Genomic DNA, 57,416 nt, shown 5'->3' with positions numbered 1-57,416 from the left:
AGCACATTCATGAATTTCGCAAAAATAAACAAGACCATAATCTGAAGGGCAGCAATCAGCGGCGTTTTGAGCAATTTCACTTTCTGTTCACTCCTTTTTCTATATAAATTGTTCAGTGTTTCACAAAAACATGACAACGTTCCAATTGATGAGCTTACTTTAAAGTGTACAGCACGTTCAGTTATAGGTAAAATACATATATTGAATAGTAATTATTCCTTTTGTCTATAGGAAGGATGAAGCATGTGGACATCAGACATTTAACATATTTCTTAGAAGTGGCAAGGTTAAAGAGCTTCACGAAAGCATCGCAGTCCCTTTACGTATCACAGCCGACCATTTCCAAGATGGTCAAAAACCTGGAGGATGAGCTGGGGGTGCAGTTGTTTTACCGAAATGGACGGCAGGTTGAAATGACAGATGCTGGCCAAACCATGTATACACAGGCGAGTGAAATCACACAGTCATTTCAGAATTTAACGAGCGAATTAAATGATTTAATGAATGTGAAAAAAGGGCATATTCGAATTGGACTGCCCCCGATGATTGGGTCAAGTTTCTTCCCGAATGTCATGGGTGAATTCCGCCAGCAATATCCAGATGTCACATTTCAATTGGTCGAGCACGGCTCCATTAAAGTAGAGGAAGGGGTCGAGGATGGGTCGTTAGATATTGGTGTCATTGTTCTGCCTGCAAATGATAAAATTTTTCATACGTACACCATTATTAAAGAGAACATGAAGCTCGTGACGCATCCATCCCATCCGATGGCCGGTCGTGAGGAGGTACATTTGGCTGATTTAAGGGAAGAGTCGTTTATTTTCTTTAGAGAAGATTTTGTTCTGCACAGCCGGATTTTAAATGAATGCATGAATGCGGGGTTCCGGCCAAATGTCATTTATGAAACGTCTCAGTGGGATTTCATTAGTGAAATGGTAGCTGAAAACTTAGGGATTGGACTTCTGCCAGAACGAATCTGCCGTGATCTTGATCCTGAAAAGGTAAAGGTCATTTCCCTAAACCCATCGATCCCGTGGCATTTAGGTGTCATTTGGCGAAAAGACCGTTATTTGTCGTTTGCGGCAAGAGAATGGTTAAAGCATACGAAATCTTACGTGTGGGATGCAGAGTAAAAGTGAGGATGATACAGATGAAAACAAGCCGCGCGTCTCATTTATTGGAGAAGGTTCGAGAGGAAAATCCACTCGTTCATAATATCACGAATCAAGTCGTGACGAATTTCACAGCGAATGGACTGCTTGCTTTAGGTGCTTCGCCAGTCATGGCAAACGCCAAAGAAGAAGTGGCTGAAATGGCGCAATTAGCGGATGCACTTGTGCTTAATATTGGCACACTGACCAAGGAGACGGTGGAAGCCATGATTCTCGCTGGACAAGCCGCCAATGAAAAAGGTGTACCTGTTTTGTTAGATCCTGTCGGCGTCGGTGCGACAACATTTCGAGCGAATGCCGCTAAACAGCTGTTAGAGAAAGTAAAAATGACCGTGGTCCGAGGAAATGCTGCTGAAGTGGCTCATTTACTTGGAGTGGATGGCTGGGAATCAAAAGGCGTTGATGCGAAAGCGGCGAATGGAGATGTATTGGCATTAGCCAAACAAGCGTCCGTTGTACTTCAGACAATAGTGGTGATCACAGGAAAAGTCGATGTGGTGTCAGATGGAAATGAGGTGCTGTCCATTCATAATGGACATGAATGGCTCACCAAGGTGACAGGAACCGGCTGCTTGCTGACATCTATCATAGGAGCATTTTGTGCAGCAGGTGAAAGGCCGCTTCATGCGTCGGCCGCTGCATTGCTGTTTTATGGTGTGGCAGCTGAAAAGGCAGCTCTGCAAACAAAGGATAAAGGACCGGGGACCTTTCAAATGGAATTGTTAAACGCACTATCACACACAACCGGCGATGATGTGCTGACATTAGGGAAATTAGGGGGAGTTTCACATGACAAAGGCTGATCAAGAGCAAATCAAACAGCAATTATCGGTTTATTTTATTATGGGAACAGCAAATTCAACGAGACAGCCGCTTGATGTTGTGAACGAGGCCATTCAAGGCGGAATCACCATGTTTCAATTTCGTGAAAAGGGTGAAAAAGCCTTGCAGGGTGAAGAGAAGAAACAATTGGCTCGTCAAATTCAAGCGCTTTGCCAAGAAGCAAATGTTCCTTTTATTGTGAATGATGATGTACAGCTAGCGATTGATCTTGATGCAGATGGCGTTCATGTTGGACAGGAAGACACAAACGCAAAAGACGTCAGACAAAGGATCGGTAATAAAATATTAGGCGTGTCGACGCATAACTTAGATGAAGTGAAACAAGCCATGAAAGACGGAGCAGATTATGTCGGGATGGGCCCAGTCTATCCAACGGAAACGAAAAAGGATACACGCAGTGTCCAGGGGGTGTCTTTGATCACTGAAGTCCGCCGTCATGGCCTTCAAATTCCGATTGTGGGTATCGGAGGGATCACATACGACAATGCGGCTCCAGTCATACAAGCTGGGGCAGATGGCATTAGCATCATTAGCGCCATTAGCCAGAGCACCGATCCAAAAAAAGCAGCAGAAAAGCTGAAATCACTTGTTGAAACAGAAAAAGCATCTCTTTGATCTGAGAGAGACATGGATTGAATCAATTCATGTCTTTTCTTATGTCGGGGAAAATAGACAGGAGAGAAACAAATGTGTACAATTATATAGTTCGATTGTTTTCGAAATGACAGGTAAATAAAGGAGAATGAACATGGAAGTGCTCGATACGTATTTTCGCCGATACGATGAAGCAGGAAAAGGGCAGGAGCAGCTGGATGAATTGCTGGCATTGTTTTCTGACGATGTCATGATTGTCTTAAATGGCGCCCAGAAGCCTGGAATCCAAGCATTCACACAATTTTTGAACACATTTTTCCACGTACATGATGACATTAAGCATATGTGGGATGGATGGATTAAAAGAGCAGATGGAAAGTATGAAACAAACTGGGCCGTGTGCGGAAAGCTTTCGGATGGCCGTGTCTATACAGCAGAAGGAATTGATATCGCAGAGCTGGACGACCAAGGGAAGATCGTTTATTTAGAAAACGTTCCGAAAAACCCAGAGTTATTCCAGCGCTATTAAAAAGCCGGCTGAGCAGCCGGCTTTTTTATTTGTCTAAAGAATAGGCCTCGATGGCTTCTTGAACAGAAGTTTCTTCATCAAAAATAAGGTGGCGGCTGTATACTTCACTCAAGTGTAGTGATTTTTGCTCTAAGTGATCTACAAGCTCAAAAATATCTAGAATGGCTGCTAATTTTATGTTAGTTTGGCCACCTTCGGCATTATCATAGGTTTCCTCTGGGAAGCCTTGTTTGACTATTTCCTTCACTTGACGTTGGTTCTTAGCTTTTACCAAGACGATTCGTTCTTCAAAGATTTTATCGGGAATATTGCTTGGTGATGAGATGGATTCGAATAATAATTTTGCAGAATAAATCCTTTGCATACGTCATCCCACTTCTTTCGTGTCGATTTAAATAATTTCCAGTATGTGTATAACATGATAACATAGGAATGACATCTTGTAGGAGAATACATAACGATAAATAGATTCATTACAGGGAGGGATAGAGATGAAGAGTGTGGTTGATAACAGAGGGGAAGTTCATGAAATTCTGTTAATCATCATTACATGCTGCTCTCTCATCACGTTTAGAAGGGTTGCCAGATTAGAGAAGTATAAAAATAAGTTGAAAAGCCAATTTATACCTTACTGAGACTTGAACAGAAGAACACAAAAAAGCCGGCTAAGCAGCCGGCTTTTCCTTATGAATCAGTATCCATATGCATGCCTGTATGTGCCTTTACTTGAATTTCCGTAAAGGTGTCTTCATCTGCTTTTTCAGACGAGAATATCGTGCCTAAGTATGCGGCAAGGAATCCGAGTGGAATCGAGATAATCCCAGGGTTCGACAGCGGGATGAGCGGCTCTCCTGTGAAGATGGCTGCTCCTGATGGGTCCCAAACGCTTGGGCTGAGCGAGACGATGATCAGTGCACTCAGAAGGCCTGTTAAGCTTCCGGCAATGGCACCCGTAGAGTTAAAACGTTTCCAAAAAACAGTGAAGATAATCAAAGGTAAATTCGCACTCGCTGCGACTGCGAAGGCAAGAGACACAAGAAAAGCGACGTTTAAGGACTGGGCAAATAATGCAAGAATGATGGAGAGGATCGCCACGCCGATTGAAGCAAAGCGTGCCGCCTTCACCTGCTCCCGCTCACTCGCTTTTCCTTTGCGGATAATCTGACTATAAAAGTCATGGGCAAAAGCTGACGCGGCGGATAAAACAAGACCAGTCACCACTGCCAATATGGTCGCAAAAGCGATAGCGGAAACAAAGGCAAATAATAAATCTCCTCCAAGGGCTTGTGCCAGAAGAGGCGCGGCCATATTTCCGGCTGCATCTGCTGCTGTGATCGCTTCTGTTCCAACAAAGGCAGCAGCACCGAAGCCAAGGAAAACCGTCATTAAATAAAAAATCCCGATGATCCAAGTAGCAGAAAGAACCGATTTTCGCGCAGAAATCGCATCCTTTACTGTGTAAAAACGGATCAAAATGTGCGGCAAACCTGCTGTCCCAAGCACTAAGGCGAGGTTAAGAGACAAGGTTTCTAAAGGCACATCATATTTATTTCCCGGGTGAAGAAACGATTCACCAAGCGGGGTTGCAGTTTTCATCTGTTCAAACATCTTCAGCAGACTAAAATCAAACTTTGCAAACACAAGCAGAGAAATAATGAGCGTCCCAAGCATGAGAAGCACAGCCTTTGTGATTTGTACCCAGCTGGTCGCAATCATGCCGCCAAACACGACATAAATGGTCATCAGGACACCCACGATCAGCACTGCGATCCAGTAATCAATGCCAAGAAGCAGCTTGATTAATGCACCTGCTCCAACAAGCTGTGCAATCATATAAAAAGTGGAGACTGTAATGGTATTAAAGGCGGCAACCCCTCGAATGGCAGGGCGCTTAAATCGTGCAGCGATCATATCGGCCATCGTATATTTCCCTAGATTTCGTAGCGGTTCAGCCACAACGTAAAGAACGACAAGATACGCTACTAGAAAACCAATGCTATAGAAAAAACCGTCAAATCCGTTTAACGCGATCATTCCAGCAATCCCTAAAAATGATGCAGCAGACATATAGTCGCCAGCAATGGCAAGGCCGTTTTGAAACCCAGTCAGACCTCCGCCTGCTGTGTAAAAATCACTCGCATTGCTTGTTTTTTTCGCAGCAAAATATGTGATGACCAATGTGAGACCTACGATCGCTACGAACAAAATAAAAGCGGTCATGCTCATTCGTCATCACCTCTTGATTCAGTTTTTAAAGCGCTTACATAATTGTCGAACTTAGCTGCTTTTTTTGCATAAAGTCCACATAAAACCCAGGTCATGACAAATTGTGTGAGGGCGAATAACCAAGCCCATGAGATCGCGCCAATTGCCGGCGTGTTCAAAAAGGTGAAGTAGGATGTAGCAACCGGAAGTGAAAAGTAAAAGAGAAAAAAGAAAATCGTCATCGGTACGATAAATCTGCGTTTTTCCTCAAGAAGTTTTCGAAAATCCTCTGAAGCGGCAACCTTCTTATAATGAACTTTTTTGTCTGCCATTGTTTCCTCCTTTGTACGAATTAGGGACAAGGTACTCCAATGCATATGAGACGATCTGGCTGTTTATGACAGTATATCATAAAAAAGGCACCCGAAAAGGGTGCTTTCTATCGATAATTTGCAAGAAATTGTTCTCTCGCTTTTTCATATGCTTTTGCATCAAAATGATCTCCGCATTTATGAATACACCAAGGCTCTTCTTGTTTTGCAATTCCAACTTCATAGCCCTGCTGAGAGAATTCAAAGGACTGCGAGACATCATAAAAATGAAAGCCGTCAAAGAGGTCCTCACGCCACCTCACATCGTATTGTGTTGCCATGAATAGACCATCAATAGCCGCAGCTTTGATATAATCTTGCACTTCGGGCTGCTGACGGTCTCCTTCAAACGAAAGCAGCTGATAGGTGTCGTAGCGATATTCAATGACTTTACCCCTGCAATCAGCACTCTCCCACCAAATTCCATTGTCGGGCACGCTTTCTGCTCCAATCACGCCAACCATGCCAAGTGATGGATTTTGTAAAAAAAGGGGGATGAGCTCAAGCAGCATATGCTGTTTGACAATCAAGGTATCCTGATGAAGATAAATTTTAAACTGAGCTGGATGAGTGATGGCTTCATTGTAGGCAGAGGTCATACTTGATGCCTGTCTGATTGGTAAGACCTCCACATGGTATCCATGAGGAGCCGGAAGCGAAGCGAGCTGCCGGAAGCAAGCTTGAAACATCGATTCATCATTTACACATAAAACAAACAGGATGGTCGGATTACTCATGAAATGGAACCGCCTCGACTACATATTGATAGGCTGTAGCGGCCTCGTGAAAATCAGAACGAATGCCGTGTTTCATGAGTAATTCATGTAGATCATTCAACACGCTTGCATAGGAAGGATGCTGTACGCGAATAGCCTCGAATTCGCGAATGCGAAAACCCGCTGAATGAAAGAGTGCATGTATTTCGTGGAGCGTGAAGAAGCGTAGATGTGTTTGATCCATTAACCCTGCATCTGTATAAGTAAATCTGCCGGCTAGTAATTCTAAAACCGTTGAAATGTGGCCGATATTTGGAATAGATGACAAGATGGCACCCTCTTTTTTAAGGAAGGGTTTCACCTTTTTTAAAACGGCCCAAGGGTCCAATAAGTGCTCGAGGACATCTCCGAAAATAATGCAGTCAAATTGTTCATGTTCATAAGGGAGAGCCATCTGTTCAATATTTCCACAGAGAACATGATCCAGCTCTTGCTCAGCCTCTTTTGCTGCGTCTTCAAATGACTCAATGCCATAGATGGTTCGGCCCTTTTGTTTCAGGACTTTTCCAAGCTTGCCTGTGCCGCATCCGATATCCAACAAAGACGTCCATTCCGCGCGAATACGACTGACGATGACCGGGTTTACCCCATGATAATACTGATCCTTTTTTTGGTGATAATACGAAAGGGAATCTGAACTCACGCTCTACCCACCTTTCTGCTTTCTCGTTGTTTTCATGCTTAATATATGGGTGGGCAGCTTGGTTTTATAACGAGAGAAGGACAATTTTCATGAATGCAACTAAAAAGGAATCATATAGAGAACGGGAAGTGGACTGTCCTCCTAATATAGAAAGACAGAACCCCATTGAGTGAAGGGATTGGTATGGAGAGGTGTTCAATTATTGTAGCGTATCGTCATGAAAGGATTTTCGAAAGGTCAATTGACAGGTCAGAACTTTTAGCCAAAGCAGTCTGAAAGACAAAGGATAACGGCGTTGATTTACGGTTTGTTTATCATCTTCTGATCACCGTTGGATGTTAAAAAAGCTTGTATTTCTTCGATGCCTAGTCCAATTTTTTTCGCTTCCTGAATCAAATAAACCCACTCTTCGTCAACTCTTCTTTTCACTTGCGTATCCATAATATCCTCCAGTTCAATAAGACATATTCACTGCAACCAATGACTTGAACAAACCGTCTAGTAACTGTACGTGTGGTTAAAAACAGCGCAAAATAAATTTTTGTCGAAAAATGATGACATTTAACCTATTTTGTAAAATCTATCACCTACCACGTCCCTAAAAAAATGACTAAAAAACCCATAAATATTGAAATCTTACTTCTAATAATAAACAATTGTAAAGTCAGTTGAAAGATTATAAATTAAAATAATGATAAAGACCTAAAACATTTGAATCATATAAACCGATTGTGCTGACATTTGCCATCGAGTAGAACAAATTTCATCTTTTGCAGGACGTACATATTGTTCGTTTGGGAAGTTCTTCTCAAGATGGTATTCTAAAAGAAACAGAAACCACCAAGAAGGAATGAAGAAAGACATGTATAGCCTTTTTCAAAAGTATCAAGAAGTTGTCATGTATCTTGTGATGGGTGTGTGTACAACCATTGTCAATATCGTCACCTTCTATTTATTCGTTGAGATGTTTTCCATGGATTACAAAACAGCTACGGTTGTTTCATGGGTATTTGCTGTGCTCTTTGCTTATATCACCAATAAGAAGTATGTCTTCAAGCAAAAGGCTCGTGACACAAAAAGCCTCATGCGTGAGCTTTCTTCATTTTTTAGTGTCCGTCTCATGTCTCTAGGTGTAGATCTGGGGCTGATGATTTTATTTGTGAGCCAAATGGCGCTCAATGAAACCGTCGCAAAAATTCTTGTCAACTTTGTGATTGTGGTGGTCAATTATGTCGCCAGTAAGTGGTTCGTCTTCAAGAAAACAAAAGAAGATGCGATTTAACACATAAAAAAAGATAGGTGATGTGAAATGATCAGCAGGCCAGACGACTTATATGATGCCATATATCAACAAACAGAAAAGCAGCATGAACAAGTGCTGAGGCTAGTCAAAGAAATGACCGCACATCCAGAAGCGTTTTCGGAACAAGAAAAGGAAAAGATCAACCGAATGGACATTGCGCTTCAAACGGCAACGGACATTTTAGAAAACTTAATGACCCCTGATACGCAAATGACCATTGTTTTAAGACAAGGGAGAATTCATGTTGACCTGTCAAAAGCGTAAAAGAAGCAGCCAATGATAAAGCGGCTGCTTTTTATTATGCATCGCTTGTTTCCCGCAGTTGCTTTGGAGACATGCCGATTTTCTTTCGAAAGACTTTATTCAAGTAATTCGCATTTCGGTAGCCGCACTGTATGGCGATTTCTTCAATCGAGTATTTCGTTGTTTTTAATAATGTTTCCGCCTTCTCTAACCTGATATTGGTTAAGTAGTGAATTGGTGTGAAGCCAGTGGCCTTTTTGAATTCCCTCGTAAAATGACTTTTGGATAAACGTGCCGCAGCTGCCATATCGTCTGGGCCAATTTCCTCGTGAAAATGATGGCTGGCAAACAAGGCCGCTTGAACGATGGGCTCAGGCCATTTCTCCATTTGTCCCTCAAGCTTTGGCAAATATGAATACAGTTCCATGACAAATTGATAAGCAAGGCTAGACCCCTCAAATGGATTGGTAATCCGTCTTTCACTGGCTTCATCATAAATTTTCTTCAGCAGGCGGATCGGTTTGGAATTAGGATGAAAACGCATGACCTGCTTTCCTTGATCAATAAATTGGTCAAAGCAAAGATCGCAGGCTTCCCCATAAAGCGTCAAATATAGAAATTCCCAATGCTCACTGTCCTCTGGAAAATAATATTGATAGGCACTTGGACTTTTCACAAGAAAGGCCTGCCCTGGCAAGACTTTGAACCGCTTCTGTCCGATTTCAATCATGCCGTGTCCAGACAGTGTGAGCTGAAAGATGCACTTGCCCTGATCCTTCCGCTCCACGCCATTCCAGCTGTATAACGAAGATGATTGAACCTCCCAGCCAACAGACCATATTTGTGCCGGCAATGTAACATCAGAATGGTGAAAACGAAATGCAAATGCTTCCTTCTTCAAATTGGAAAACCTCCTTCACAGCAAAAAACAACCTTTTTCTATTTTGAATCATGGTACACCTCATATCACATCGTACCATTCACAGCAAAAAAAGGGTATTTTTTAACGATTTTTTTACCATTGAACTTACGCAGTTCAGGCAACTAAAATAAGAGTATCAGAAGAGAAAAGGGGAATGGATATGATCGATATGTTACGCACGGCATTTCTCCAGCAATTTGGGGATAGAGAAGAAGAACTTCGCTATTTTTTTGCCCCGGGAAGAGTGAACTTGATTGGTGAACATACAGATTACAATGGAGGTCATGTATTCCCTTGTGCGCTCACTCTCGGTACATATGCAGCATGTGCAAAGCGGTCAGATGGCCGCGTGAGAATGTATTCCTTGAACTTTGATGGCGATGGTGTGAAAGAATTCAATCTTTTTGAAATCGCTTACTTAGAGCCGGACGGCTGGGCGAATTATCCGAAGGGCGTGTTCCATCAGTTTATCGAAGCAGGGATGAAGATAGAAGAAGGCTTTGACATTGTATATGGCGGCAATATTCCCAATGGCGCAGGGCTGTCTTCCTCTGCCTCCATCGAGCTTGTCACCGCTGTCTTTATCAATGAATGGCATTCATTCGGCGTTTCAAATGCCCGTCTTGCCCTCCTTTCGCAGCGTGCAGAAAATGAATTTATTGGCGTCAATTGCGGCATCATGGATCAGTTTTCAATCGCTCTTGGAAAAGAAGATCATGCCATCTTGCTCAATTGCGATACCCTTGATTTTGAATACAGTCCGTTTCGGCAAGAGGGACTGGCGCTTGTCATTGCCAATACAAACAAAAAGCGGACACTGGCAGACTCCAAATACAATGAACGCCGGTCAGAGTGTCAATCAGCCTTAAACGATTTACGAAAAGAAATCGATCTTGCCCACTTATGTGAGCTCACGGCTGATGAATTTGCCGAGCATGCCCACTTGATACAGGATGAAACATGCCGCAAACGTGCAAGACACGTGGTGACAGAAAACGACCGAACCATAAAAGCAGTCAAATTTCTGAAAGATGATAAAATGGAAGAAATAGGTGCGCTTATGAAGGCATCTCATCTCTCTTTAAAGAATGATTATGAAGTGACTGGATTTGAACTGGATACTCTGGCAGAAGCCGCTTGGCTCCATCCTGGAACAATTGGCTCCCGTATGACGGGCGCGGGTTTTGGCGGCTGCACGATCAGTATTGTGCAAGAAAAACAGCTGGCATCGTTTATAGAAGAAACGGGTGCGATTTATCAAGAGAAGACAGGTATTCAAGCCTCTTTTTACACAGCTGGAATTGGAGGCGGCGCAAGAGAACTCACGAAGGAGGAAGTGTAATGACGATTTTAGTGTGCGGGGGAGCAGGGTACATTGGCAGTCATGCTGTAGCGGCTCTTTTAGCGAAAGGTGAACAAGTAGTAGTAGTGGATAATTTGCAGACAGGCCACAAAGAAGCTGTTTTGGAGGGAGCTGTTTTAGAAGAGGGAGATTTGCGAGATCAAGATTTTTTAAGACAGGTTTTCAAAACGCATCAAATAGAAGCGGTTATGCACTTTGCCGCAGATTCACTTGTCGGTGAGAGTGTGACAGACCCGCTAAAGTACTATGACAACAACGTTGGAGGAGCAACAGTCTTACTTCAGGTGATGAATGAATTTGATGTGAAACACATCGTTTTCTCTTCAACCGCAGCTGCGTATGGTGAACCAAAGCGTGTGCCGATCGTTGAAACGGATGAGACGAACCCAACCAATCCTTATGGAGAAACAAAACTTGCCATTGAAAAAATGCTGAAGTGGTCTGAGCAGGCATATGGAATGAAATACGTTGTGCTTCGCTACTTTAATGTAGCTGGTGCTCATACAGAAGGACTTGTCGGAGAGGATCATCAGCCTGAGACACACCTCATTCCGATCATTCTGCAAGTGGCTTTAGGAAAACGAGATCAGATCATGATTTACGGTGATGATTATGAGACAGAGGACGGCACGTGTATTAGGGATTACATTCATGTCATGGATTTAGTAGAGGCGCACATCTTAGCTGTTGATCGTCTGCGCGCTGGAAAAGGAAGTGCAACATATAACTTAGGGAATGGCACAGGCTTCTCCGTGAAACAGGTAGTAGATGCTGTAAGAAACGTCACGGGGCATGCGATTCCAGCACAGGTGGCTAACAGACGCGCGGGAGATCCAGCAAAGCTGATTGCTTCTTCTGAAAAAGCGCTGCAAGAATTAGGGTGGACACCTCAATATGCTGACCTTCACCCCATCATTCAAAGTGCGTGGGATTGGTTTCAGAAGCATCCTGACGGCTACCAGAGTAAATAGCGCGTAAACAGGCAGGCAAGAGAGGGGACAGAGAGAATGGCGGTTGATATTTTTGAAAAACTGGAACAGCTGATTCAATACGGAATTAATCAAGAGCTGATCACACCACTAGATATCGATTATACGAGAAATCGGCTGCTTGAGGTGCTTGGGCTGGATGAAGCTGAGCCAAGAACAGTCTCAGGGGATGCGGAGCTTGAAGACATCTTAATGCCGATGCTGGATTGGGCAGTAGAGACTGGCCTTATCCTTGAGGGGACGGATACGTATCGCGATTTACTAGATGCGAAAATCATGGGATGCTTGGTTGCGCCTCCAAGTGTCATCTACGCAAAGTTTGAAGAGAAACGCCAGTATGAAGGGCCAGAGGCTGCTACAAGCTGGTTCTATGAAATGCAGCAGCACGCACACTATATTCATACAGGCAGAATCGCCAAAAATGTGCAGTGGTTTACACCAACAGATGATGGCGAGCTGGAGATCACAATTAATCTATCGAAGCCGGAAAAGGACCCAAAAGCAATCGCTGAAGCCAAAAAGCTTAGTCAAAAACAATATCCTCTTTGTCTCCTTTGTAAAGAAAACGTTGGGTTTGGGGGACGGATCAACCATCCAGCGAGACAGAATCATCGGATTATTCCTGTGACACTCACAGATGAATCTTGGTTTCTACAATTTTCACCTTATGTGTATTACAACGAGCACTGCATTGTGTTCAAAGGCGAACATGAGCCGATGAGCATCACCAAAAAAACCTTTGAACGATTGCTTTCTTTCATATATATATACCCGCACTATTTCATCGGGTCGAACGCCGACCTTCCGATTGTCGGGGGCAGTATATTAAGTCATGACCATTTTCAGGGCGGCGCGCATGAATTTCCGATGGCGAAAGCGGAGCTTGAAGATGTTTTTTCTCTGAGTGCCTTTCCGAATGTGAGGGCCGGGATTGTGAAATGGCCGATGTCTGTGATCCGCCTTCGAAGCAGCGATAGGCAGACGCTTGCAGACGCCGCAGACTTTATCTTAAACGAGTGGAAAATGTATTCAGATGAAGAAGTGGAGCTGCTAGCTCATACAGGAGAGACGCCGCATAATACCATTACACCAATTGCACGCCGACATGGAGATGACTATGAATTAGATCTAGTGCTGCGTAATAATCGTACAAACAAGCAGCACCCGGACGGAATTTTCCATCCGCACGAAGAAGTCCATCATATTAAAAAAGAGAATATCGGATTAATTGAAGTGATGGGTCTTGCAGTTCTTCCTGGTAGATTAGCAGAGGAATTAAGCCAATTAAAAGAAGCGCTGTTATCCAAAAACCCCCTTGAAGAAATCAAAGCCCGTCCTGCTATCACGAAACATGAAGCATGGGCAAAGCGTCTGCTTGAAGAGAACACCTTTACAGTGGAGAATACAGAAGCCATTTTACAAAAAGAAGTCGGCATGATTTTTTCTCGAATTCTCTCACAGGCGGGTGTGTTTAAAAGAACCGAGCAAGGGAAAACAGCTTTTAAACGTTTCATTCATACACTCATATAGGCAGGTGATTAGATGATTGAACAAGTAAGAACAATAATGGAAGAAAAACAGCTCGACGGTGTCTTAATTCAAAAGCGAAATAACTTCTCCTGGCTGACAGGAGGAAGAAGAAATCATATCGTGTTAAATACACCAGAGGGCGTGTGTAAGCTGCTTGTGTTAAAAGACGACATCGTCCTCATTGTGAATCAAATGGAAGAAAAGCGGATCATTGAAGAAGAGATGGCGTATATCGATCACCCATTTCAAGTAGTAACGATGGATTGGTATGAGGATGATACGACACACATTCAAACACTCACAAAAGACAAACGAATCGGGTCAGACATTCAAATGGATGGATTCGAATGGATCGAGCCGGATTTGTCGCAAGTTCGATCCATTCTTTCCGCATCACAGCTCCGCCAATATGAAACGCTTTGTCATGAAACAGCAGTCATTGTAGAGAATGTCTGTAAAGAAATCGTTCCAGGACAGACAGAGTACGAAATCGCATCGCTTGCGGCTCAAAAAGCGATCGCGCAGGGAATGACGATAGAGGTACTGCTTGTGGCAACAGATGACCGGATTCATCAATACCGTCATCCAATTCCAACAGACAAAAAACTTCAAAAGCATGCGCTTGTTGTCCTTTGCGCTGAACGGCACGGACTCGTGGCGAATGTCACAAGGTCTGTTTACTTCGGTCAGCTTCCAAAGGAGCTTGAAGAGAACAAAGAGCGGCTTGCACGAATTGACACGGTCATGAATGCCGCCACGCGCCCCGGTAAGACTTTGGGAGACGTGTTGAAAGCAGGTATTGCTCAGTATGAAAATGAAGGCTTCCCCGATAGCTGGAAAAAGCTTCATCAAGGAGGGAAAACGGGCTTTGTGTCTAGAGAAATGATTGCAGTTCCTTCATCGAAGGAAGAAATTCAGCTGCATCAAGTGTTTACATGGAACCCTTCATTGCCTGGATTGAAATCAGAGGATACGATAGTCGTAGAGAAAGAGGGGAACCGCTTTTTAACCTATACAGGCAAGTGGACATACATTGATGTTGAACATGAAGGGGACATCTATAGGCGCCCTGATATTTTAGTAAGAGATGAATAATTGCAGAATGCCGGCGCTGAGCCGGTTTTTTGCTGGAAGTCATTTTGTGGGATTCCACATATTCAACATGATTACCAATTCTTACAGCGTATAGTTAGAGGATCGATACTTTCTTTTCTTGTCAACTTGCGTTAAAATGAGTAAGGTTTTTGTTAAATGTGGGGATACCTATTTTGAAATTGTTTACCTAGATAAAATTTCATTAAGTTAAATTGAAATTTGACCAAACTTTTTTATTGTGGTAAACCTAAATTTGACAAAGTTATAGATTGTTTGTCCTTTGCCTTCAACTCTCAACTTTTCAAAATCCTAGTAATTTATTGTGTGTGCAATAATATAAATTTATGTCGAATTTATGACATTTTAAGAGAAATCTGTTGAAAAATAAATGAACTTTTGAAAAAAGGGAAGCTAACTCTAACAGATTTTGATAGCATTACAAAGGGAAGAAAAGTTTTCGAAGGCAGATGGCTTTTCACAATTATTCAGCAATTTATACATTATTTAAGGAAGGATGGTGATCTTCTTGTTCAGAGCCATTAAACCTATGCTTTTATTAGCGATGCTCGTGAGTGTTTTTGTATTAGGAGGTTGCAGCAATATCGCTGTTTTAGATCCTAAAGGACCAGTCGCAGCACAACAAAAAGACTTAATCCTTTTATCTATCGGATTCATGCTCTTTATCGTTGGTGCGGTATTTGTACTGTTTACCATCATTTTGGTTAAATACCGTGAGCGTAAGGACGTTGGAAACGCCTCTTATAACCCAGAAATACACGGGAATACGCTTCTAGAAGTTGTCTGGACAGTGATCCCAATATTAATCGTTGCTGCTCTTTCTATTCCAACTGTAAAAACAATTTACTCTTTGGAAGAGGCACCTCAAGCAACAAGCCATAAAGATCCACTTGTCGTTTATGCGACAGCTGTTGATTGGAAATGGATCTTTAGTTATCCAGAGGAAAATATTGAGACAGTGAACTACTTAAACATTCCAAAAGATCAGCCGATTTTATTCAAAATCACTTCCGCTGATACAATGGCATCCCTATGGATTCCTCAGCTAGGCGGGGAGAAGTATGCGATGGCTGGAATGGAAATGGAACAATATCTTCAAGCTGATGAAGTGGGCACATACCAAGGAAGAAACGCCAACTTCACAGGTGAGGGCTTTGCTCAGCAAAAATTCAAAGTCAATGCGATGACGCAGTCTGACTATGATAAATGGGTAAACAAAACGAAGAAAGAAGCACCGAAGTTAACGAAGAAAACGTATGATTACTTGATGCTTCCTGATGCTGCAGATGTGCAGACATTCTCATCAACACATTTATCCTTTGCGAAGCACGGAGAGGATTCTGAATATGCACTCCAAGCACGCAAACGTTTAGGTTACCAAGCAGTTTCTCCGCATTCCAAGACAGATCCTTTCGAGAATGTGAAGAACTATAAAAGAAAACTAGAAACAGAATAAACTGACTAAGGAAAGGAGGAGGCCGTTATGCATTTAAAATGGGATGAGTTTTTTGTAACTGGAGACCCATTAATTCTTGGTGCGCAAATTTCTATCGCTCTTACCTCCATTGCCATCGTGTTTGTTTTAACCTACTTTAAAAAGTGGAAATGGCTCTGGAAAGAATGGCTGACATCAGTTGATCATAAAAAGCTTGGAATCATGTATATCCTTGCTGCTGTGATTATGTTCTTCCGCGGTGGGGTAGACGGACTGATGATGCGCGCGCAGCTGGCGCTTCCTAATAATACGTTTTTAGATTCAAACCACTATAATGAAATCTTTACAACGCATGGTACGATCATGATTCTATTCATGGCGATGCCATTTTTAATTGGTTTAATCAACGTCGTTGTTCCTCTTCAAATTGGTGCACGTGACGTTGCATTCCCTTATTTGAACAACCTTAGCTTCTGGACATTCATGGTCGGAGCAATGCTGTTCAACATTTCCTTCGTTATTGGAGGATCACCAAGTGCAGGCTGGACGAGTTACATGCCGCTCGCCGGAAATGATTTCTCACCAGGACCTGGACAGAACTACTACTTGCTCGGGCTCCAAATTGCAGGTATTGGTACACTTATGACAGGTATTAACTTCATGGTGACCATCTTAAAAATGCGTACAAAAGGTATGACACTTATGCGTATGCCAATGTTTACATGGACAACATTGATTACGTCTGTCATCATCGTTTTTGCATTCCCTGTACTAACAGTTGCTTTAGCACTTATGACATTTGATCGTTTATTCGGATCTGCATTCTTTACACTCGAAGCAGGCGGTATGCCGATGCTTTGGGCGAACCTATTCTGGATTTGGGGACATCCTGAGGTATATATTGTTATCCTGCCGGCTTTCGGTATTTTCTCAGAAATTTTTGCGACGTTCTCAAGAAAGCAGTTGTTTGGTTACAAAGCGATGGTTGTCTCGATTGTGGCAATCTCTGTTCTTAGTTTCCTTGTGTGGGTTCACCACTTCTTTACAATGGGGAACAGTGCAGCGGTTAACTCATTCTTCTCGATTACAACAATGGCGATTTCTGTACCAACAGGTGTGAAAATCTTTAACTGGCTCTTTACGATGTATCGAGGCCGTATCAGCTTTACATCACCAATGCTTTGGGCACTTGGTTTCATCCCGAACTTCGTAATCGGTGGTGTAACTGGGGTTATGCTTGCGATGGCAGCTGCGGATTACCAGTACCATAACACGTACTTCCTTGTATCCCACTTCCACTATGTATTAATCGCAGGTACTGTATTTGCTTGTTTTGCTGGTCTTGTTTTCTGGTATCCAAAAATGTTTGGTTACAAGTTAAACGAAAGAATCGGCAAATGGTTCTTCTGGGTATTCATGATCGGATTTAACATTTGTTTCTTCCCGCAGTACTTCTTAGGACTGCAAGGAATGCCAAGACGTATTTATACGTATGGACCAGAAGATGGCTGGACTGCACTAAACTTTATTTCAACAATTGGTGCATTTATGATGGGTATCGGATTCATCATCCTTTGCTACAACATTTACTACAGCTGGAGACACGCAAAACGTGAAGTGTCTGGAGACAGCTGGGGAGAAGGACGTACACTTGACTGGGCGACATCTTCTGCAATTCCGCCGCATTATAACTTTGCAGCACTTCCAGAAGTGACAACACCAGATGCATTCCATCATTGGAAGCAAAACAATGTAGACGTTCATCCTGAAAAAGAATTCAAGAAAATTCACATGCCGCACAATTCAGGCAGACCGCTGATCATGTCTGCATTCTTTGGACTTGGTGCATTCGGTCTTGTATTTGAATGGTACTGGATTGGCGTTATTGGCTTAATCGGTGTATTCGCAACGATGATTTTACGTTCATTCGAATATGACGATGGCTACTATATTCCTGTTGAAGAAGTAATCGAAACAGAGAAAAAGAATAAGGAGGCGCAGAAGTAATGGGACATAATGATAGCAGCTATGCAAATGCACCGCTTGAATATCGCTCTGAAACCGGACGTTTAAACATCCTTGGTTTCTGGATATTCCTTGGCGCGGAAATCGTGTTATTCTCAACACTTTTTGCGACCTACTTTGTTCTACATGGCAGAACAGCTGGTGGCGTTTTACCAGCTGAGCTGTTTGATATGAAACTTGTATTGATCATGACATTCCTGCTATTGGTTAGTTCATTTACATGTGGGATTGCCGTTCATGAAATGCGCCGTGGAAGTACAAAAGGGGTTGTCATCTGGACGATTCTCACACTGCTTCTAGGTGCAGGCTTCGTTGGATTTGAGATTTTTGAGTTCTTCCATTATGTACATGAGGGTGCGAGCATCCATACAAGTGCGTACTGGTCTGCATTCTTTGTACTCTTAGGAACTCACGGACTACACGTATCGATCGGTATCTTCTGGATTACCGGAATCTTGTTCCAAATTAAAAAACGTGGATTAACTCCACAAACAGCAGCGAAGATTTTTATCTCAAGTCTATACTGGCATTTCCTTGATGTTGTATGGATTTTCATCTTCACAGCTGTTTACTTGATCGGATTAGGGGGGCTTTTGTGATATGGCTGGAAAAACACATTCCTCAGCAGAGCACGAACACTTCCCTTGGAAACACGTAGTTGGCTTCATCCTATCCATTGTGCTGACAATCTTAGCATTCTGGATTGCCATTGGAGCTGAAATTGGCAGTTCCGCAAAACTATGGATTATCTTTGGTTTTGCGTTCATTCAAGCATTCTTGCAGCTGTTCATGTTTATGCACATGACAGAGAGCGAGAACGGAACTGTTCAAGTCGGAAATACTTTGTTTGGTCTGTTCTGTGCGATTATCTTCGTCATCGGATCTGTTTGGATCTTTGCGGCTCACTACAGCCACGGAGAGAACAGTAAAGACGGTTATTCACCGTCTGCACCAAAGCAGTCTGAGCATTCAGAGAAATAATAAAAAAACCACTCATCTCTTGAAGGTGAGTGGTTTTTATCATAATGGTGATAACGCTTCCAATAGTTGGGCGATATCTATCTGCTGCTGAATCTTTTGCGAATGAATGGAAGTCCGTAGATGAGGAACGCTGCAATGTGAGCCAAAATCACGTTAATGGCAAAGAATGCGATCATGAAGGTATGTCCTGCTGGAGATAAACTGCTTGTCATGTAAAGACCGAAGAAAATCCACATAATCATAATGGGTGGAATAGATGCTAATGCAATCTTTCTGTTTTCCAGCCATAAAAACAGGGGTGTAGCCGTTGCAATACATAGGTACGCAAAGAACATATCCATCGTATCCAACTCCTTTTTAAGTTGATGTTCAAATCAAATGAGAGGTCAGGATGCAATTGTGTCTGTTTTTAGGAGATATTGTGAACATTTTGTTACAGGTATTATACCACAATTGACTTTGAAGTAAACGTAATAATTGGAAAATGGGCCTTATTCCATACAAAATGGTTTTAATCCTCATTCCTCAGTGCAGCTTATCTCATCTGATGTTTACTTTTCATATCGCCACATAGGTCATTGAATTTTCCCCTTAAAATCTGTAAAATAAACTTTTTAAAGGACTTGAGATCGGTTGAATGAAAAGTGTATAGAGGAATTTTTTCCTATTGTTAGGATGAAAAGTATTTCATTTTTTGAAAATTGAATGGAACCTTTCGGATGTATCTTCCGTCATATTTAAGGTGAGTTGATTTTGTGAAAATTTCAATCTAATATAAATAAGGGCGTTTATGTTTTGTAATAAGGGTGGTTAGTTCATGAACAAGCAGAATACATCTCCTTACTATCAAGGAGATTTGATTTTTATATTTTTAGCCTTCTTTGCCATCAGTGTCATTGCGATTTATGCTGCGGGTCAATTTGGGCAGTATGGAACTAATGCATGGACGAGGCAGATTATTTACTACATGGTCGGAGTTATATGTATTGTAGCCATAAATTATTTTGATTTGGAGCAATTAGAGAAGCTAAGTCTCTATATTTTTATAGGTGGCATACTGCTGTTACTTTTTCTGAAAGTTGCTCCTGCAAAAATTGGAAGTCATGATTTTGCTCCAATTAAAAATGGTGCAAAAAGCTGGTTTGTGATACCAGGGGTTGGAACACTTCAGCCCTCAGAGTTCATGAAAATTGGTTTGATTATGATGCTCGCATCTGTCATCGGCAAGTCAAGCCCTAGAGGAAAACGGACATTAGAAGATGATATCTTTCTACTATTAAAAATTGCTGGGGTGTCAGCTGTACCAGTTGGACTGATTTTCTTGCAGGATGCAGGGACTGCGGCTGTTTGTATGTTTATTGTCGTCGTGATGGTGTTTTTATCAGGGATCAATTGGAAACTCATTTCTCTTATCGGTTCAGTGGTTGTGCTTTTAGTTGCCTCTATTTTAGCCGTGATCATCTTATTCCCTGATTTTGCGAAAACAATCGGCATTCAGCAGTACCAGATCAACCGTATTACCGCTTGGCTGCCTGATAGTTCTTCGACAGCCAACCAAGCACAGACGCAGGATGCATCTGGATCTGATAAATATCAAGTAGAGCAGGCGATTATGGCCATTGGTGCAGGTCAGATTTTTGGGAACGGCATTAAAAACTTAAAGGTCTATGTTCCTGAAGCACAAACGGATATGATTTTCTCCATTATAGGTGAAGCCTTTGGCTTTATCGGCTGTGCGTTTGTTGTGATCATGTTCTTCTTCTTGATCTACCGGCTGGTCGTGCTGATTGACCGAATACATCCTTATAGCCGATTTGCATCATTCTTCTGCGTCGGATATACAGCCTTGATTGTGATCCATACGTTCCAGAACATTGGAATGAACATAGGCGTGATGCCTGTAACAGGGATTCCGCTCTTATTTATCAGCTTTGGAGGAAGCTCTGTCTTGTCCGTTCTGATTGGATTCGGGATCGCCTATAACGCAAGCGTTCAATTAACGAAATATCAAAGTTATTTATTTAAATAAAACGGGTAAGGGCAGTCTAAGTATAGGCTGTCTTTTTTATTGCGAGTTTTAATTTTTGAAAAGCCCTATGTTTTTGTTTTATGATAGAAGAAGTCAAGGAGGTCTTCGAGTTGAACAAAACGATAGAAACCATATTAAATCATCGATCCATTCGTTCGTTTACAGACGAGCGTTTGAAAGAAGAAGAGGTACTGACACTGATCAAAAGTGCACAGGCTGCTTCAACATCAAGCTACGTACAGGCGTATAGTATTATTGGTGTAACAGATCAGGAGAAGAAGGCCAAGCTTGCTGAACTGGCTGGGAATCAGCCTTACGTTGAGAAGAATGGGCATTTCTTTGTCTTCTGTGCAGACTTGAAACGCCATGATCATATTGCAAAAAAAGCAGGGAAGAATCATCAGGAGGCGCTTGAGAATACAGAAGCCTTTCTCATTAGCGTCATTGATGCGGCATTGGCTGCACAAAATGTCAGTGTTGCCGCAGAATCAATGGGACTTGGAATCTGCTATATTGGCGGACTGCGTAATCAGCTGAGAGAAGTCTCTGAAGTGCTTGAAACGCCATCTTATGTGCTGCCGTTATTCGGTTTAGCTGTTGGGCATCCAGCTAATCAGTCGTCTCAAAAGGAACGGCTGCCAGTTGAACTCATATATCATGAAAATTCATATCAGCAAGATGAAGCGCATGTGGATCGTTATTTAAAAGAATATGATGATCGTATTTCCGCATATTATGAAGCACGAACAAACGGCGAGAGAAAAGATACGTGGTCTGAGCAGATGCTGCGAGGCTTTAGCCAGCCAAAGCGTGCCTTTCTTGGAGAATTTGTAAAAGAGAAGGGCTTTAATCGAAAATAAATAAGACATCCCCCTTTCGTTTGAGAGAGGGGGATTTCTGTAAGAGGTGCAGCATGATGAAATTAAGTATACTGGATCAATCTCCTTTGATAGGAGGTGCTACGCCTGCTGAGGCTTTGAAGCAGACGGTTGAACTGGCGAAGCAGGCGGAAAAGTGGGGTTATCACCGTTTTTGGGTATCAGAGCACCATTTTTCAAACCGGCTTGCAGGATCGAGCCCAGAGGTGCTTCTCGGCCATTTATCAGCCGTTACGTCACACATACGCATTGGATCGGGCGGCGTCATGCTTCCCCACTATAGTGCCTATAAAGTAGCAGAGAACTTCAGGGTTCTCGAAGCACTGGCTCCGGGCAGAATTGATCTTGGGATTGGACGTGCCCCTGGTGGTATGCCTATTTCATCCATTGCCCTTCATCATGGTGAGCGAAAGCGTTTAGGTGATCAATATCCTGAGCAAGTAGAAGAATTGAAGGTGTATTTACACGATCTAGCGGATGAATTTTACCCGCTGCCTCATTTGACTGCTTCTCCGAAGGTAGAGACCGCGCCAGAAGTTTGGATGCTCGGTTCCTCTGGGGGGAGTGCAAGGCTTGCGGCGAAAGCAGGTGCAGGCTACACGTTTGCTCTTTTTATTAATGGTGAAGGTGGAGAAGATTCTGTAGAGCAATATATCAATCGGTTTGAACCTTCAGTATTCGGTGATAAGCCGCGTGTCAGTCTGGCAGTCTTTGTTTTATGTGCTGAAACAGAGGAGCAGGCAGAAAAACTGGCTGTCAGCTTAGATTTATCTTTACTTGCCAATGAACAGGGGCTGAAGCTTGAAGGCTTTCCTTCATATGAAGAGGCACAGGCGTATTCTTACAGTCCATATGAACAAAAACGAGTGGCTGCCAATCGTCAAAGGATGGTCGTTGGAACACCAGCATCTGTGAAAAAGCAGCTGACCACTCTCGCCAAGGCTTATCGGACAGATGAATTGATTGCTGTGACCATCACACATCACGTGCAAGACCGGCTCACATCGTATCGTTTATTAAAAGAAGCCTTTGTTGCATAACGTATGTATATTTATCGTCCAAGCAGCCAGTAAAAGGGGAAAAGCAGCATCATAGTGAGGAAGAAGGCGGCTGACACCAGCAGGCTGAGCGGGTAGATACAGGAAGCATAAACAGTCAGCTCGCATGCTTGATGAAAAGGACGAGGCTGCTTCGTATGTAAAAAAGTTAGTAAATAAACCAAGGTGATCGTCAAAAAGCAGTAAAAAAAGAAACGATCCATAGCCATATCAACATGAGTTTCTCTTTCCTCCATATATGATCGAAAAGCCTTGATGAGCTTATCCGCTCATACAAGGCTTTTCTTGTGATTCACATTTATTCAGGGTAAATTTCGAAAGGTTCCTTCGTTTGTACGGTATCTGATTTTCCTTTCAAACTTGCATACGCAAGCATTGTATACTCACCAGCTTCAAGCTTCTGGCCTTGATTGATCGTACCATTCCATTTTACGCGATGCTCTCCTTTATCAACATGTTGATAAACACCAGCTTCACCTAAATACTCTCCATCTGTCGAGTAGACAAGGAATGCAAGGTTCTCAGCACCGCCAGGCAGGTAGCTGCTAATGACATAGCTTCCAGCACGATTGTCGGGCTCTACGGAAACAGAAGTGACGCGCGGATAATCTGGCTCTTTCACAATCAACAAAGTAGGGATTTCCGTGACCTTTCTGCCATTTTCGCGAATGGTTATGCTGCCTTGGTACGTCCCTTTTTTGGTTTTTCCGTAATTCACCTGTACTGCGGAAGTAAAGGATCCAGTGGAATTTCCTTTGACGGTGATTTTTTTCGTTCCGTTTGTACTAATGCCGCTGCCATTGAATTTGTAATCAATGGTATACGTTTTCGGTGCTTTTGAAAGGTTTTCTACCTTGAATTTCTTCGTTTTGATTTGAACGCCTTTTTCCTTTAAGAAAGTGCCGTAAGAATAGCTCGCATCAGAAACGATAGAAGACGCTTGAAGTGATTCCATGATTCGAACGCTGCCTGTTCCCTGTGTGTTATGAGGGAATGGGCTGCCATTTGCGTCAAACAGTTTTTCTGCTGTATTCATCAGCAATGCTTTGATTTGTTCAGTTGAGTACGATGGTTTTGCTTGTTTGATGATCGCTGCAACTCCTGCCACATGCGGAGATGCCATACTTGTTCCCTGCTTAGAACCATATCCGTAAGGCTGAGATGGATCATGTGTTGGGATCGTACTCACAATGCTGACGCCGGGTGCTGATAGATCAGGCTTAATCATCCACGTATCCACAACCGGTCCGCGGGATGAGAAGTCAGCGACTTGCTCACTAAGCTCTTTGACAAATTGAATGGAGAGCGCCGTTGTATCGTTTCCAGCCTCAATGGCTTTCACAAGCGCTGTTCCTTCAGCTTTTGACAGCTTAATTGTAGGAAGTGCGAGACCTGGTACATCGACTGGGATTTCTCCATCGGTATTGTTATACATCACAACGCCGATTGCACCAGCTGCTTTTGCATTGTCGACTTTATCAACAAAAGCAATGGCACCACGTTCAATGACGGCCACCTTTCCTTTAACATCGATGTCTTCAAATGCCTTTTCGTCACCGATTCCAGCTTGGACGAGTGTGACTTGTTTTTGGTCAAGCGCTTTTAAATCACTCTCTTGGTAGTAGCCCATGACTTTTGCAGTGGAATAGTTAGGGAATTTCACATTGTAAAGGCTGTACGGAAGCTGAGTTGCTCCGACAGAAATGGCATCTCTTGATGTGCCAGGTGAACCGACTGTCCAGTTGTTCGGACCGCTGTTTCCATTGGATGTAACAGCGACAACGTCTTCAGACATGGCCCAATCGAGAGCGATGCTCGTTGCATAATCAGGGTTATTGACACTGTTTCCAAGAGAGAGGTTCATGACATCTGCTCCGTCAGTAACCGCCCGGTCGATGCCTGCAAGAACGTTCTCAGTTGTTCCAGATCCACCTGGTCCAAGTACACGGTATGCAAGAAGTGTTGCATCCTTTGCGACACCTTTAATTTGTCCATTTGCCGCGATCGTTCCTGCGACGTGTGTGCCGTGATCTGTGGATTCACCTCTAGGATCTCCTTTAGGTGTCTCTTGCGGAGAATAATCATTATCAACAAAATCATAGCCTTTGTATAAACCGAAGTTTCCTTTTAAATCAGGGTGGGTATAGTCTACTCCAGTATCAATGACTGCGACTTTGACCCCTTTTCCAGAATAGCCGGCATCCCATGCTTTTGGTGCACCGATAAATGGAGCGCTCTTATCCATAAGCGGGGAGACATCTTCGTTTGGAAGCTGGATGCTTTCCTTTTTCACTTCATCGGTTTTATATGTAACATCCGGATAAACGGCTTTTACTCCATCAACTGCAAGCAGCTTCGGGATTTCGTTTGCAGGAAGTTTCATAGAGAAACCAGAGAAGACTTTTTCATATTCTTGACGAACACTCGCTTTATCTACCTCTTTGAGTGCTGCGCTCTTTACTTTTGTTCGAGATTTTTTGAGGGAGGCTTTTGTTTGTGCTTCGCCGTCTTGCTTGGCTTCAACTAAGGATTTTTCCTTTAATTCAACAATGACAGTGGTTTGTTTTTTCGAGTTGACATTGATTTCACCGAAGATTTCTGCTTTTTCTAGTTCCGCCTTTTTGTTAGAAGGAGCAGCAGCAGCCTGTTGACCGGTAAAGAATGTGGATAAAATAAAAATAGTGGAGAACAATAGAACAGAAGAACGAGATATGACCTTTTTCATTAATTTTCCCCTTTCTAGCTGTGTTTTTAGGGAGATAGCCTTTCTTTTTGTGGATAAATAGGAAAGATTCACTGCCCGTTATTAAGTATTCAATATGTTGAAAACAATTCCTTTACTAAAATGGTCTTATTTTACATAGTTACAAAGAACTATTTTGTTTATAAAGTCGCACTTATTCACAAATGTCTGTTGATAACTCGATTATTAAGATACATATATGGAAAATAAAAAATTTACATACACAAAATCTAGTGAGAGGGTGTTGATATGTGGATAAACCCTGTTGATAAGGTGTGCTTATCTTTGGGATAGCGTGTGCATAAAATTTTCAATGAAACATCTAGGCACATGATGATCTTCTGCACTTTTCAACAAAACTTCTGAAAACTAGTTTGTTTTTTCACCCAGATTGTGACAAACCTCTCTTTTTTCTCGGGATATGATAGGAGCAGTTGTTTTGATAGAGCTGCTAGATTCTAAGAAAAGCGGAGGGATGTTCAGTGAAGAAATTAAAAAGCTGGTTGAGCGTATGGTTTGGTTTCATGATGAATGTGCTTGTGAACCCTGGTGTGATGATGAAGCAGCAAGGGTTTCAGGCGGCCGCGGCGGATGCCGGATTCTTTCAAGTAGTGAAAGAGAGAGAGCTGGAGAAGCTGGCAGAAGAGCATAAGAAGAAACGCAGGGCAGAGAAGCGGTTGACTCAAAGTCTGATGATGCTTGAAGAGAAGACGATGCGAGAGGCGCGTGCTGGTCCGCTCTTACCTTTACAGAAAAAGTGAAACAGGGTAAAATCCCACATAAGAAATGTTATCTGCTGGGAGAGGATACCCCTTGAAGATATATAAAATATTGAATAACAACGCAGTGGTTGTAAAGGAGGGCGATCAGGAGAAAATTGTGATGGGACCCGGAATTGCTTTTCAGAAGGGGAAAAATGACGTCGTTCCTCTTCAAAAAATAGAGAAAATCTTTGTTGTGCGTGAAGAAAATGAGAAATTCAAACAAATTCTTGCCACATTGCCAGAAGCGCATATTGAGGTGGCAGAGCATATCATCAGTTATGCAGAAGGTAAACTCATGATGCCGCTCAGTGATCACATCCACATATCACTGACTGATCATTTGTCCTTCGCCATTGAACGCCTTCAAAAAGGCATTGTGTTATATAATAAATTGCTTGGTGAGATCAAAGTCTTATATAAGCAGGAATATGAGATTGGAAAGTATGCCATTCGTTATGTAAAGGAGCGGCTGGGGGTCGAACTGCCGGACGATGAGGCAGGATATGTGGCACTTCATATTCATACGGCCAAAATGAATACGGAGTCCATGAAAAAGACCGTAAAATATACAACGATGATCAAAGAAATGATCGAGCATATTGAAAGCTATTTTCAGCATTCAATTGATGAGGATAGTATTTCCTATCAGCGGCTTGTGACACATTTGAGGTATGCATTAGGCAGGTTGGAATCGAATGAGGCATTTCAAATCATGGACGATGACATGCTGATTTTTATCCAAACAAAGTATGATACGGCTTACCGGTGTGCACTTGGACTCGCTGATTTGTTAAAAGATGAATATGGACTTCATCTCCCTGAATCGGAGATCGGCTACATCACGCTGCATGTCCAGCGTCTGCAGGAAGCCGAATTGGTTTAAAATGATCGTGCCTGCATGCAGGCTTTTTTTTATGCACACTACTCTTATTAGTGTATATGGGTCATTGGATTTGAAAAAAGAGGTTGACGCATGTCACAGTCTTATACTATGATGAAAGCGTCATCAAAATTTGATATCGCGGGATTGTGACTGTCAGGCAGGCAAGACCTAAAATTTGCGTAACGAGGGGACGTGTATGTCCTTTACTCGTTGGTGAATTTTAGGTCTTTTTTGCTTTAAAAAAGGAGGAGACATCATGGATTATCAAAAAACAGCCAAAGAATTAACAAGTCTGTTAGGCGGCAAGGAAAATGTCATCAGTGCCACACATTGTGCAACAAGACTCAGATTGGTGGTGAAAAATGAGGATTTGATTGACAAAGAGGCCATTGAAGAACTTGAAGGAGTGAAGGGGGCTTTCTCAAGTTCAGGACAATTTCAGGTCATTTTCGGAACGGGATCTGTCAACAAAGTGTATGAACCATTTGCTCGTGAGACTGGTCTCGAGACAGGCGACGAGAAACAAAAGCCTGTCAGCCATGATGAAGCAGTGAAACAAAAAATGAATCCACTTGCGCGTTTTGCAAAGACATTATCGAATATTTTTGTACCGATCATTCCAGCAATTGTGGCAAGTGGTTTATTAATGGGTCTCTTAGGTATGATGAAAGCCTTCAAATGGGCTGACCCAAGCTCTGCGGTCTTCCAAATGCTTGATATGTTCTCAAGTGCAGCCTTTATCATTTTGCCGATTTTAATTGGGGTCAGTGCAGCGAAAGAGTTTGGCGGAAATCCATATTTAGGGGCCGTCATTGGGGGAATTATGATTCACCCGAATCTGCTTAATCCGTGGGGATTGACGGAAGCAAAACCAGAATATATGCATTTATTCAATGTTGATATAGCTCTTCTTGGTTACCAAGGGACGGTTATTCCAGTGTTATTGACCGTATATATCATGTGTCTTGTTGAGAAGAATTTAAGAAAAGTGGTTCCGAACAGTATTGATTTACTTGTGACCCCATTTGTGACGGTGATTGTAACTGGATTTGTGACGTTTATTGCTGTTGGCCCGCTTGGAAGAATGCTTGGTACAGGAATTTCGAATGCGCTGACGTTTATTTATGACCATGCAGGGTTCTTAGCAGGACTCATTTTCGGCGGTGCTTACTCTTTAATTGTGCTCACAGGGGTTCACCATAGCTTCCATGCGATTGAGGCAGGATTGCTGAATGATATTGGACGTAACTATTTGCTGCCAATTTGGGCAATGTCCAATGTCGCGCAAGGCGGGGCAGGATTGGCTGTCTTTTTCTTAGCCAAGCGTGCAAAAACAAAAGAAATTGCCCTCCCTGCTGCCTTCTCTGCTTTTTTAGGAATTACCGAGCCTGTTATATTCGGTGTAAACCTTCGCTACCGTAAACCATTTATTGCGGCGATGATCGGGGGCGCATTGGGCGGAGCATTCGTCGTTTTCACGAAGGTAGCCGCCAATGCTTATGGTTTAACAGGCATTCCGATGATTGCGATTGCAGCACCATTCGGTGTTCAAAATGTGGTCAATTATGTAATTGGTATGTTAATCGCTGTTGCTGTTTCATTTATTCTCACCATCATTTTTAAAGTAAAAGAAGTCGAAAAATAATCAAGGGGTGGTCACAGTCATGACAACAACTGACGCAGCACTTCGTCAAAAGATAGCAGAACGTATTCGAAACTATGAGCATTTGGTTAAAAAGGATGTGTACCGGCAGCAATTTCATTTAATGCCGCCAGTCGGTCTTTTAAATGATCCGAATGGGCTGATTCAGTGGAAAGGAATTTATCACGTTTTTTATCAGTGGCAGCCATTCAAAACGGGACATGGTGCAAAATTCTGGGGGCATTATACATCGACAGATCTAGTGAATTGGCATCACGAAGAAGCCGCTCTTGCCCCAAGTGATTGGTTTGATCAAAACGGCTGTTATTCTGGCAGTGCATTTATAGACGATGGGCAGATGTACGTGATGTACACTGGAAACGTTCGGGATGAACAAGGGAACCGTGAGACGTATCAATGTTTAGCTGTATCAGAGGATGGCATTCACTTTCAGAAAAAAGGTGTCGTGGCAACGCTGCCGGAAGGTTTCACTGCCCATTTTAGAGATCCAAAGGTATGGAAGAGGAATGGTCAGTGGTACATGGTTCTTGGTGCACAAAGCTTAGACCTGAAAGGACACCTTGTTTTGTTTACCTCTGATACGTTAGAGAAGTGGACGTTTCAAGGCACGATTGCAGGCTGTGGAAAGAATGGTTTAGACAATTTCGGCTATATGTGGGAATGTCCAGACCTGTTTGAGTTAGACGGCCGAGATGTATTGATTGTATCACCGCAAGGGCTCAAGCCGGATGGTTTAAAATATCACAATACCCATCAATCAGGTTATTTTGTTGGGAGATTGGATGATCATACCTATCAATATACGCATGGAGCGTTTGAGGAGCTGGATCGAGGCTTTGACTTCTACGCGCAGCAAACCTTTTTAGACGAATCAGGCAGACGTCTTTTAATCGGGTGGATGGGGGTGCCTGATCAAGGAGAAGAGCATCATCCGACGATTTCTTATCAATGGATACACTGCCTCACGATCCCGAGAGAGCTCCGTTTAGATGATGACGGACATCTTATTCAAAAACCAGTAAGTGAACTTCAATCCATGCGGACCAATGAACAAGAGCATGTTTTTCATATTAAACGTTCTGTTCATTCTATCCCTGTAGATGATATTACGAGCGCAGAGGTATTCATTGATCAAATTGACACACAGAAAGGGTTTGAATGCTGTATCCGTGCAGCTGCACGGATCATCTATGATAAAGAGGAAGGGAAGCTGACATTAGAGCGGGATCGATTTGAAGATCGATCAAAGGAAGTTCGTGAAGCGGTCATAGAGGAATTACACGACCTGCATATCTTTATTGATGCATCGTCGATTGAGATTTTTGTAAATGGTGGCCGAGAAGTTTTTACTGCACGTTACTTTCCTTCCCCGGGAAATAAATCAATCTCCATCAGTGGAAGAAATGAAACAAAGCTGACATTGAAGACATGGCATTTACAAAAAGAAGCAGGTCGTTGATCCGAACCCTACATGTGATGATTAATATGATGTGAAATTAAAAGTAACCAAAAACAGCACGTCATATAAAAAAAGGAGATTCAGAGCCGTCTGCACCATTGATAGAAAGGTGCGAGTAGAATACATTTCTCTATCAGATAAGCGAGGTGCGGGAAATTGGGTACCCCAATACCGCATCCTCATCTTATTCCACTGATCATAAGTGGAATTTTTATTTTCATTGTTTTTTTGCTTTTGGACCAATGGTAATCACAACGTCTACATATCCCTCGCCATCAATTCCATTATATTTTCCGGAAAACGATCGTTTCCCATTTGCTTCACTGTTCGTTTTACTTTATCTGCTGTTCTTTATAAAAAAGGTTTACTTTATTAAGTATGAGTGATAACATACATTTAAATTATTGGTAATAAACATTACTTTTATATAAAAAATAGTAATTTTTATTACGTAAGATAAATCATAAAAATTTTTTGAGGTGCGTGATAATCCTTTGGGGATAGGGGTTGCATCATTTATTTTATTTTTTGAAAGCGCTATCTTATTGGTTTGTGTATGGAAATGAACCACTTAGTTGATTGTTCCACTATCCAAAAAGAAGAGGAGTGTATGTTGGTCAGTGATTTATCACCAGTGGTTGGATGTTATCAAGGCATGTAAAGAAGATGCTATTGTTAACAATTAAATAAACGAATCTATTATATCAATATGAAGTTAAGGGGTGTATTTGCATGGGAGTATGGAATTTTAAAGGCGGTTCTATTTGGTCAGAGAATGGATTCATTCCAAATAAGTCTACAAGAATAACAGTTACTCATGAGGACAATAGGGAAATTCATTTATCTGAATCTAGCGTAATTGTACCAGGATTAGTCGATTTTCATTGCCATTTATGGGCACCTGGAGCGGAGATTGGTGTGACAGATAAACAATATCTCTCCTCAGGAGTAACAACAGTTGGGGACGCAGGTACTTTTGGCTATGACGGATGGGAGGAAGCAAATCGTTATTGGGAAAAGAGCCCATTAACAGTTCGTTCTTGGTTATCAGCCTTACCAGAAGGGCTAACCAATCATCCCAACCCTAACCCAACCAAGCCAGAAAGTATTTCGTTGGATCGAATTGTTGAAGTTGCATCTTTAGCTGATGATCGTTTATTAGGAATTAAGATTCGCTTAGGTCAGGTGGACATAACGACTGACCGGTCTTTATTACGCTTAGCAAGAGAAGCAGCCGATCGAACTGATTTACGAATGATGGTTCATTTAACTGAAACTAAACTAGATATTGAAGAGGTAACACAATATTTTAATAAAGGGGACATTCTCACTCATCCATTTCAAGGAAGGGATGGAAACGTGTTAAATACTGCCGGGAAGGTAAAAAAAGAATTTCTAGATGCAGTAGAAAGAGGGATAGTATTAGATATCGGTCACGGTAGAAAACACTTTAATTGGAATGTTTTTTATAAATGCTTAGCTGAGGGAATTAAACCAGATACGATCAGTTCAGATTTAACAAGCGCGTCATGGAGAAAATACCCTGTTTATAACATGAGCTACATCATTTCTAAAATGATTGTAGGTGGACTGTCTCTAGATGAAGCTTTTAGAACCGTTCTGGTAACAGCTCCTAAATTGTTAGGAATTGACGATTTTACTTTTACTCCAAATAACCTTGTGGTTCTGGATTCTACTTCTACTGAGACTGCTTTTCCTGATGTAGATGGAGAAACCGTGTTAGGTAACATTAATTATCAACCGAAACACTTAATATTTAACGGTATACCAGATATTGAGAGCGTTTCTAGTTGGAAATAAACGTTTTGACACGATGAAAGAAGATATATTTCATTTTGTTCGCTGTCTTGAGGAAACAACAGAAGGGTAAATGGAGATACTCTTACACATCTTACAGAACCGTAAGAGTATCTCTTTAATTTTTAGATAAATGTAAGCGTTATCAAAATTTCTTTTTAAAAGGAGGAATTTGATTGGAAAATTCTCAATTGAATTTTGAAAAGAAGACGATTCGAAAGGTGACACGAAGAATTATCCCGTTACTATTTTTACTCTATATTATTTCTTATCTAGACAGGGCAAATGTGGGATATGCTGCATTGGAAATGAATGAAGCACTAGGCCTAACAAGTAAAATGTTTGGTCTTGTGACAGGTATTTTTTTTATTGGTTATTTTCTCTTTGAAGTACCAAGTAATATTTTAATGCAAAAATTTGGGGCAAGAGTTTGGATTACTAGGATACTCTTTACTTGGGGAATTATTTCTATGGCAACTGGGTTTGCTCAGAATGCTACCCAGCTCTATATCATTAGATTCCTTCTTGGAATAGCAGAGGCAGGTCTATTTCCAGGTATTATTCTATACCTTACTTATTGGTTCAGAGCTAAAGAAAGAGCAAGTACAATTGCGATGTTTATGACAGCAATCGCCGTTTCTTATATTATAGGAGCTCCCGTTTCTACTTTAATTATTGATCACATTCATTGGATGAATGTGCCTGGTTGGCGTTGGATGTTTATTATCGAAGGCGCCCCTGCTGTTATTTTAGGGTTTGTTACATATTTCTACTTAACAGACCGGCCAGAACAAGCAAAGTGGCTAACAGCCGAAGAAAAAAATTGGTTGATTTCAGAATTAAGAAAGGACGAGGAGCTACGAGAAAAGAAAGGCAAACAAACAACTAGTCATAAGACGGCCTTGACTGATCCTAAACTGTGGTACCTCGCCTTAATTTACTTTGTATATACTGCAGGTACACTGGGCGTTGGATATTGGATGCCCCAAATTATTAAAGGATTATCTGGCTATTTATCAAACACCCAGATCGGCTTCATTGCTACAATCCCTTACATTATTGCTTCAATCGTCATGAATTACTGGTCAAGACGCTCAGATCGCACTGGTGAAAGACGTATGCACACAGCTTTACCGTTACTCGTAGCTGGTTTAACGTTACTCAGTGTAGGAATGGTAACCAATCCATTTATTGCAATGATTTTCATCACCATATCATTGGCAGCCATGTATTGTTTTAAAGGTCCTTTTTGGTCATTACCCACTATGATATTGAGTCCAGCCACAGTAGCTGTTGGAATTGCAGTGATTAATTCAATTGGAAATCTAGGAGGTTTTGTTGGCCCTTATGCAGTTGGATGGTTAAAAGATGCTACAGGAAAAATGCAAGCCGGTTTGATTTTCTTAAGTATTATTTTAATTATAGCTTTCATATTAGTATTAGCTATGAAATTTGAGCAAAAAAGAACTGCCTTCAAGAGTCAGAAGGAAATAGGAGAAATCCGGCTTGAAAAATAATTTCTCTACAATCTGAGCAGATCAATGATCTGCTTTTTCCTAGTTAAATCAGCCTATATCTTAAGGTCTGTATCGTGTATATACAAGGTTGGCCTAAAGCGGTTTGATGACGTTTTACATATATGATAACAGGTGGAATTATGGTATCATTTTAAAATATATACAGCTGAGGCTGACGTTTATCCAAATGCGGTAGGACAAAAAAGGGGTTGTTTACTTGAATTCAAAACAGCAGCCGACGACTAGAAAACGCTTGGAGACAATGGCAGATCATGTTGAAGATAAACGTGAAGAATATAAAGAATTGCTCATTCAAGTTCAATCTATTCTCGGTGAACCTTCTTTAGAGCAGGAAGAAGTGAAAGAGAAGCTGACAGATACGTATAAACAAATGAAAGAATATGCTTTATTTGTTGAATCCATTGAAGCCTTTATTCGAAAAATGGCGAAAGAGTCCGATCAGCAAAAATAGGCATTCATGTATGGATAAAAGAGTGTACTCGGTTGCGGGTATGCTTTTTTGTTTCGGTCAGATTATTCAGAAATTTAAATGAAAGCGTTGACATTCTTATTGTCATGATAAATAATAAATAAAAATTCATCTGAGCATGTACAGGAGGAACGATATGAACCATACAACCAAGAAATGCCTGATCACCTTTATGATTGTCTTATTTTCTATGAGTTTTCTTTTTCCTTCCATTTCTTCTGCCCGAAATCATACGTCGTATGCTGCATCAACTGCTTCAGTCCCGTCTGGTCAATATTATCGTTCACAAGAGGTAGCTCTGCATTCTCACGTTCAAAAAGCTTCTCTTTATTACACAACAGATGGCAGCCAGCCGACAACTCAAAGTCAGTTGTACAAAAAGCCCATTCATATCGAAACAGATACGACTTTAAAAGTAAGCGTTTACAATAAAAGTCACCGCCTTTCCACGTCTACATACAATTATCGGTTTGTCACACGAGAGGACATAGCAACATCTTTTTTATCTTTCGAATACAAAGGAATGCCTTATCGGCTGTATATTCCAAAAAATCGTAAGAGGGGTAAAGCCTATCCTCTCGTCCTGTTCTTACATGGAGGAGGTGAGAGGGGAACAGACAATCAAAAGCAGTTACTTGCGAATGATGGTGCAGTTTTATGGGCTTCCCCTGAAGTCCAAAAGAAACATCCTTCGTACGTATTAGCCCCTCAGGCGCGAAATGCTGTGGATGGAGGCTTTGCATTAACAAGAAATTTGCAAAATGAAATCGATCTGACAAACGTGTTTCAATTTTCACCGGATTTACACAAAGCTTATGATGTCCTTCAGCATGTGTTAACTTCTTATCAGATTGATCAGAAAAGGATTTATGCGACGGGTTTATCACAAGGTGGATTTGGCACGTACCAGTTGAACATCACATATCCTCGTTTGTTTGCAGCGATGATTCCTATTGCTGGGGGTGCAGATCCAAGCAAGGCAGGAATATTAGCACACAAGCCAATATGGGCATTTCATGCAGAAGATGATTCCATTATCCCTATCGGCTATGCGAGAAATACAATTCAAGCTATTCAAAAAGCAGGCGGCCAGCCGCTTTATACGGAGTACGCAAGCAAGTATGGATATGACCATGCATCATGGACGCCTGCTTATGAGACGCCAGGCTTAACCGATTGGCTGTTTGCACAGAGAAGAAGCTTTCGATAAACAAAAAACCGATTCACCTAAACGGCGAATCGGTTTTTTTCTGTTTTATTTGTCAAAACGATGAGCAGAATGCTTTGTTGGTCCGATGTATTCGTTTAGCTGGAAAGAGCCTTTGATGGCAGCAGTGATGAATTCTTTTGCTGCATAAATGGCTTCTTTCACGTCTGATCCATTCGCTAGTTCAGCTGTGACTGCTGCTGAGAATGTGCAGCCTGCGCCGTGTGTGTATTCTGTGTCGATTTTATCTGTTTCAAGGCGTTCGAAGGTTTGTCCATCATAAAGCAAATCGATGGCTTTGTCTTCGCTTAGCTTACCGCCTCCAGTGATGACCACATATTTTGCACCAAGTTCGTGAATGCGTTTTGCTGCTTCTTCCATTTGTTCAATCGTTTTGATCTCGCCGATTCCGCTTAATTGACCTGCTTCGAAAAGGTTAGGTGTAATAACGGTTGCCAGTGGCGTGAGCTTTTCGCGCAATGCTTCCGCGTGCTCTGGGTAAAGGACTTCGTTCGCACCCTTACAAACCATAACAGGATCAATGACGACATTTTTTAGGTCGTATGTTTTGATGGTTTCAGCTGCAAGCTCGATCACGTCGACGGTTGGGAGCATACCCGTTTTCAGTGCATCTACACCAATGCCTTCAACAATGGTAGAGAGCTGCGCGCGAATCGTCGCCGTATCAATTGGAAACACCTGATGATCCCAATGATTATGAGGGTCCATTGCAACGACAACGGTTAAAGCTGTCATCCCGTAGACGTTTTTTTCTTGAAACGTTTTTAAATCTGCTTGGATACCTGCACCGCCGCTTGAATCCGAACCTGCGATGGTGAGTGCTTTATTCATAGACATAGTTGCTGAACCTCCAATGTGATGTGTAACAGTTATTGTTCTATCCCTTATTATAATCAGCTTTTCCATTTATCACAATGAAACGGCATAAAAAAGCGTTCCTCTCTTCGGAACGCCTCTCTTTCTTACCTTTTACAAATCACCAATTTCCCTTTTTTCAGTTCGTCTAAAAGGGTTAAAGCTAACTCTTGATCGGCGCCAACTGACATCATTTTGGCCATCAGTTCATCATCCCGGGTGCGAATGACATTGGCGACTTGATCCAAAATCCCTTGATCGACCGAAGTCATGCTTTTGGCGTCTGTATACTCCGTTACGGTATCAGAGCGTTCTGGGTCGTACGCAAAAACAAATACAGCGTCCTTTGTTGAACCCGATGAATGAAAGTGGTCGATGGCCTGTTTCGCTTCTTTACTATTCTCAGCTGTGATATATTCCATTATCATCACTCCTTTTCATCAAAAATTCCCATTTTCCCGTCAAATCAAACCGCCTTTTATATCATGAGAAGAAAGCCAATTTATGTTTTAATGGAAAAAGACGAATCTATTAAAGGAGTAAGCTGCATATGAAGATTTCCTTATTAATTGTGACACATAACCGGCTTAGCGCACTGTGTGAACTGCTTGAATCCATTACAAGACAAACCGTACAACCTTTTGAAATTGTCGTCGTCAATGATGCAGGAGAGCGAGTCGACATCATTCAGGAACTTTACCCTGAGCTTCCGATCCGCTTGATTCATTTAGATGAGAATGTCCAGCATGTGAATGCCAGGAATGTGGGGGTGCGGGAGCTGACAGGCGACGTCATCATGCTGAGTGACGATGATGATTACTTCACACCTTGTCATATCGAACGCATGAGCAAGGCTTTGGAAGATGCTGATTTTGTCTTTTCTGATGCAGAAATTGTGTCATTTGAAGAAAAAGGCGCGACCCGTTTCCCACTGTCGAGACGTTTGTTTGCTTATACAGCGGACATCGAGGATATGCGTGTCTTTTCTACATATGTTCCTTCCGGCAGTATGTACAAACGCTCTATACACGATGAGATTGGCTATTTTGATCCAGCGATGCATCATTATTGGGACTGGGACTTCTTTTTGCGTGTATCACAGCATGCCCGAGTCAAACGAGTGCCAGCTGCCAGCGTGATCTATGCGTTTTTTGACGGCGGTGGAAATCAGTCTAGTGATCTTGGTGAAACAAGGAAGAACTACCTAGATGATTTAAGTGAAAAGCATGATTTAGGCGACCTGCCAACAGCGAACTTTGCTATATTATTAGAAGAACCAGCGATGAAAAAGCGAGAATCAGAGAGTGAGATTGTGTGGGATGGAAAACCGATGATCTCCAGACTAGCGCAGCAAGTAGAAGGAGGAAAACCACAATGAAGCCATTTTTAAATGATAGCTGGTGGGCTGTGATGAAAAGTGAATTTGAACAGCCATATTATCAGGAATTACGAGAATGGATGAAGGAAGAATATCGCACGCAGACCGTTTTTCCAAAACCAGATGACGTGTATCGTGCCCTTCATTTGACGTCATATGAAAAGGTCAAAGTGGTGATTTTAGGACAAGACCCTTATCATGGCCCAGGGCAGGCACATGGATTAAGCTTTTCTGTTCAGCCAGGCGTCAAACACCCGCCATCTTTGAGAAATATTTTTCAAGAGCTAAAGGATGATCTTGGCTGTCCTGTTCCAAACCACGGCTCACTTGTCAGCTGGGCAGAGCAGGGTGTGCTGCTCTTAAACACTGTGCTGACTGTGAGAAAGGGCGAGGCGAATTCACATAAAGGAAAAGGCTGGGAACGTGTGACAGACCGCGTGATTGATGTGCTGAATGAACGTGATCAGCCCGTCGTTTTTGTGTTATGGGGCAGACATGCTCAAAATAAGAAAGAACGCATTGATCAAAACAAGCATTACATCATTGAGTCACCTCATCCAAGTCCTTTTTCTGCAAGAAACGGCTTTTTTGGCAGCCGGCCGTTTTCAAAGGTAAACACGTATTTAAAGCAAATGGGATTCGAAGAAATCAATTGGTGTATCAAGGATATTGAATGAAAATAGGACGAGGGGAGAGCCCCTTCGTCCTGTTTATTTTAAAAATTTGCGGACCAAGTCGAGTCCGTTTTTCGCATTTGGATAACGGAAGGAAAAATCGAAGCGGTTCGTTTGACGCAGGACGCTTTTTTCATGCGTAAAAGTAAAGAAGCTTTCCTTCCCGTGATATCGTCCCATGCCGCTTTCGCCGACGCCTCCGAATGGCAGGTAAGGTGTAGCGACATGCATAAGCGTGTCATTGATACATCCTCCGCCAAATGAGAGGTTGTCTAGAATATAGGATTCTGTTTCTTTATTTGTTGTAAATAAGTAAAGCGCAAGCGGCTTTGGCCTTGCTTCGATCATATGCGCTGCCTCATGCAGAGAATCAAAGGTCATGACAGGCAGGATCGGCCCGAAAATTTCCTCCTGCATGACGGGATCCTCCCAAGTGATGTCGTCTAAAATGGTCGGAGCGATTTTAAGCTCGTGTTCATTGCGCTGTCCACCTGTGACGATCGTTCCATTTGAGAGAAATTGTGTGAGTCTGTCAAAATGACGCTGACTGACATTTTTTCCGAAGTGCGGATGCGTTTCGGGGTGTTCACCATAAAAGTCACGGATACAGGCCGTCATTTCTCGCAGAAGTTCCTCTTTGATGGATTCATGAACGAGTAAATAGTCTGGTGCAATGCAGGTTTGCCCTGCATTGGTGAATTTTCCAAAGGTGATCCGCTTCGCTGCTAGCTTGATGTCAGCATCGGGCATGACGATGCAGGGGCTTTTTCCGCCAAGCTCAAGTGTGACAGGGGTCAAATGCTTTGCGGCGGCTTCCATGACGACTTTGCCGACTGCCACACTTCCAGTAAAGAAGATATAATCAAAGGGCAGCTTCAGCAGCTCTGTACTGACATCGACACCGCCCTCTACGACAGCCACATGGTCTTCTTGAAATACACGTTTCATGATAGTGCTGATCACTTGTGAGACTGCCGGGGTCAGCTCAGACGGTTTTAAAATCACGGCATTTCCCGCAGAAATCGCGCCGACTAATGGAGAAAGGGCCAATTGGAAAGGATAGTTCCAAGGAGCAATGATGAGCACACTTCCATAGGGCTCCTTGATGATCATGCTTTTCGATCCGATATGAGTCAGCGGTGTTTTCGCGCGTGTTGGCTTCGCCCATTTGTGAAGGTGCTTGATGGTATGATTGATTTCTTCATACACCATCCCGATCTCCGTTGTATAGGCTTCCTGTTCGGATTTATGTAAATCATGGGCTAAGGCCTGTAAAATATCCTTCTCATGCTGTTTGATTGCTGCTTTTAAGTCTTGAAGAATGCGGATGCGTTCTTTAACTGCCGGCTTCTGAAAGACTTTTTGTTTCTGAAATAGAGCAGTGAGCTTGTTCATGATTTAATCCTTTCATAGACGATTTTGTTTCTTTTATTATGTGTGAATGAAGATGAGGGGTCAAATTAGAGAGGCGTGAGCGCACTGCTTTGAAAAAATGAACCCATTTGGTTTGTTCATTTGGTAAAATAATGTTGAAAAGAGATTTTTTTAGATTGGAGGGTCTACCCTTGAATATTCATATATCAAGCCTGCTTCAAAAAATGGAGGAAGCGGTTCGAAAAGCAAAACAAAGTGGAAATGATGAAGAGGTGAAACGTCAAGTGGCAGCGATTTCTTCACTATGTGATGTCATTCTCGACGCACCATCACAGGCGCAAATGCCGCAGTCGCCAGTCATCTCACCACCTCCATCGATACATACACCATCAGCGCCATCTGTGTCTACAGATCAAGCCATGCTGGAGAAACTCATGGGCACAAGTGGCGCGAAGAAATTTCAGCAAAATGATGAGGGTCAAAAAGAGAAGGACGGGAACGGCGACTCTATTTTTGATTTTTAATGGTCTTGTCACGACAAAGGGAAGGTGATCGGTTTGAAACTATTTTTGGGCGCCATTCAGTGGATGGCATTTTTTATCGCAGCTTCTATTGCCGTACCAATTGCGATTGCACAAGCATTTGAATTGAATCAAGTACAATCGGCAGAGCTGATTCAAAGTACTTTCTTTTCACTTGGTCTTGTGGCGATGGTGCAGTGTTTATGCGGCCATATGCTGCCAATCAATGAAAGTCCAGCAGGGCTTTGGTGGGGTGTGTATACCCTTTATGCCGGCATGACAGGAACAATCTTTGCGACGTATCCTGAAACCTTGCAAGCATTACAAGGGGCTTTAATTTTTAGTGCTATTTTCTTTTTTATTTTTAGTCTATTTAAAATCATCAATTGGCTCGCGTCTTTATTTACGCCAGTCGTTACAGGTATTTACCTGCTGCTTCTTGTTGTGCAGCTAAGTCAGCCAATCATGAAAGGGCTTATGGGGATCGGCTATCGGGGAAATCAAGTAGATGGGCTTGTCTTTTGCTTATCGATCTTGATTATTATCCTTACCTTCATGATCAGCCGATCAAAATGGCATTACTTGAGGCAGTTTTCTGTGCTATTCGCACTTGCAGGCGGATGGCTGTTATTTGCTCTACTCGGATTGGCGAAGCCGGTACGAATTCCAGAACAAATCATCGAGTTTCCGAAGCTGTTTCCATTCGGTATGCCGGTCTTTGACAGTGGATTGCTTGTCACGTCCTTTTTTATAACGATTTTACTCATTGTAAACATGCTGGCAAGTATTCGAATTGTGGAAAGCTCAGTGAAGGCATTTGGTGAACTGCGTGAGCGGAAGAGAGCACGTCCTGCTGGTTTTGTCGCAGCATTTGGTCATTTACTAAGCGGGCTGATCGGTGCGATTGCGCCTGTACCTATTTCGGGGGCAGCAGGATTTATCCAGACAACCAAAATTCCTTCGAGAAAGCCTTTTTTCATAGGAAGTCTGCTTGTTGTTCTCATTAGTTTGTTTCCGCTGCTCATGAGCTTTTTCTCTGCATTGCCATCACCTGTGGGGCTTGCTGTAAACTTTGTGGTCTTCTCTTCTATGATTGGGATTGCGATGTCGGAGTTTGATCAATATGAGAAAGAAGAAATCCCGCGGATTCGCTTTGTTCTTGGGATTGCCGTTTTAGCAGGCGTAGGGGCGATGTTTGTGCCTCAGGGGGCCTTGAAAGGAATGCATCCTGTGCTCATTTCATTATTAAGCAACGGTCTTGTTCTAGGCACGCTCATTGCGATTGTTGTCGATCAGGTCTTGTTACGAAAGAAAAAGAAATCCGACAATCTCGTGTCAACGTAAAGGGAAAGTTGAATGTCGCCCTTCACCCGCGCTATGATAAACATAATTGACGAGATAAGGAGAATGACGAATGAAACTATTTTTCATTTTAGGTGCCATTAACGCCATGCTTGCTGTAGGCCTTGGAGCCTTCGGTGCGCACGGTCTGGAAGGGAAAATCCCTGAAAAATATATAGAAATATGGAATAAAGGTGTTCAATATCAGATGTTCCATGCCATTGGTTTATTTGTTGTCGCTTTTCTTGCAGATAAGCTGTCAGGTGTCTCCTTGGTTCCTGCTGCTGGCTGGGTGATGCTTGCAGGCATCCTTTTCTTCTCAGGAAGCCTTTATGTGCTGGCATTGACTCAGGTGAAGATTCTAGGTGCCATTACCCCTATTGGTGGAGTAGCATTTATCGCCTCTTGGATCATGCTTGTCATTGCAGCAGCAAAAAATTTATAAGCCAAAAAACCGATGCTCTCATAGGGGCATCGGTTTTTTTCTTAACTCCAGTAAGGAGTATAATTGGGCGGTGCTTGATAATAAGGGACGTAGTGAGATGGAGGGACAGGATGCGTTTGAGACTCCTCCTCCCGGTGGCAAAATGGTCCGATAAACACGCTTGGTTTCACAGGCTTTGTCGCCTGCTTCCACTGTGTTTCGTTCATGCAATAAGTATGAGCCATGATGTGAGAAGGGGTGAGGGTGAGAAGGTCTGAGCCTAGGATCACTTCAGGTGTTGATGCGTTAAAAATGGCTAACAAATGAGTTCTGTCTTGGAGAGCGACTTCATAGTGCCACCAGCCTTGAGGCACGTTTGCCACCTGTCCAGGTGTAATGGTGTAGGTGTGCAGTTTTTTTGTAAATGGATTCAGCATCGATACGGCAGCAGAACCGGCTATACAATAAACAAGCTCTGCGGCATTTTGATGATAATGAGGCTCTACGACTTTGCTTTTACTCAAATATATATCCAGCAGGGACACTTGATCCAACGAGTTTAATTGTTTTTTTCCTAACACATTAATCAGGTTATGCTGATCGTATTTCACAAGGGGGCTTTGATTCAGATCGTATGAAAATTTCACATTTGGTGATGTATAATCCAGTTCAACAGTCATTGATGTCACCTCTAGGCTTTTGATAAAAACTACTAGGCATTTTATGAGCCGCGCCCCAGAGGTGTGACAAAAACCTAGACAAAAGAAAAAAGCAAGGGTACCTGAACCTTGCTTTTGCCATGCAGGGCATTATCTCGGAGAATATGTTGACATCGAATATGGATAGTCGTACTGAATTTCCCCATCAAATGTAATGTAATCAAGGTAGATCGTTAATAGTAAGTATCGTGTTCCTGTTTTGTTATCACTAATGATAATGTGGTCACGTCCTGCAGCTTCAATGACGCCTCTAAAAATCTTCGAATTCCATTCCTTACTCGCCTCAAACGTCATATAAATCGTGGCTACCTTGCCGCGGTTCAATCGTAAAATATTTTCAATATAGGACTGCTCAAGAGGCAGCTGTCCGGTGACATTTTGCTGATAAATCGGTCCAGAAGGAATTTGATATGGCTGACCGCCGCCTTGCGTTCCTTGGCCTCCTTGTGAAGTGCCGGTAGACGGCATTGGTGAAAACCCCTGCTGCATTTGTCCTTGCATTTGACCCTGCGTTTGGGGAGGGACTGAATAACCCATCTGCTGCGCAGGATACGGATTTGCTCCATATTGTTGCTGGCGGAAATCTTGACCTTCGAAACCCGAACCTTGCCCAAATTGATTTTTCAATTTCATAACGTTCCTCCTCTTTCCTCATGGTGTTCTAAACAGAAGGCGTTTAGGCGCCTGTTGTTTCCATAGCATTCTTTCTCTCTTTCACACTATGAGACAGGAGGGGAGAATATGTACATTGAACGAAAAAAAGGAACTGCTCTACAGTTCCTAAAGTGGAGAAAAACCTTCGTATTCTATCGGTACTCGTCCTTTTTACATGATCCAGTTTACAGCGTGCTGGACATCAAATAAAAGTGTCACGATGAGAAAAAACGCGGCGGGCGGTGTGATCACAATGATGAAGGCTTGCCATAATCTGAGCTTCATCACAGCGACAATGCCTAAAACAGCCATTCCAAATATCCACGTCTTTGCATATACATCCGTAAGAGTCAAAAGATTGATATAATACCATACTTCATAATGCTGATCTAAATATGGTGTGATTTTAACAAACGTATACGGACCGAGCATCGCAACAGTGGAAATCCAAGTGAGTGCAAATAAAGCAGAAGGGAAAAAGACCGTCAGTGTGCAGACCTTGAGTATATCTCGATACGCCGTTTGACAGCCGAAAAAGAGACGCCCTAACCACTTGATGATGAGGACACCGAAAAATAGAATCATATTGCCTGCCAAAATACCATATCCCGCCCCTTGTAACAGAATAAAAGGAAATGGAATATGATTGCCCATATACTCGCTAAAATACCCTTCGTAGATCCAGCCCGTACCGGCGATACTTGCAAGGAGCATCATCAGCCAAATTGGAATATTGGAATGTCGATATGAGCGAATAATCGTTTTTGTCGCGACGAAAATTTTAAAAAATCGAAAAAATCCTTTTACTTCCTCTTCTTGGGAGTGATCATTCTTCATAGCTTCCAATGTTCTTTACTCCTTTAATTCACATAAATGATTACTTATATTACCAAAAAGTTCACGTTTTTCAAAGAAAGATCAATAAAAAAATACAATTTTATAAAAAATAGGTCACTCTACAGTCTCTTTAAGAGGAGACACATATGATAAACATAGTTTGAAAGAGACCGAGGTGATAATTTTGACAAAAGTAACTGTCATTATGACGAGCTACAACAAGGAGGCTTACGTCGGCAGATCGATTGAAGCGGTCCTGCAGCAGACGCTGTCAGACTTTGAACTTTTTATCATGGATGATGGATCAAACGAAAAAACCCTTGCTGCTATTGAACCGTTTCGCAAAGATCCCCGCGTTCACTTTATCCAAAGCGGTGTCAAAACATTGGAAGAAAGAACAGCGAAAACTCGCTACGCCGTGCTGATTAATCAAGCATTAGAACTGGCAAAGGGCGAGTATATTTCCTATGCCACAGATGACAATGTCTATGCCCCGGACCGTTTAGAGAAGCTCACTCATTATCTAGATGCCCATCCAGGTAAAGATATTGTCTATTCTAGTTCTAAAGTGATCTATTTAAATAGCAAAAAAGAGCCAGTGAAGGAAACGATTCGGCCAGCGCAAACAGTGCAATGGAATGCTCCCTGCGCCATAGATCATTGCTCTGTTGTGCATCGTGCATCCATTTTATCAAAAATTCATGATGAATTTGGGTCCTACTGGGACGAGAGTCCGCATTTTTATCGGATAGGGGATGCCCGTTTCTTTTTTCGGCTAAATCATTTTTATCCGTTCTATCCCTTTGATGAAATATTAGATACAAATTACATCACAGAACAGTCAATTCATTATCAGCTGGCAGAAGAAGAGAAAAGTGCCTTTATTCAAGCACTTCCCGAGCAGTCTACCTGCTGGGAGCTTCGCAGTATATTAAAACAAAGGTATGGGAGGTGACCCGAAATGTCGCACTATATTCATCATTATTGGCAGGTGTACTTTGAGTATGTGAATCTGATGAAAGATTTGTCCTACAAGGAAATTCCTCTTGGGTTGATCAGCAATTTTTATCAATATATCAGTCCTGAAGTGAGGGAACGCATGGAAGATGAAGCATTTGGTCAAGAACTGACAACCGCTTGTCCATTACCGGAAGAGATTCAGCCATTTTTTGATCAGCATAAGCAGCAGATGAAGCGCATCACTTATCGTCCGGCGAATGGAAAGGTATTGCTTCACTTTGAACATCTGCGTTTTACTGAACAAAATTATACGCGGTTCCATCCAGATCAAACGGTGGTGTTCGCTCGCTGGAAGAAGGCGGATTATTTCGGATTACCTGTTATCAGTAAGCCGGAATTAGCCGGAGAGGTTAATAAAGAAGCCCACGCTGAATATATTGAAAAAGCAAATGCTCTCCTTAAACCTTACGCTCACCACCCTGTCTTTGGCAATGTCTTTTTTAGAGAAAAATTGCGGAAGGATATTGTGCAATTTATTGATGTCATTGACCAGATAGAAGTGCTGTTTCAAATGCAGCCGATTGCAGCTGTCATTGTTGGAACGACGGAGGATGCTTACAGCCGCGTACTCGCTTTGCAAACATTGAAACGCCAGCTGACGAGTATCTGTCTTCAGCACGGCGCGCTTATGGGAGACGAAGCCTTTTTACCGATTTTCACGACTTGCCACGGGGTGTTTGGAAAATATGAAAAGGACTGGTATGTAGACAAAGGCTGTCAGCCGGAACAGGTGGAAATCACAGGTCATCCGAGGTTTGATTTGGTGAAGGAGCGAACACCGCTTCAACAGGATCTCATTTTTCGTAAATTGAACTTCAGTCCGGCTAAAAAGACCGTGCTTGTGGCAACACAGCCGTTTTCTGAAGCCTTCTATGGTAATGTTCTTAAAACGATTGCCAATCGGAAAGACATTCAGCTGATCATGAAGCCGCATCCTTGGGAAATTGCTCGAAATCGATTAAACGACTATGTGTCTATTGAACGAGCGGGAAATCATGTGAAATTGATTAAAAAAGAAATTGACCTGTATGACCTACTGCCATATGTGGATATCGTGATTACGCTCACATCAACAGTTGGTCTTGAAGCCATGCTTTTTGAAAAGAGTGTGCTGATCGGGAAAATGACAGAAGGCAGAAGATACCCATATTACGAGTCGCTTGGCAGCTATCATATGGAAGACCCTGTTGAACTAGCTGAGAAAGCCATTCGTATTTTGTCGGATGAACAAGAGATGAAGCTGGCAAAGCAGCAAGGAGCTCAGTTTATTAAACAACACTATCCGCATGCGCGATCTACCGATGTTCTGCTTTCTCTGCTCAAAACAAAAACTGGTGTTGATTTTCAGAGATGAAGATAGGGGTGTGCAAGCGATATGGGAAAAAAGAGAGCACAATTTCTTCCTTATGCTCTGCCTTTCATTGAGCAGGAAGAAATCGATGAAGTCATTGGAACATTAAAGTCCGGCTGGCTGTCAACTGGACCAAAAGTAAGACAGTTTGAAGAAGAATTTCAGCAGCTGACAGGTGCAAAACATGCGATCGCAGTCAATTCATGTACGGCTGCTTTATTTTTAGCCTTAAAGGCAAGAGGGATTGGGGCTGGGGATGAGGTGATTACAACACCTCTGACATTCTGCGCAACAGCAAATACAATCATCCATACGGGAGCAGCGCCTGTATTTGTCGATATTGATCCTGCGACACTCAATCTGGATGCAGAGAAAATAGAAGCGGCCATAACACCACATACAAAAGCAATTGTCCCTGTTCACTTTGCTGGTCAATCGTGCGATATGGACCGGATTTTAGCGATTGCCAAAAAGTATGATCTATTTGTACTTGAAGATGCTGCCCATGCTCTTTACACAACGTACCACGGTCAGCCCGTTGGGTCGATTAGTGATGCGACCGCTTTTAGCTTTTATGCAACGAAAAACCTAGCGACTGGTGAAGGCGGCATGCTGACAACAAATGATGATGCGCTTGCAGCTAGAATTAGAAGACTAGCGCTCCATGGGATGAGCAAGGGAGCGTGGAATCGTTATGGAGAAAAAGGAACGTGGTATTACGAGGTCGAGGAACCTGGTTATAAAATGAATATGTTTGACGTGCAGGCATCTTTAGGGCTTGTTCAGCTAAGCCGACTAGATGACATGCAGGCACGGAGAGAACAGATTGCAAAAGAATACAATCAGGCTTTTCAAAAAGAAGCGGGCCTGATCCTGCCACCTGTGCATCAAGAAGGAAGACATGCATGGCATTTGTATGTACTGCAAGTGAATCCAAAAGAAGCATTCATCACGCGTGATGAACTGATTGATCAGCTGCAAAAGGAATATAAAATCGGCACGAGTGTTCACTTTATCCCTGTTCACTTGCATCCATACTATAAAGAAACATATCACTATTCACCAGAGGATTTCCCTGAGTCACTCGCATACTACAAGCAGACGCTCTCACTGCCGCTCTATCCAAGTATGACAGATGAAGATGTGCAGGATGTTATCACAGCGGTGTTGTCTATTTTAAAAGAACAGAAGGCATCATCATGAAGGTCGTTCATTCCATCGATGATCAGGTACTGGCGGCTTGGCTGGAGAAATACGGCCAACAAGCGGAACAAATGAACGGCTTTAAGCAGTTTGCTCTTGTTAATGGTGCCCAGCTCAAAGCGGTTCTGTTATATGAATGGTCAAAATGGGAAAGCGGCATTTTTGATCAGCATATTTTTCATGTGAAGTTTGTAGAAGCAGAATCAGGGTCTGCTTTTCAAGAATTGATGGAGCGTTTCATCAATTGGATGAGAACAGAGAAATGCGATTTTTTCTTTTTACGTCTTGAAGTGTCTGATCTTGAAAAAAACCGCATCGTTCAAAGGCTGTCACATGTGTACTATGTAGGTGGTCTCACTCGTCTTGAGGCACCGCCTGTTCAAATGGAGATGCCATCAACAGGTGAAGATGTGGTCATCAGTCTGCCGGATGAAAAGGAATACGTTGAGGCTGTGTCACTTGCTCATCAGGCTTTTGGGAAAAGCCGGTATGCACTTGATCCTTTCTTAGATCAGAATGTCGTCCAGCATTTCTTTCAGGAATGGATGAGAAACAATTTACTCGGACGTGCAGATATCAATCTCGCGGCAAAGGTGAACGGTGAAGTCATTGGTTTGATTCAAGGGGTAACAAAGGGCGATGAACTGGTGCTTGATTTATTGTCTATTAGACCGGATGCACAAGGAAAAGGGATCGGAAAAAAGCTGGTTATAGCGATGATAAAAGCCTCTTATGAGAGAGGGCACCGGTTTATGTCTGCCGGAACTCAGATGCATAACACAACCGCGATTCAGCTGTATGAAAAGCTGGGCTTTAGAACAAAAAATGCCTTCTTGTATTACCATGTGTGGCCGAAAAAAGGAGAGAGGTAAGATGGCGTATTTCTATATTGGAGATCGCAAAGTGGGGGATGGTGCGCCTGTCTTTATCATTGCAGAGGCAGGCATTAACCATGATGGAAAGCTGGATCAGGCACTTGCTTTAATTGATGTGGCAAAAGAAGCAGGTGCCGATGCGGTGAAGTTTCAAATGTTTCAAGCTGATCGGATGTATCAAAAGGAACCGGGTTTGTATGAAACAGCCAAGGGAGAAGAGGTGTCCATTTTTTCTTTAGTAGAACAAATGGAGCTACCGCCAGAATGGCTTCCGGTGTTATTGTCACGCTGCGCGGAAAAAGGGCTGCTATTTTTAAGCACAGTATGTGACGAAGAATCTGCGGATCTATTGAATCAGACTGATCCGCCGGCTTTCAAACTGGCATCCTATGAAATCAATCATTTGCCGCTTATGCGTCACACGGCATCTTTTCAAAAGCCCATCATTTTCTCAACAGCCGGGGCAACCATTTCAGATGTCCATGAAGCATATGAGGCGATTACAAGCGAGCAAAATCAGCAGGTCGCTATCATGCATTGCGTAGCAAAGTATCCAGCACCTAGAGCTTACACGAATCTGCGGGTTCTTAAAACCTTAGCTGCGGCATTTCCCGATGCAGTCATTGGCTTTTCTGATCATAGTGAGCATCCAACTGAAGCGCCTGTGGCCGCTGTGAAGCTTGGGGCAGCAATCATTGAAAAGCATTTTACAGTAGATAAAACGTTACCTGGGGCGGATCATTCCTTTGCTCTTGATCCTGAAGAATTGAAGGAAATGGTTCAGCATATTCGAGCGGCAGAAAAGCAGCGGCATCTAAAAGAAGCTGACACTCATTCAGTGCCAGAAGAGCTCCTTGGCAGTTCTTATAAAACGACAACAGCTATTGAAGGCAAGATCCGTGAATTTGCGTATCGAGGCATTTTTACGACAAAAGGCATTGCGAAGGGCGAGACATTGACCGCAGAAAATCTAGCCGTGTTACGTCCAGGACAAAAAAGCCAAGGTCTGCATCCACGGTATATGGCGGTTTTACTTGGCGCAAAGGCTGTCAGAGATATCCCAGCCCATACAGGGGTTTCGTGGAAAGATGTACTCATGAAGGAGACGCCAAATGATCAATGATGTCCTCTTTGTCATACAGGCGAGAATGGGCTCAACAAGGCTGCCCAAAAAGGTGATGAAACCGATCGGCGGTATGGCGCTGATCGACCTGATTGTTGAACGGGTAAAGCAATCAGATCATTACAATCATAAAACGCAGAATCTCATGATCGCCACAACAGTTGAGGCAGAAGATGATCTGCTGTCCCATTATTGTCTCTCAAAGGGATATAAAGTATTTCGTGGCAGTGAGACGGATGTACTGCAGCGATTTGCGCAGATTGCCCGTCATTTTGAACCGCAAATCATTGTGCGTTTAACAGGAGATAACCCATTTATAGATCCGGCCCTTTTGTCGAAAATGCTTGAAAAACATAGACAAGAGAAGGCTGATTACACGTATACGGCTGGCACTCCACTCGGTATTTCCGGGGAAATGATCGACGCACAGATTTTAATTGAAATCGACAATTTTCCCCTTACGCAGCCAGAGCGTGAGCATGTCACGCTCTATATCAGAAAGCATCCTGAGCAATTTCACCTGCAATTATTCACACCGCCCAAAGAACTTGCATATCCTGCTTATCGATTCACGATTGATACAGAAGAAGATTATGAGTTTGCGACCCGTTTACTAGAGAAAGCTGGCGGCTCCATTGCTGTGCCTACGGCTGAACTCATCACCATTTGCGAACAAGACCCTGATATTGTTCGGTTGAATCAATTTGTGAAACAGAAGGATGCTGAATGAACAAGAAAATCATGATTGTTGTGTATGGCGGGTTTTTAAGAGGAATGGGCCATGTTGTCAGAATGAAACGGCTGGCAAATCAACTGCTTCAAGAAGGAAACGACTTATATTTCTATACAAATGAACAGATTTGTGTAGAAATGCTCTCAGGTCTAGATTGGCACGTTCATTTGGTGCAGGAGTCGAAGGCATTCCTTCAGATGGAAAAGGATATAAAAGAGCTGAATCCTGATCTTTTGCTGATTGATGTACTTGAATGTGACCTCCAATTTCTTCGATTGATCAAAGCGTGCTCCGGCTCTGCAAGGCTGGTTTTATTCGAAGAAAATAGAGCAGAAGCGTGTCAGCTTGCCGATGCTGTCGTGAACGGCATTTATGGAGGTCTGGACGAAAAGCACATGCAAGTAGATGGGACAGCATATTTTGATGGAACACCTTATTTATTGTTAGATCAAGAGATAAGCCGATTAAAAGACACATATGAGGTTCGAAAAGAATGCAAAAAGGTGGTCATCAGCCTTGGGGGCAGTGACCCGCGCGGATTGTTATCAAAGGCTGTATCAGCACTGCTCGAAGCTGACCACCTACACATTTTAGCGGTTACAGGAAAAGCCTCTCGCATTGAAGAACAAATAGAGGCTGAGCATATTCAATTCATTCGTCATACAGATCAATTACCTGCGCGTCTCTCAGAAGCTGATCTGGCAATAGTGGCTGGCGGGATGACGTTATACGAGGCAGTTTGTATCGGAGTGCCCAGCATTGTCCTTTCACAAGTAGACCACCAAGCAGTGACAGCCGCTCGTTTTGCGCAAAAGGGAGCCTGTCACCATCTTGGATTAGGTGAACTTGTGGATGAAAAAGATATTCGGCGTGCTGTGGAAAGACTGTCCGGCAGCTATTTTCTCCGCAGAAGCATTCATCTCAATGGACGGACACTCATAGATGGAAAAGGAACTGAACGAGTGAAAAACATTCTTATACACCTCATGAATCATCACCAAAAAGAACATAAGGATGTGTAGATGTGAAGGGAGTTATTTTAGCAGGAGGAAAGGGATCACGACTGGCGCCTTTAACGAAGATTTTCAATAAACATTTATTGCCGGTTGGTCCATATCCAATGATTTATTGGTCATTGTTCAAATTGAAGGAAGCAGGGATTTTAGATGTGATGGTCATATCACAAGAAGAACAAATCCCGCTGTTTCAAAAGCTGCTTGAAAGCGATCAGGAACTGGGGATGAACATCGTATATCAGGTACAGCCTGAAGCGTCTGGAATATCAGACGGTTTATCCTATGCAAAGCCCTTTGTAGAAGGGGAGAAGTTTGTGCTGATGCTTGGTGATAATGTATTTGAGGATTCACTAAATTCTTTTGTTGAAGCCTTTCAGCAGCAAGAAAGAGGAGCCAAGGTTTTGTTGAAAGAAGTGGCAGATCCAAAGCGGTTTGGTATTGCAGAAATTGATGCCACGCGCCAACGAATTTTATCAATAGAGGAAAAGCCGGAGTATCCGCGCTCATCTTACTGCGTCACGGGCATCTATTTTTATGACCAGGAAGTCTTTCAATATATTGAGAGAATCTCACCGTCAGATCGAGGCGAATTAGAGATTACAGACGTGAACAATCTGTATATCTCAAATAGTCAGCTGACCTATGATATGTTAAAAGGGTGGTGGATTGATGCAGGAACACATGAATCTCTCCACCAAGCATCTGCGAAAATGTTTGAAACGATGAAGAAAAAAGAGGGATCCGAATGACGAAGTCTTATTTAATTACAGGCGGAGCGGGTTTTATCGGACTGAATTTTGTGAAGCTGCTGCTTCAGGATGCTGATGTCCGGCTCACCGTTTTTGATAAATTAACGTATGCCAGCCATCCAGAGGAGATGGATGAATTATTAAAGTTGTCTCATTTTCGTTTTATTCAAGGGGATATCACCCTTCAGCATGAGCTGGACCAAGCATTTGACGAAGTCTATGATGCCATCATTCATTTTGCGGCAGAATCGCATGTTGATCGCAGCATTGAATCAGCAGAGCCTTTTATTCAAACAAATGTCCTCGGAACGTATCGTATGCTTGAAGCGGTCTTAAAAGGAAAAGCGAAAAAGCTCATTCATATTTCAACAGACGAAGTATATGGAGATTTGGAGCCAGATGATCCTGCTTTCACAGAACAAACACCACTTTCACCGAATAATCCTTATTCAGCAAGCAAGGCGAGTTCAGACCTGCTTGTGAAATCCTATATCCACACTCACCAATTACCCGCGATGATTACACGATGCAGCAACAATTACGGACCGTATCAGCATGAGGAAAAATTAATCCCGACCATTATTAGAAAAGCAGTCAATGGAGAGAACATCCCGATTTATGGAGACGGCCAGCAAATTCGCGATTGGCTGTATGTAGAGGACCATGCGAGAGCTGTGAAGCAGGTGCTCGAAAATGGCACAACGGGGCAGGTATACAATATTGGCGGCGGCAATGAGAAAACAAATCTCGATTTGACCAAAACGATTTTATCGCAGCTCGGAATCAGTCATGATCAAATTGCGTTTATTCAAGATCGAAAAGGACATGACAGACGGTATGCCATTGATGCCAGTAAGCTAAAAGGCGAGCTCGGCTGGACGCAGGAGACGTCATTTGAAGAAGGTATCGAAAAAACGATCAATTGGTATCGAGCCAAATACGATCAGAGCGAAGAAGGGTGACGGATGAAAGTTTTAATCACCGGTGCAGGCGGCCAATTAGGGAAAGAATTGAGCAGGCAGCTCAAGGAAAAAGACATGACCGTCATTGCCTTAACGAGGAACATGCTCAATATCGCAGACCAGCAAGCAGTCAGGCATGCGATGAGACACTATCAGCCTGATATTGTTGTCAGTGCAGCAGCCTATACTTCTGTTGATCAATGTGAAACAGAAACCGAAAAGGCGTATCTTGTGAATGGGATTGGCGCCTACTATACAGCATTAGAAGCAAAGCGCGCAGGGGCTGATGTGTTACATGTCAGTACAGATTATGTGTTTGACGGGCAGGCGGACACCCCTTACCAAGTCGATGCACAAGCAGATCCTCAAACCATTTATGGAAAGAGTAAAAAGCTTGGTGAGGAATTGATTCAGCTTGTATCAGACGAAGTGAAAATCATTCGTACCTCGTGGCTTTACGGACATGAGGGGCATAATTTTGTGAATACCATTCTTCGGCTTGCTGAAACGAAGGATCATTTACGCATTGTGAACGATCAGATAGGGTCTCCTACTTATACAAAGGATGTAGCCGAGGCTCTGATTCATTTGTTTGATCAGAAGGCAGGCGTGTACCATGTCAGTAACCGAGAAAGCTGTTCCTGGTTTGATTTTGCGTCAGAAATTGTGATGAAAAGCGGCTTGTCCGCCACAATTGAGCCGATTTCCACGGAAGAGTATGGCTTCCAAACGCCACGCCCGGCCTATTCTGTCTTAGATCTTCAAGCGATTGAAGCCACAGGCTGGCAGCCGAGGCATTGGAAGGATGCACTTCACGAATACTTGCAGAAAGAAGGGAGATGGCATCAGCATGATTGATGGTGTTCAAACGAAAAAACTCATGAAACATTGTGATGACCGCGGCTTTTTTGCAGAGCTCATTCGAGATGATGAACCGATGCTGAAACGCTTTGGTCAGGCGTCATGGTCGAAAAGCTTTCCAGGCGTGATCAAAGCCTTTCATTATCATGAAAAACAAGACGACGTTTGGTTCTTCCCCGCAGGTCATGCACAGGTCGTGTTATATGATTTGCGTGAGGACTCTCCCACAAAGGGGCAAACCGATGTGTATTATATGGGGGAAGACAATCCGATGCTGCTTCTCATACCAAAGGGTGTCGCGCATGGCTACCGTGTATTAGGTGAGACGCCACTGCAAATTGTGTATTTCACAACAGAATCGTATGACCCGAAAAACCCAGATGAAAAGCGAATCGCCTGGAATGACGAAATGATCGGGTTTGATTGGGAAACGACATTTAAATAGAGAACGAGGGGCCTTTCGCAGGAGAAAGGTCTTTTTTTGTTGAAATACATTCTATATGTGTCATTTTATGTATATGTACGAAGCTGATAAGAAAAGGGATGTGGATGAGTTTGTCTAAAAGAATTGCATTTGTAACAGGAGCAAGTACAGGGATTGGAAAGGCCATCGCCATTAAGCTTGCCGCTCAAGACAATGTAAAGGTCATCATCAATTCTAGAAATCAATCCTCACTAGAAGAAGCGCAGCAGGACATTGGGCGTATGGCAGAAACAAAGGAGCCGGTGGCTCTTTTCTGTGGCGACATGTCAGATGAAGGGGTGCGGGCTGAGGCTTTTGAGGAAATAGAAAAAGAGTTTGGCAGACTGGATGTGTTGATTAATAACATTCCGGGGGGAAAGCCAGATACCTTTGATTCGTGTGAGAGCGAGCAGATGATGGCAGCATTTTCTCAAAAAGCCATTGCGTACATTGATACGATGAAGCGTGCAGCAGCGATGATGAAACGACATGAATATGGCCGGATCATTCAAATTGTCGGGAACCTATGGAAGGAACCTGGTGACCAAATGTTTACGAACAGCATGATGAATGCAGCGATTATCAATGCTAGTAAAAATGCTGCCACACAGCTTGCACCTTCAGGGATCACAGTGAATTGTTTAAACCCGGGATTTATTGCTACAGATCGGTATGAACAATTTATCGGAAACATGATACGTAAACAGGCATTATCGCGGGAAGAAGCTGTACAGGCTGTAGCGTCAGGAATTCCAATGCAACGAGTGGGCTCAGCGAGTGAAATGGCTTCATTGGCCGCTTTTATCGCATCAGAGGAAGCCTCCTATCTTACAGGACAACAAATATCTGTCGATGGTGGAGCGATGAAAAGTATATAGCATCAAAAAAACCGCTAGATGCGGTTTTTTGATCCAGCGTGTAGATAAACCCTCGCATTTGGTGTCAGGTCTGCGTGCCGGTGCTTACGAATGTCAAATTCGCTCCGCTCCGGTACTCGTCCTTCCTAGGGCTGCAAAGGTTTTCTATCACGCTGAAAAGAAGACAAATGGCTAAAATCAAGACCCATTTTAGCCATTTGTCAAAAAAACCCGCTAGATGCGGGTTTTTTGATTAAAGCGAATCGGAAGGATGCGAAGCCGGTCGATAAACAGGGCAAGCTGTTCAATTGGAGCAACCATTGAGATGCGGACATGACGTTTTCCATGTGCTCCAAACACCCCCCCGGGCGTGACAACGACATCGGTATGTTCGAGTAAATAGTCTGCAAATGCATGAGAATGTTCAAACTCATCAGGGATTGGAGCCCATAAATAAAAGGCGCCAGCTGGACGTTCGATGGACCATCCTAGCTGCTTTTCTGCCTGACGGATGAAGAAGTGAATTCGTTCAAGGTAGACCTCTTTTAATGATTGAATGTGACGGTCATCACTTTGCAAGGCGACGGTTGCGGCTTGTTGAAATCCGCCATACATACTAACAAACACATGATCTTGGAAGGCGTTAATGGCTTGGATGATGTCCTCATTACCTACAGCAAAAGCGACTCTCCACCCTGCCATATTAAATGTTTTGGATAGAGAATATAATTCTACTCCTACACTTTTTCCAAGAGGAGCATTCAGAAAGCTTACTGGTTTTTGCTCATAATGAAATGAACCATAGGCAAAATCATGAATGACATGCAGTCCGTGAGCTGATGCAAAATCAGCAGCCTCTTCAAAAAATGCATCATTTGCCACAGCACCTGTTGGGTTATTCGGATAATTTAAGAAAAGAACCTTTGCCTTTTTGAGCACCTCCGGATCAATTGAAGAGAGATTCGGCAAATAGCCATTTTTCGTTTCAAGTTTGATGCAGTAGGGCTTTGCGTCTGCCATCAAGATCCCAGAATGATATTCTGGGTATCCTGGATCGGGGACGAGGGCAATGTCCCCTGGGTCAAGCAGACACTGACTCATGACATAAAGGCCTGTTTTCCCCCCATTGAAAAGGGCCACTTCTTTCTGTGGGTCTATCTCAGTCTCGAATTCTTTTTTGTAGAAATCTGCAATGGCTTGCTTGAAAAAGTCGAAGCCTCTAAAAGGTGCATACTGCTGAAACTCTAAAGTGCCTGCTGCCTCTTGAAGCGCGCTTACGATATGTGCAGGAGTCGGAAGATCAGGATTTCCCTGCCCAAGGTTGATGATTTTCGCCCCGTTTTGTGCCTTATGCGCAATTTTCTCAAAGACGGTTCCAAATTTCTGTTCTGGCAGCCGTTCAATCACGTTAGATGGTAAGATCTTCACCACATTACCCTCTCTTTCTATCCCTTCACTAATTCATCCATTAACTGAATGGCAGCTTGCTTCTGTAAGTTGCGGATGGATGCGGCAACATCCTGTGAGGATGACCCTTTTAATTCAAGCGACACGATGCCATTAAAGGCTTCAAATAAAGAGAGATCCACAAAGGTGCCTTTAGATGGGACGGATTCACTGACGATCACAGTATCTCCAACTAAAGCATCCTGCGGAATATGGACATGATCAATGGTGATATGTGTGGCCTCTGCCGGTATGTGTCCGCTTTCTTTGAAATGCTGAGGGTATAAATGGCAGTCTGCTATATAATGCGTATGTCCAGAAAGCAGCTCTTTTGGCAGATTCGCTTTTTTTCCATCGACTAATACATCGATCAGCAGCTTGGCCATATCCACACCAAACACTTTTTTGATATT

Annotated in this window: 60 protein-coding genes (2 of these 60 only partly in view); 42 read left to right on the top strand and 18 right to left on the bottom strand. The window is 42.8% G+C overall.

The features are described from left to right. Positions 1-80, bottom strand: the start of a protein-coding gene (locus ACP69X_RS03570) for a CidA/LrgA family holin-like protein (RefSeq protein ID WP_081378132.1). It extends 304 nt beyond the left edge of the window; only the first 80 of its 384 coding nucleotides appear in the window; it begins with the start codon at positions 78-80; its stop codon lies beyond the left edge, outside the window. Between the two features lie 165 nt (positions 81-245). Here ACP69X_RS03570 and cidR point away from each other — a divergent pair, with 165 nt between their 5' ends. From cidR to ACP69X_RS03550, 4 genes are all read left to right on the top strand, one after another. Next, positions 246-1,133, top strand: coding sequence for a cidABC operon transcriptional activator CidR (gene cidR, locus ACP69X_RS03565; protein ID WP_039182411.1), 888 nt, complete (start codon positions 246-248; stop codon positions 1,131-1,133). A gap of 17 nt (positions 1,134-1,150) precedes the next feature. Beyond that, a complete protein-coding gene (gene thiM, locus ACP69X_RS03560; protein WP_041087664.1) occupies positions 1,151-1,975 on the top strand; it encodes a hydroxyethylthiazole kinase in 825 nt (274 codons plus the stop codon). Continuing rightward, the gene (gene thiE / locus ACP69X_RS03555; protein WP_041087665.1) at positions 1,962-2,630 is read left to right on the top strand and encodes a thiamine phosphate synthase; all 669 of its coding nucleotides are present in this window, start codon (positions 1,962-1,964) and stop codon (positions 2,628-2,630) included. The genes thiM and thiE overlap by 14 nt, the downstream gene beginning before the upstream one ends. A gap of 133 nt (positions 2,631-2,763) precedes the next feature. Next, positions 2,764-3,138: a nuclear transport factor 2 family protein gene (locus ACP69X_RS03550; RefSeq protein ID WP_041087666.1), complete on the top strand. Its 375-nt coding sequence runs from the start codon at positions 2,764-2,766 to the stop codon at positions 3,136-3,138. Between the two features lie 25 nt (positions 3,139-3,163). Here the strand turns inward: ACP69X_RS03550 and ACP69X_RS03545 are convergent, their stop codons facing one another. The 6 genes from ACP69X_RS03545 to ACP69X_RS03520 form a co-directional block, all read right to left on the bottom strand. Next, positions 3,164-3,502, bottom strand: coding sequence for a DUF4288 domain-containing protein (locus tag ACP69X_RS03545; protein WP_041087667.1), 339 nt, complete (start codon positions 3,500-3,502; stop codon positions 3,164-3,166). Positions 3,503-3,822: 320 nt separating this feature from the next. Next, positions 3,823-5,364, bottom strand: a complete 1,542-nt coding sequence (locus tag ACP69X_RS03540) for a solute symporter family protein (RefSeq protein ID WP_024423846.1) — start codon at positions 5,362-5,364, stop codon at positions 3,823-3,825. Continuing rightward, entirely contained in the window at positions 5,361-5,675 is a 315-nt protein-coding gene (locus ACP69X_RS03535; protein ID WP_024423845.1) for a DUF485 domain-containing protein, read from the bottom strand. Before ACP69X_RS03535 ends, ACP69X_RS03540 begins: the two co-directional genes overlap by 4 nt. Before the next feature lie 107 nt (positions 5,676-5,782). Further along, positions 5,783-6,451: a glycosyltransferase family protein gene (locus ACP69X_RS03530; RefSeq protein WP_041087668.1), complete on the bottom strand. Its 669-nt coding sequence runs from the start codon at positions 6,449-6,451 to the stop codon at positions 5,783-5,785. Then, positions 6,444-7,133 carry a class I SAM-dependent methyltransferase gene (locus ACP69X_RS03525; protein ID WP_041087669.1) on the bottom strand — a complete coding sequence of 230 codons (690 nt, stop codon included), beginning with the start codon at positions 7,131-7,133 and terminating at the stop codon, positions 6,444-6,446. The genes ACP69X_RS03530 and ACP69X_RS03525 overlap by 8 nt, the downstream gene beginning before the upstream one ends. Before the next feature lie 300 nt (positions 7,134-7,433). Next, on the bottom strand, positions 7,434-7,574 hold the full coding sequence (locus ACP69X_RS03520; RefSeq protein ID WP_008345506.1) for an anti-repressor SinI family protein: 141 nt from the start codon (positions 7,572-7,574) through the stop codon (positions 7,434-7,436). A gap of 457 nt (positions 7,575-8,031) precedes the next feature. Between ACP69X_RS03520 and ACP69X_RS03515 the strand changes: the two genes are divergently transcribed. Next, the gene (locus tag ACP69X_RS03515; RefSeq protein WP_426052484.1) at positions 8,032-8,415 is read left to right on the top strand and encodes a GtrA family protein; all 384 of its coding nucleotides are present in this window, start codon (positions 8,032-8,034) and stop codon (positions 8,413-8,415) included. 27 nt (positions 8,416-8,442) lie between these two features. Continuing rightward, positions 8,443-8,700, top strand: coding sequence for a hypothetical protein (locus tag ACP69X_RS03510; protein ID WP_426052423.1), 258 nt, complete (start codon positions 8,443-8,445; stop codon positions 8,698-8,700). A 34-nt stretch (positions 8,701-8,734) separates the two neighbouring features. Here the strand turns inward: ACP69X_RS03510 and ACP69X_RS03505 are convergent, their stop codons facing one another. Beyond that, positions 8,735-9,580: an AraC family transcriptional regulator gene (locus ACP69X_RS03505; RefSeq protein WP_007497828.1), complete on the bottom strand. Its 846-nt coding sequence runs from the start codon at positions 9,578-9,580 to the stop codon at positions 8,735-8,737. 181 nt (positions 9,581-9,761) lie between these two features. Between ACP69X_RS03505 and ACP69X_RS03500 the strand changes: the two genes are divergently transcribed. The 8 genes from ACP69X_RS03500 to qoxD all read left to right on the top strand — a co-directional run bounded on the left by ACP69X_RS03500 (position 9,762) and on the right by qoxD (position 19,037). Next, positions 9,762-10,943: a galactokinase gene (locus ACP69X_RS03500; protein ID WP_426052422.1), complete on the top strand. Its 1,182-nt coding sequence runs from the start codon at positions 9,762-9,764 to the stop codon at positions 10,941-10,943. Next, a complete protein-coding gene (gene galE / locus ACP69X_RS03495) occupies positions 10,943-11,935 on the top strand; it encodes a UDP-glucose 4-epimerase GalE (RefSeq protein WP_426052421.1) in 993 nt (330 codons plus the stop codon). Before ACP69X_RS03500 ends, galE begins: the two co-directional genes overlap by 1 nt. 36 nt (positions 11,936-11,971) lie before the next feature. Further along, positions 11,972-13,483 carry a UDP-glucose--hexose-1-phosphate uridylyltransferase gene (galT, locus tag ACP69X_RS03490; protein WP_426052420.1) on the top strand — a complete coding sequence of 504 codons (1,512 nt, stop codon included), beginning with the start codon at positions 11,972-11,974 and terminating at the stop codon, positions 13,481-13,483. 12 nt (positions 13,484-13,495) lie between these two features. Next, the gene (locus tag ACP69X_RS03485) at positions 13,496-14,578 is read left to right on the top strand and encodes a M24 family metallopeptidase (protein ID WP_073978820.1); all 1,083 of its coding nucleotides are present in this window, start codon (positions 13,496-13,498) and stop codon (positions 14,576-14,578) included. A gap of 517 nt (positions 14,579-15,095) precedes the next feature. Next, positions 15,096-16,052, top strand: a complete 957-nt coding sequence (gene qoxA / locus ACP69X_RS03480) for a cytochrome aa3 quinol oxidase subunit II (protein ID WP_087976235.1) — start codon at positions 15,096-15,098, stop codon at positions 16,050-16,052. A gap of 27 nt (positions 16,053-16,079) precedes the next feature. Continuing rightward, the gene (gene qoxB / locus ACP69X_RS03475; RefSeq protein ID WP_007497822.1) at positions 16,080-18,038 is read left to right on the top strand and encodes a cytochrome aa3 quinol oxidase subunit I; all 1,959 of its coding nucleotides are present in this window, start codon (positions 16,080-16,082) and stop codon (positions 18,036-18,038) included. Continuing rightward, positions 18,038-18,655 (top strand): cytochrome aa3 quinol oxidase subunit III, encoded by a 618-nt coding sequence (gene qoxC / locus ACP69X_RS03470; protein ID WP_039182371.1) that lies wholly within the window; start codon positions 18,038-18,040, stop codon positions 18,653-18,655. Before qoxB ends, qoxC begins: the two co-directional genes overlap by 1 nt. Before the next feature lies 1 nt (position 18,656). Continuing rightward, positions 18,657-19,037, top strand: a complete 381-nt coding sequence (gene qoxD / locus ACP69X_RS03465; RefSeq protein ID WP_007497818.1) for a cytochrome aa3 quinol oxidase subunit IV — start codon at positions 18,657-18,659, stop codon at positions 19,035-19,037. Positions 19,038-19,114: 77 nt separating this feature from the next. Here the strand turns inward: qoxD and ACP69X_RS03460 are convergent, their stop codons facing one another. Further along, positions 19,115-19,378, bottom strand: a complete 264-nt coding sequence (locus ACP69X_RS03460; RefSeq protein ID WP_008345491.1) for a spore morphogenesis/germination protein YwcE — start codon at positions 19,376-19,378, stop codon at positions 19,115-19,117. Positions 19,379-19,854: 476 nt separating this feature from the next. On the opposite strand from ACP69X_RS03460, the gene ACP69X_RS03455 reads away from it, so the two are divergent. The 3 genes from ACP69X_RS03455 to ACP69X_RS03445 all read left to right on the top strand — a co-directional run bounded on the left by ACP69X_RS03455 (position 19,855) and on the right by ACP69X_RS03445 (position 22,984). After that, positions 19,855-21,066, top strand: coding sequence for an FtsW/RodA/SpoVE family cell cycle protein (locus tag ACP69X_RS03455; RefSeq protein ID WP_041087681.1), 1,212 nt, complete (start codon positions 19,855-19,857; stop codon positions 21,064-21,066). 110 nt (positions 21,067-21,176) lie between these two features. After that, entirely contained in the window at positions 21,177-21,926 is a 750-nt protein-coding gene (gene nfsA / locus ACP69X_RS03450) for an oxygen-insensitive NADPH nitroreductase (RefSeq protein WP_041087682.1), read from the top strand. Between the two features lie 53 nt (positions 21,927-21,979). Next, positions 21,980-22,984, top strand: coding sequence for an LLM class flavin-dependent oxidoreductase (locus ACP69X_RS03445; RefSeq protein ID WP_411264133.1), 1,005 nt, complete (start codon positions 21,980-21,982; stop codon positions 22,982-22,984). Between the two features lie 316 nt (positions 22,985-23,300). Here ACP69X_RS03445 and ACP69X_RS03440 read toward each other — a convergent pair whose 3' ends face one another. Then, a complete protein-coding gene (locus ACP69X_RS03440; protein ID WP_411264132.1) occupies positions 23,301-25,727 on the bottom strand; it encodes a S8 family peptidase in 2,427 nt (808 codons plus the stop codon). Between the two features lie 500 nt (positions 25,728-26,227). Between ACP69X_RS03440 and ACP69X_RS03435 the strand changes: the two genes are divergently transcribed. The 8 genes from ACP69X_RS03435 to ACP69X_RS03400 all read left to right on the top strand — a co-directional run bounded on the left by ACP69X_RS03435 (position 26,228) and on the right by ACP69X_RS03400 (position 35,549). Further along, positions 26,228-26,506: a hypothetical protein gene (locus tag ACP69X_RS03435; RefSeq protein ID WP_041087688.1), complete on the top strand. Its 279-nt coding sequence runs from the start codon at positions 26,228-26,230 to the stop codon at positions 26,504-26,506. Between the two features lie 52 nt (positions 26,507-26,558). Next, positions 26,559-27,392 (top strand): PRD domain-containing protein, encoded by an 834-nt coding sequence (locus tag ACP69X_RS03430; protein WP_039182354.1) that lies wholly within the window; start codon positions 26,559-26,561, stop codon positions 27,390-27,392. A 256-nt stretch (positions 27,393-27,648) separates the two neighbouring features. Beyond that, entirely contained in the window at positions 27,649-29,037 is a 1,389-nt protein-coding gene (locus tag ACP69X_RS03425) for a sucrose-specific PTS transporter subunit IIBC (protein ID WP_039182351.1), read from the top strand. Between the two features lie 19 nt (positions 29,038-29,056). Then, entirely contained in the window at positions 29,057-30,514 is a 1,458-nt protein-coding gene (locus ACP69X_RS03420) for a glycoside hydrolase family 32 protein (protein ID WP_041087691.1), read from the top strand. 732 nt (positions 30,515-31,246) lie between these two features. Continuing rightward, positions 31,247-32,335 (top strand): amidohydrolase family protein, encoded by a 1,089-nt coding sequence (locus ACP69X_RS03415; RefSeq protein ID WP_269102821.1) that lies wholly within the window; start codon positions 31,247-31,249, stop codon positions 32,333-32,335. A 173-nt stretch (positions 32,336-32,508) separates the two neighbouring features. Continuing rightward, complete coding sequence (locus ACP69X_RS03410; protein ID WP_041087695.1) at positions 32,509-33,849, top strand: MFS transporter; 1,341 nt, start codon at positions 32,509-32,511, stop codon at positions 33,847-33,849. Positions 33,850-34,066: 217 nt separating this feature from the next. After that, on the top strand, positions 34,067-34,321 hold the full coding sequence (locus tag ACP69X_RS03405) for a hypothetical protein (RefSeq protein WP_041087697.1): 255 nt from the start codon (positions 34,067-34,069) through the stop codon (positions 34,319-34,321). Positions 34,322-34,475: 154 nt separating this feature from the next. After that, on the top strand, positions 34,476-35,549 hold the full coding sequence (locus tag ACP69X_RS03400) for a chitobiase/beta-hexosaminidase C-terminal domain-containing protein (protein WP_047203647.1): 1,074 nt from the start codon (positions 34,476-34,478) through the stop codon (positions 35,547-35,549). A gap of 45 nt (positions 35,550-35,594) precedes the next feature. On the opposite strand, the gene ACP69X_RS03395 is transcribed toward ACP69X_RS03400, so the two are convergent. Both ACP69X_RS03395 and ACP69X_RS03390 read right to left on the bottom strand, forming a co-directional pair. After that, positions 35,595-36,404, bottom strand: coding sequence for a bifunctional hydroxymethylpyrimidine kinase/phosphomethylpyrimidine kinase (locus tag ACP69X_RS03395; RefSeq protein WP_024423821.1), 810 nt, complete (start codon positions 36,402-36,404; stop codon positions 35,595-35,597). Between the two features lie 125 nt (positions 36,405-36,529). Next, on the bottom strand, positions 36,530-36,844 hold the full coding sequence (locus ACP69X_RS03390) for a general stress protein (protein ID WP_426052419.1): 315 nt from the start codon (positions 36,842-36,844) through the stop codon (positions 36,530-36,532). Positions 36,845-36,972: 128 nt separating this feature from the next. Between ACP69X_RS03390 and ACP69X_RS03385 the strand changes: the two genes are divergently transcribed. Together ACP69X_RS03385 and ACP69X_RS03380 are read left to right on the top strand one after the other, a co-directional pair. After that, on the top strand, positions 36,973-37,800 hold the full coding sequence (locus ACP69X_RS03385; RefSeq protein WP_041087706.1) for a glycosyltransferase family 2 protein: 828 nt from the start codon (positions 36,973-36,975) through the stop codon (positions 37,798-37,800). Further along, positions 37,797-38,477: a uracil-DNA glycosylase gene (locus ACP69X_RS03380; RefSeq protein WP_039182328.1), complete on the top strand. Its 681-nt coding sequence runs from the start codon at positions 37,797-37,799 to the stop codon at positions 38,475-38,477. The genes ACP69X_RS03385 and ACP69X_RS03380 overlap by 4 nt, the downstream gene beginning before the upstream one ends. Before the next feature lie 33 nt (positions 38,478-38,510). Here ACP69X_RS03380 and ACP69X_RS03375 read toward each other — a convergent pair whose 3' ends face one another. Then, positions 38,511-39,869, bottom strand: a complete 1,359-nt coding sequence (locus tag ACP69X_RS03375; protein WP_338527937.1) for an aldehyde dehydrogenase — start codon at positions 39,867-39,869, stop codon at positions 38,511-38,513. Positions 39,870-40,039: 170 nt separating this feature from the next. On the opposite strand from ACP69X_RS03375, the gene ACP69X_RS03370 reads away from it, so the two are divergent. From ACP69X_RS03370 to ACP69X_RS03360, 3 genes are all read left to right on the top strand, one after another. Then, positions 40,040-40,372 carry a YwdI family protein gene (locus ACP69X_RS03370; protein WP_338527938.1) on the top strand — a complete coding sequence of 111 codons (333 nt, stop codon included), beginning with the start codon at positions 40,040-40,042 and terminating at the stop codon, positions 40,370-40,372. Between the two features lie 33 nt (positions 40,373-40,405). Continuing rightward, positions 40,406-41,713: a purine/pyrimidine permease gene (locus ACP69X_RS03365; RefSeq protein WP_041087711.1), complete on the top strand. Its 1,308-nt coding sequence runs from the start codon at positions 40,406-40,408 to the stop codon at positions 41,711-41,713. Between the two features lie 70 nt (positions 41,714-41,783). Then, on the top strand, positions 41,784-42,155 hold the full coding sequence (locus tag ACP69X_RS03360) for a DUF423 domain-containing protein (RefSeq protein ID WP_025093833.1): 372 nt from the start codon (positions 41,784-41,786) through the stop codon (positions 42,153-42,155). A gap of 41 nt (positions 42,156-42,196) precedes the next feature. Here ACP69X_RS03360 and ACP69X_RS03355 read toward each other — a convergent pair whose 3' ends face one another. The 3 genes from ACP69X_RS03355 to ACP69X_RS03345 form a co-directional block, all read right to left on the bottom strand. Then, positions 42,197-42,814 (bottom strand): cupin domain-containing protein, encoded by a 618-nt coding sequence (locus ACP69X_RS03355; RefSeq protein WP_039182316.1) that lies wholly within the window; start codon positions 42,812-42,814, stop codon positions 42,197-42,199. Positions 42,815-42,943: 129 nt separating this feature from the next. After that, positions 42,944-43,486 carry a spore coat protein GerQ gene (gene gerQ, locus ACP69X_RS03350; RefSeq protein WP_041087716.1) on the bottom strand — a complete coding sequence of 181 codons (543 nt, stop codon included), beginning with the start codon at positions 43,484-43,486 and terminating at the stop codon, positions 42,944-42,946. A 192-nt stretch (positions 43,487-43,678) separates the two neighbouring features. Continuing rightward, a complete protein-coding gene (locus tag ACP69X_RS03345; RefSeq protein ID WP_241768933.1) occupies positions 43,679-44,344 on the bottom strand; it encodes a YIP1 family protein in 666 nt (221 codons plus the stop codon). A gap of 184 nt (positions 44,345-44,528) precedes the next feature. Here ACP69X_RS03345 and ACP69X_RS03340 point away from each other — a divergent pair, with 184 nt between their 5' ends. The 12 genes from ACP69X_RS03340 (at position 44,529) to ACP69X_RS03285 (ending at position 55,578) form a co-directional block, all read left to right on the top strand. Further along, positions 44,529-45,299, top strand: coding sequence for a glycosyltransferase family 2 protein (locus ACP69X_RS03340; protein ID WP_041088598.1), 771 nt, complete (start codon positions 44,529-44,531; stop codon positions 45,297-45,299). A 6-nt stretch (positions 45,300-45,305) separates the two neighbouring features. Beyond that, positions 45,306-46,718 carry a CDP-glycerol glycerophosphotransferase family protein gene (locus ACP69X_RS03335; protein WP_041087720.1) on the top strand — a complete coding sequence of 471 codons (1,413 nt, stop codon included), beginning with the start codon at positions 45,306-45,308 and terminating at the stop codon, positions 46,716-46,718. A 21-nt stretch (positions 46,719-46,739) separates the two neighbouring features. Beyond that, positions 46,740-47,918 carry a DegT/DnrJ/EryC1/StrS family aminotransferase gene (locus ACP69X_RS03330; RefSeq protein ID WP_041087722.1) on the top strand — a complete coding sequence of 393 codons (1,179 nt, stop codon included), beginning with the start codon at positions 46,740-46,742 and terminating at the stop codon, positions 47,916-47,918. Continuing rightward, positions 47,915-48,790, top strand: coding sequence for a GNAT family N-acetyltransferase (locus ACP69X_RS03325; RefSeq protein WP_041087724.1), 876 nt, complete (start codon positions 47,915-47,917; stop codon positions 48,788-48,790). The genes ACP69X_RS03330 and ACP69X_RS03325 overlap by 4 nt, the downstream gene beginning before the upstream one ends. Position 48,791: 1 nt before the next feature. After that, positions 48,792-49,916, top strand: coding sequence for an N-acetylneuraminate synthase family protein (locus tag ACP69X_RS03320; protein ID WP_269102810.1), 1,125 nt, complete (start codon positions 48,792-48,794; stop codon positions 49,914-49,916). Then, complete coding sequence (locus ACP69X_RS03315; protein ID WP_041087727.1) at positions 49,906-50,646, top strand: cytidylyltransferase domain-containing protein; 741 nt, start codon at positions 49,906-49,908, stop codon at positions 50,644-50,646. The genes ACP69X_RS03320 and ACP69X_RS03315 overlap by 11 nt, the downstream gene beginning before the upstream one ends. Further along, a complete protein-coding gene (locus ACP69X_RS03310; protein ID WP_426052418.1) occupies positions 50,643-51,671 on the top strand; it encodes a PseG/SpsG family protein in 1,029 nt (342 codons plus the stop codon). The genes ACP69X_RS03315 and ACP69X_RS03310 overlap by 4 nt, the downstream gene beginning before the upstream one ends. Before the next feature lie 2 nt (positions 51,672-51,673). Continuing rightward, positions 51,674-52,414, top strand: a complete 741-nt coding sequence (locus tag ACP69X_RS03305) for a sugar phosphate nucleotidyltransferase (protein ID WP_058838502.1) — start codon at positions 51,674-51,676, stop codon at positions 52,412-52,414. Next, a complete protein-coding gene (gene rfbB / locus ACP69X_RS03300) occupies positions 52,411-53,376 on the top strand; it encodes a dTDP-glucose 4,6-dehydratase (protein ID WP_251180961.1) in 966 nt (321 codons plus the stop codon). Before ACP69X_RS03305 ends, rfbB begins: the two co-directional genes overlap by 4 nt. 3 nt (positions 53,377-53,379) lie before the next feature. After that, on the top strand, positions 53,380-54,234 hold the full coding sequence (rfbD, locus tag ACP69X_RS03295; protein WP_041087734.1) for a dTDP-4-dehydrorhamnose reductase: 855 nt from the start codon (positions 53,380-53,382) through the stop codon (positions 54,232-54,234). Continuing rightward, positions 54,227-54,682: a dTDP-4-dehydrorhamnose 3,5-epimerase family protein gene (locus ACP69X_RS03290; RefSeq protein ID WP_058838504.1), complete on the top strand. Its 456-nt coding sequence runs from the start codon at positions 54,227-54,229 to the stop codon at positions 54,680-54,682. The genes rfbD and ACP69X_RS03290 overlap by 8 nt, the downstream gene beginning before the upstream one ends. A gap of 104 nt (positions 54,683-54,786) precedes the next feature. Further along, complete coding sequence (locus tag ACP69X_RS03285) at positions 54,787-55,578, top strand: SDR family oxidoreductase (RefSeq protein WP_323133067.1); 792 nt, start codon at positions 54,787-54,789, stop codon at positions 55,576-55,578. Positions 55,579-55,791: 213 nt separating this feature from the next. On the opposite strand, the gene ACP69X_RS03280 is transcribed toward ACP69X_RS03285, so the two are convergent. Both ACP69X_RS03280 and ACP69X_RS03275 read right to left on the bottom strand, forming a co-directional pair. Further along, a complete protein-coding gene (locus ACP69X_RS03280; RefSeq protein WP_426052417.1) occupies positions 55,792-56,985 on the bottom strand; it encodes an aminotransferase class I/II-fold pyridoxal phosphate-dependent enzyme in 1,194 nt (397 codons plus the stop codon). Between the two features lie 17 nt (positions 56,986-57,002). Further along, a protein-coding gene (locus ACP69X_RS03275) for an ATP-grasp domain-containing protein (protein ID WP_058838506.1) crosses the window boundary here: on the bottom strand, positions 57,003-57,416 show its 3' end. It continues 1,008 nt past the right edge of the window; the window shows 414 of its 1,422 coding nt (coding positions 1,009-1,422); its start codon lies off the right edge, out of view; its stop codon occupies positions 57,003-57,005.

The organism is Bacillus sp. DC4300-2b2, from assembly GCF_049895685.1.
GTDB lineage: Bacteria > Bacillota > Bacilli > Bacillales > Bacillaceae > Bacillus > Bacillus safensis.
Note: the sequence above shows the minus strand (reverse complement) of the source record. Positions and strands in the feature narration are given on the sequence as shown.

Coding starts and splice junctions, on each gene's coding strand:
- ACP69X_RS03400 (WP_047203647.1), top strand. CDS start 34,476: ATGAACCATACAACCAAGAAATGCCTGATCACCTTTATGATTGTCTTA.
- ACP69X_RS03325 (WP_041087724.1), top strand. CDS start 47,915: ATGAAGGTCGTTCATTCCATCGATGATCAGGTACTGGCGGCTTGGCTG.
- ACP69X_RS03420 (WP_041087691.1), top strand. CDS start 29,057: ATGACAACAACTGACGCAGCACTTCGTCAAAAGATAGCAGAACGTATT.
- ACP69X_RS03550 (WP_041087666.1), top strand. CDS start 2,764: ATGGAAGTGCTCGATACGTATTTTCGCCGATACGATGAAGCAGGAAAA.
- ACP69X_RS03390 (WP_426052419.1), bottom strand. CDS start 36,844: ATGGAATATATCACAGCTGAGAATAGTAAAGAAGCGAAACAGGCCATC.
- ACP69X_RS03515 (WP_426052484.1), top strand. CDS start 8,032: ATGTATCTTGTGATGGGTGTGTGTACAACCATTGTCAATATCGTCACC.
- ACP69X_RS03510 (WP_426052423.1), top strand. CDS start 8,443: ATGATCAGCAGGCCAGACGACTTATATGATGCCATATATCAACAAACA.
- ACP69X_RS03540 (WP_024423846.1), bottom strand. CDS start 5,364: ATGAGCATGACCGCTTTTATTTTGTTCGTAGCGATCGTAGGTCTCACA.
- ACP69X_RS03455 (WP_041087681.1), top strand. CDS start 19,855: ATGAACAAGCAGAATACATCTCCTTACTATCAAGGAGATTTGATTTTT.
- ACP69X_RS03345 (WP_241768933.1), bottom strand. CDS start 44,344: ATGAAGAATGATCACTCCCAAGAAGAGGAAGTAAAAGGATTTTTTCGA.
- ACP69X_RS03500 (WP_426052422.1), top strand. CDS start 9,762: ATGATCGATATGTTACGCACGGCATTTCTCCAGCAATTTGGGGATAGA.
- ACP69X_RS03375 (WP_338527937.1), bottom strand. CDS start 39,869: ATGAACAAGCTCACTGCTCTATTTCAGAAACAAAAAGTCTTTCAGAAG.
- ACP69X_RS03520 (WP_008345506.1), bottom strand. CDS start 7,574: ATGGATACGCAAGTGAAAAGAAGAGTTGACGAAGAGTGGGTTTATTTG.
- ACP69X_RS03395 (WP_024423821.1), bottom strand. CDS start 36,404: ATGTCTATGAATAAAGCACTCACCATCGCAGGTTCGGATTCAAGCGGC.
- qoxB (WP_007497822.1), top strand. CDS start 16,080: ATGCATTTAAAATGGGATGAGTTTTTTGTAACTGGAGACCCATTAATT.
- ACP69X_RS03310 (WP_426052418.1), top strand. CDS start 50,643: ATGAACAAGAAAATCATGATTGTTGTGTATGGCGGGTTTTTAAGAGGA.
- galT (WP_426052420.1), top strand. CDS start 11,972: ATGGCGGTTGATATTTTTGAAAAACTGGAACAGCTGATTCAATACGGA.
- ACP69X_RS03380 (WP_039182328.1), top strand. CDS start 37,797: ATGAAGCCATTTTTAAATGATAGCTGGTGGGCTGTGATGAAAAGTGAA.
- ACP69X_RS03285 (WP_323133067.1), top strand. CDS start 54,787: ATGAGTTTGTCTAAAAGAATTGCATTTGTAACAGGAGCAAGTACAGGG.
- ACP69X_RS03530 (WP_041087668.1), bottom strand. CDS start 6,451: ATGAGTAATCCGACCATCCTGTTTGTTTTATGTGTAAATGATGAATCG.
- thiM (WP_041087664.1), top strand. CDS start 1,151: ATGAAAACAAGCCGCGCGTCTCATTTATTGGAGAAGGTTCGAGAGGAA.
- ACP69X_RS03290 (WP_058838504.1), top strand. CDS start 54,227: ATGATTGATGGTGTTCAAACGAAAAAACTCATGAAACATTGTGATGAC.
- rfbB (WP_251180961.1), top strand. CDS start 52,411: ATGACGAAGTCTTATTTAATTACAGGCGGAGCGGGTTTTATCGGACTG.
- ACP69X_RS03320 (WP_269102810.1), top strand. CDS start 48,792: ATGGCGTATTTCTATATTGGAGATCGCAAAGTGGGGGATGGTGCGCCT.
- ACP69X_RS03535 (WP_024423845.1), bottom strand. CDS start 5,675: ATGGCAGACAAAAAAGTTCATTATAAGAAGGTTGCCGCTTCAGAGGAT.
- thiE (WP_041087665.1), top strand. CDS start 1,962: ATGACAAAGGCTGATCAAGAGCAAATCAAACAGCAATTATCGGTTTAT.
- ACP69X_RS03335 (WP_041087720.1), top strand. CDS start 45,306: ATGTCGCACTATATTCATCATTATTGGCAGGTGTACTTTGAGTATGTG.
- qoxD (WP_007497818.1), top strand. CDS start 18,657: ATGGCTGGAAAAACACATTCCTCAGCAGAGCACGAACACTTCCCTTGG.
- ACP69X_RS03360 (WP_025093833.1), top strand. CDS start 41,784: ATGAAACTATTTTTCATTTTAGGTGCCATTAACGCCATGCTTGCTGTA.
- ACP69X_RS03425 (WP_039182351.1), top strand. CDS start 27,649: ATGGATTATCAAAAAACAGCCAAAGAATTAACAAGTCTGTTAGGCGGC.
- rfbD (WP_041087734.1), top strand. CDS start 53,380: ATGAAAGTTTTAATCACCGGTGCAGGCGGCCAATTAGGGAAAGAATTG.
- ACP69X_RS03460 (WP_008345491.1), bottom strand. CDS start 19,378: ATGGATATGTTCTTTGCGTACCTATGTATTGCAACGGCTACACCCCTG.
- qoxC (WP_039182371.1), top strand. CDS start 18,038: ATGGGACATAATGATAGCAGCTATGCAAATGCACCGCTTGAATATCGC.
- ACP69X_RS03440 (WP_411264132.1), bottom strand. CDS start 25,727: ATGAAAAAGGTCATATCTCGTTCTTCTGTTCTATTGTTCTCCACTATT.
- galE (WP_426052421.1), top strand. CDS start 10,943: ATGACGATTTTAGTGTGCGGGGGAGCAGGGTACATTGGCAGTCATGCT.
- ACP69X_RS03445 (WP_411264133.1), top strand. CDS start 21,980: ATGATGAAATTAAGTATACTGGATCAATCTCCTTTGATAGGAGGTGCT.
- ACP69X_RS03315 (WP_041087727.1), top strand. CDS start 49,906: ATGATCAATGATGTCCTCTTTGTCATACAGGCGAGAATGGGCTCAACA.
- ACP69X_RS03545 (WP_041087667.1), bottom strand. CDS start 3,502: ATGCAAAGGATTTATTCTGCAAAATTATTATTCGAATCCATCTCATCA.
- gerQ (WP_041087716.1), bottom strand. CDS start 43,486: ATGAAATTGAAAAATCAATTTGGGCAAGGTTCGGGTTTCGAAGGTCAA.
- ACP69X_RS03415 (WP_269102821.1), top strand. CDS start 31,247: ATGGGAGTATGGAATTTTAAAGGCGGTTCTATTTGGTCAGAGAATGGA.
- ACP69X_RS03330 (WP_041087722.1), top strand. CDS start 46,740: ATGGGAAAAAAGAGAGCACAATTTCTTCCTTATGCTCTGCCTTTCATT.
- ACP69X_RS03385 (WP_041087706.1), top strand. CDS start 36,973: ATGAAGATTTCCTTATTAATTGTGACACATAACCGGCTTAGCGCACTG.
- ACP69X_RS03485 (WP_073978820.1), top strand. CDS start 13,496: ATGATTGAACAAGTAAGAACAATAATGGAAGAAAAACAGCTCGACGGT.
- ACP69X_RS03355 (WP_039182316.1), bottom strand. CDS start 42,814: ATGACTGTTGAACTGGATTATACATCACCAAATGTGAAATTTTCATAC.